Here is a 57,671-nt window from a genome sequence, read left to right as displayed (position 1 = left end):
TAACTATAGTTCTTTCATAATTTGAATCAAAATCTTTAAAGAATTTTTTGTCCATACTTGGATGATCTCCAGTTATAACTATTGTAGTATTTTCATAAAATGGCTGTTTTTGAATCCATTTAACAAAATTAACTGCTTCTTTTGTAGAGTAAGAAATAACATTGGCATATTGAGAATCATGTTTATTCTCAGCTTTTTCTGATAAATAACCGTCAGGGAAATGGGTATCTGCTGTTTCCATTGTAAAATTAAATGGTTTGTTATCCTTAGAAAGTCTAGTTATTTCATCCTTTGCATATTCATAAAGTTTGTCATCTTCAAATCCCCACCATACATTGTAATCTTTAGGTATTAAGTTTTTTTCCTTTGCTGCTTTATAATCAAATATATTAAATTTGCCATGGGTTGTAAAATAAGTTGTAAGTCCTCCAAAATCTGCATCTGCTCCAAACATTATCGTTTGATTGTAACCTTGCGCCTGTAAGATATCTCCTATGCCAACAGCTCCTGGTAAAAAACTACCATCTTTTCCATAAGAGTTACGTCCCATAGGAATTTTTAATGGAAGTCCCATGTCCATATTTATCATAGCTGCAACTGACCACTCAGATGCATATGTAGTATGAGGCCCACCAAACTTGTCCGTATTAGAAAAAGATAAACCTTCTTTGTAAAGCTCTGTTAATTCTGGCATTAAATTCACATCCATATATCCGCCCAATTCTTTAGATAAATATGAATTTTCCACTGATTCTAAATAAATATGAATTAAATTTCTCTTTTTGTTTGGGAAAGTCATCTTCACATCTCTAGGATTCACATAATTATCAGCTAGATATGTGGATGATGATAAATAAGCTTTGGCAATATTTTGAAGTTGTAATTTATTAATACCAAAAGTTGCTCCACCTATCATAGTAACAATTGATAAAAGTATAGATATAATTCTCACTCTTTTTTTATTCAAAATAGTTTTCTTTTCATTATTTTTATTAATCAGGAAAACATTATATTTCCAATTAATAACAATTAAAAATGGTATGGTACAAATAACAATACTTAACACTGGTGATTTAAGTATTTCCTCTGTCATGCCGAATTCAGTTCCTTTAAGTGGTGCTTTTAAATTAAACAAAAGCTGCTCTGGTGTTATTTTCCCAAAGAATTCCACATACCATGTTGAGAAAAATGCAAAAACAAGCCCTAACACAAAACCTAACACTAATAAGGTTTTCACTATGTAATCTCTTTTCCTAGATTTATCCTTATCTTTTATAAAGATGAGTTTTCCTTTTGCAATCATTCCTATTATTATGATAATTATTATACATATTATCATTTTGATTAAAAATCTCATAAATACCTCCTATATGTAAATATAACATCCAAATTGTCTCCAATTATATATAATATAGTATTTTGTATATTTATGTACTATTTAATTTAAATAATTACAAAATTCATTTACAAATTAAGTTACAAAAGTTGTATCTAACTATAATATAAATCCTTCTTATATTATATAAGTAGAAAGTGAGCTCACAAATAAAATTCGCAAGGCTCATATCCTAGGCGATATATCCTTGCTAGCGCTTCGGATAAATCCGTTGCTAAAAAATTTAAGGAGGTAATAATATGGCAGTTGTTTCAACACCTAATGCGTCATCTATAAAGGTTAAATTTGATCATGGTACCAATTTAAATGGAGACAGAATAGTAAAAACTAAGACTTTTTCCAGTATAAAATCAGGTGCTTCAAATGAGGATATTATGGCTGTAGTAAATGTTCTAGCAGCTATGCAACAGCACACTTTAGCTGGCACAAACAGAGTGGATAACTCTTCTTTATCAGAGTAGTAAAATTTGCTTTGCTCAATACACTGCGTGGGCGCTACACTTCATAGAGCCAACGAGTTACTTAAAAAATTTAGGAGGTTAAAATATGGATGAAAAAATACTTGTAATGACGTTTAAAAATACTTTAGGAAACAGCTTTTCTGTTGCTGTTGAAGATCCAAGGGAGGACCTTGGTGAACAGGAAATAATAGATGCTATGAACTTAATAAAGGATAAAAATATCTTCCAGCCAAAAGGTTATGATATATCAACTTGTGTATCTGCTAAAGTGGTTGATTCTACAACTACTGAGTACGATTTGGAAGTATAGTCTGGGGTGATATATATGGATAATATTCAATCTATCATTTCAAATCTTGGTTTTCCCATTGCAATTTCCCTTTATTTATTGGTGAGAATTGAAGGAAAGATGCAAGGTTTGACAGATAGTATAAATGAGCTGTCCAACAATATTATTAAAATGAATAGATAAAGTAAATATAGACAATGACAATGGGGTGCACATTTTTGTGCACCCCTTATTTTTGAGCAAGGTCGTTGCCTGAAATTTCATAGCGCCCACGCAGTGGCTTAAAGCGATAGCAAAATGATTCGCCAACACGTTGCTCAAAGGCATCTCGTTGGCGACATGAAGTGTTTCGCCGACACGTCGCTCAAGCGAAGCGAATTTTTTATATATTATTTACATGTGACTTTTACTACTTATTATATTTCTTATTGATTCAAGCACATAGTCAATATCTTCCACTGTATTAAAATGTCCAAAACTAAATCTTACTGTGCCATTTGGAAAAGTTCCTAGAGTTTTGTGAGCAGATGGAGCACAATGAAGACCACTTCTTGTTTGAATATTATAAGTCTTGTCCAACTGATGACAGACTATGCCGTTGTCCAAATCTTTAAAATCAAGACTAACTACAGCAGTTCTATTTTCTGTGTGTTTTTTACCTATTAATAAGCTTTCATCAATAGATAAAATACCATCTATAAATCTCTTTGTTAAATACATTTCTTTTTCATATATATTTTTAGTCCCTACTTCTTTTAAGTATTTTAAAGACGCATTTAGACCGTATATTCCAGGAATATTGGCAGTTCCACTTTCGTATTTGTCTGGCATATATGTAGGTTGAATTTCTTCTTCTGACAAACTTCCTGTCCCACCTTCAATAAGAGAATCTACTAAAGGTACAATTTCATCTCTAATCAAAAAACCACCTATTCCTTGTGGACCAAGAAGACCTTTGTGACCAGTAAAACATAGTATATCGATATTACTTTTTTTCATACTTATATCTACTATTCCAGCAGTTTGAGCACTATCCACAATAAAGATTATATTATTATCTTTACAAATTTGACCAATCTCATTTATGGGAAGCAAAGTTCCACAAACATTAGATCCGTGAGTCATAACTACTGCCTTTGTTTTTTGGGTTATAGATGACTGAATATCTTTTATGTTTATTTCTCCTAAAGAGTTGCAAGGCACTTTAGTAATTGTCACACCTTTTTTTCCTAGTGAGCTTAAAGGTCTCATAACAGCATTGTGTTCCATGGAAGATACTATAACGTTATCCCCCGGGCAAAGTAGTCCCTTTAGTACCATATTTAAACTAGCTGTAATATTAGCAGTTATTATTGAATTTTCAGCTTTGTCAAAATCAAATAGTTCACATAATAGTTCTCGAGTTTCGTAGACTATGTTTTCTGCTTCATAAGAAGATGAATAAGCCCCTCGATTTACGTTGCAACCAATATTATTTATATAATTAATCATGGAGTCACCAACTAAAGGCGCTTTTGGATAAGATGTAGCTCCATTATCACAATAAATTTTTCTCATTAATACCCTCCTATTATTATCTCTCAAATTTAATATAGCACTCTTTATATATAAAGGGCTTATAGTTTTTTTCTATAATCATCGCCATTATATTGAATCTTTGCATACTGTTTCTAAACCATTTATTTCCTATTCTATTGTGATACCATATTAATTGAAATAATTATTGTAATTTTAGGAGGGTAGTATATGAAAGAAAAAAGAAATATTATTATTGGGGGAGCTATTATAGGTTTATTAGCTGTAATTTCTGTGCTCTTAGGCAATCCAAAGAACATGGGTATTTGTATAGCCTGTTTCATAAGGGATATATCCGGTTCACTAGGACTACATAGTGCAGGAATAGTACAATATGCAAGACCAGAAATAATGGGGATGATACTGGGAGCATTTATAATAGCTGTTACTAAAAAAGAATTTGCATCTCGTGGAGGTTCTTCACCTTTTATTAGATTTTGCTTAGGATTTATGATAATGATAGGGGCACTAATGTTTTTAGGTTGTCCTACAAGAATGGTACTAAGATTAGCAGGCGGTGATTTCAATGCTATATTTGGTATAGCTGGGTTTGCTGTAGGTATAGTTATTGGAATAGTATTTTTAAATAGGGGATTCTCATTAAAGCGAAATTATAAACAAACTAAGGGAGAAGGATATATTCTTCCAATTATAAATGTGGTTTTATTTGTAATGTTAATCACATCTTCTACATTATTAATATTCTCAAAAGAAGGACCAGGTTCACAACATGCACCAGCTTTTGTAGCACTAGGTATAGGTCTTGCAGTTGGTATCATATGCCAAAGAACTAGACTTTGCATGGTTGGTGGAATAAGAGACTTAATATTATTTAAAGATTCTTATTTAATACTTGGATTTTTAGCAATGCTAGTAGCAGCTTTTGTTGGAAATCTTGTATTTGGATTTTTCACTCCAGGATTTACGCAGCAACCAGTTGCTCACAATGATGGATTATGGAATTTCTTAGGTATGATAGTTGTTGGATGGGGGTCAATTCTTCTAGGTGGCTGTCCTATGAGACAATTAGTACTAGCTGGAGAAGGAAATATTGATTCTGTTGTTACAATCCTTGGACTGTTAGTAGGTGGCGCATTTGCTCACAACTTCAAACTGGCAGCATCTCCAAAAGGTCCAACTCCAAATGGACAAATAGCAGTTATAATATGCTTTGTTGTTCTTGCATTAATATCATACTTTAGTTCAGAAATAGGAAAAGCGAAGGTAAAAGAGAAAGGAGATGTTAAAGTTGGCTAAAAAAGTAGATGCAAGAGGATATTCTTGTCCTCAACCAGTTCTTATAACAAAAAAAGCATTGGAAGAAAATGTTCATGGTGTTGAAGTATTAGTTGATAATAACACAGCTTGTATGAATGTGAAAAGATATATGGAAAACGCTGGCTACAATGTAAGTATAGAAAAAATAGAAGATGATGATTTTCTAGTAACAGGTACAAAATAAAATGAAGTACTTTACTACATTTTTTACTCATTCTGGAGCAATTAAGTTTTCTAGATTGCTTAATAGAAAAAACATTTCAAACGAAACTTCGCCAGTTCCTAGAAAAATAAGTTCCAATTGTGGCATAGGAGTAAGCTTTACATATGAAGATCTTGTTGAAGCATTGTACACAGAAGATATGGAAAGAATTTATCATGTTTTAAATGATAAATATAGTCTGTATAAAGATTTTGATGAGTCTTAAAATAAACTTAAGTAGTAATATAAAAATCAGGTAGATAAATCTTATCTACCTGATTTTTATGATATTTACAATTTAAAGACCTGTTTCATGTGTCAATATACATTTAAATATTACTCAATAAATTTATGAATTTTTCATATAATCTATTATTTATTTTTAGCAGACTTTTTTTACCGTCTTTAAACTCTAAACTGACAATATGATAAGATATATACATATTTGATGTAAATATTGCGAGAATTCCTACAGGTCCCGCTAAGTATATAGCTATAACTAACCTAGCAATTATATCCAAAATATTTCTTTTATGAATTGTATGTATTAATTTATATTCCTCTATTATATCATTAGAAATATCTAGATTTAAATTTTCCTTTTCTAATGTTAATTTCCCCTTGTCATATTTAATTAAGCAATTTTTATAATCTCCATCAATAACCGTATTTTTCATAACCTTAACTCCTCCAGGCAATCTATTTTGTATATATTTATATTATATATATTTACTTGTACATATGTTGCTGAAAATCGGTACAAAGGAACCTATAAGCCTTTTGTTTTATTTACACCATAAAAATACAGCCTCCTACAATAGTTAAATATTATCATAGAAGGCTGTTGAGTTTTGTTATTTACAAATTTTTCACATACTCAAAATAGTAGTTTATTATTTTTTATTATTTTTATAATTCCTTACACCAAAATATCCAATTACAATAACTACTACAACTACAAAATAAAACCAAGGAAAAGTTTCAATACCCACTCTTATCCCCCCTTTTTATATGTAATGTACATGAAAATCAGATAATATATATTATCTGATTCATAGTATATTATACCATATTATTCCAATAATATGACAGTTCCCCAGCTTTAATATGCTGTTATAGTATTTGAATAGGCATTATTTGCCCGCTAATCTTTTTAATTGTAGTTCTGTCATTCCATATTTCATTCTAAGTTGGTTAATGTTTTTGCCGTTATATGTTCTTGCAATTTCTCTGTTTCTCTCTCCCATAGTTACTCTGTGATAAACTGGTATGTACACATTAGTTCCTCCATAAAGTTTACTTAGTTTCAAAAAATTTTCCATTCCTATGATGTCCACCATTGCATGTAAGTTATAAGGTATATCATCTATTAAAACGTCCATAATTTCTCCTCCTTTTTTATTAAAATATATTTTAAATTATTTTCTACTAGGCATTATGTGAGTTTGTATAGTTTTTTAGTCTGTAGTTATTACTTGCTTCACTAAAGGTTATAATATTTTCTTTTGCCATTTCCACAAGTCTACTTCCCACAGCTTCGTCCCAGTTTATTATTTCATCTATGCTTTTTTCCGTCGAAATAATTAGTGGCATGTTTTTTAAATATCTACTGTTTATGATTCTGTAAATATAGTTAAGATCTGCTGCTGTGATTTTCCCCTTCAAAAAATCGTCTATAAAAAGCACTCTAGGGTTTAGGTACTTGTTCATTTCTCTTATGAAGTTTTCCTCGTCTGTTACACATTGTTTAAGGTTCATCATCATGGAGTTGTACTCCACATAGCGACAGCCCACATTTTGGTCTATTAAATTGAGCATGGCAGCTATTCCTAAATGTGTCTTTCCTGAACCAGGACGACCACAAATTAAGAGAGATGAATTATTATCTGCAAAGTCATTACAAAATTTAAGTGCCCTATGCCTTGCTTTAATTTGATATTTTTTTGCACAATTAAAAGAGCTAAAAGTTTTTCCCTTAAAAGCTTCACTTAGACCGCACTTGTCCAATTTTTCTAGTGACTGTTTTTTTGCTAAACATTCACAAGGTATGGCAACTTCACAGTTATGGCTGTTTTTCCCAAATACATACCCAAAATCTCTGCATTTTTTACAGTCATAATTATCTTCCTCAGTTTTGCAGTTTTCCATTAGTTTTTTCATTCTTTCAAGTAGTTTTCCATCCATCTGCTCCCCCCTACACTACTCCAAGCTTAGCTTCAAGCTCTTTCATTTCTTTTAACAAATCCTTGTCAATTTCTTCGTCATAATCCTCATGATTTTCCATGGAAATTTTCTTGTTTTTAGGCCCACTTACCCTATTTTCTTTATTCAAAAGCTCCATTTCGTTAGCTTTGTACTGATCTAGCGTAAATATCTTGCCATTTGTCCATTTTTTGATTATGCCTTTTAGGTAAGACGGGGTTACAACAGACTTATCTATGCATATTTCTATGGCCTTGTTAAAAAGGTCTGCCTCAATTTGTTGTGATATTTCCATAAACCAGTCCCTATTTGCAGGATAAATAGGCCCTATGTTTGACTCATAAAGTTTTGTTATTTTGCTTAAGTTTTTATCACCAGTTTTTATTTTTTTAGTTTTGTCACTTAAATAAGTCACACATGCTTTTTCTTTGTTTATATATTTATCTTTCTCTATCTCTTTATCTATATCTTTCTCTTTCTCTAGCGTTTCATTTTTGTTACCATGTGTTTCATCTGCGTTACATAGCGTTTCATTTTTGTTACTATGCGTTTCATCTGCGTTACATAGTGTTTCATTTTTGTTACTATGTGTTTCAATTTCTTCTATTATATTATCTTTTTTACTTTCTCTGTGTTTTCTAACACGTTTAGTAGTTTTATCCTCACTACCTGTTAATTCAAAAGTCTCTAAAAGAACATATTCACTTTCACTTACACATTCTATAAGATTTTGTTTTTTTAAATAGTCCAATGTTTCTTCTACTAACTTTGGGTCTTCATCTATTTCAAGGGCTAAGTCTTTTGCAAAAGTATCTTCCACATATTCAAATATTAATTTGTTGTCATTTTCCAAAGATAAAGCAAGTAGCTCCAAATATATAAGCACCTTTTCATTTCCATTTTCACTTTGCTTTAACTTTTTCACTGATTTTTGTCTAAAAAAATTTCTTTGAACTTTTAACCAATAATATTTTTTTCCCATTTCATTCTCCTTAGTTTAATAGTTTTGTTTTCTCATTTCCAATCACATTCTCATTATTAATTACATTTTCATCTATTAATAAAGCTTTAAATACTTCTCTTCCTTTTGAGTTAATCATAGTCTGTATTCCACTGTGGTTATGTTGTGTTGTGTAAAACCTAAATGTAAAGTATTCCATGGCATGTGCATAAGGTTTGAGATTGTCTGATGCATCTCTGTAACAATAATTATTAAGAAGTAGCCAGCTTACAAACAAGTTTTCTCTAATACCTATTATCTTTGCTGTGTCTCTAAAGTTTGTAGACAAATCTATAGAACTTATTTCACTTTTGTGTGTGGAAGTTTTTGTATTAGGATAAGTTTTAGTATTACTCTTTGTAAATTGTGATGTGTTTTGATTTTTCATTTTATTTTTTAGTTGTAGCAATCTGGCAATAAGAGCCTCTGGTGAGTTAAATTTCTTATCCATTTCAATAAAGTGCTTTCTTGCTTGTCTTCCTCTTTCACTTCTTTGGATCATACAAATTTCCTTTGCCATATCTATTTTCAATATATAATCTGTTTGATTTTGGATTCCTCCTGGGGTGTCACATTTTTGTGTAACCCTTTGATAATCTTCATTTTCTTCAAATCCGTATTCCAACATTCTAAGTATCCATACCTTATATCTTGTTTGGATATGAAGATATTTGTGCAAGTCTCTGGAGCTTATAACTACCTCCTCATTATCATTCATTGTTACTGGCACTAATTGTTGAATGTTGTGCATAGCTTCCATAATTTTTCCTCCTTAGTTTTTATAAATTTATTAATAAAATTATAGAGTAATTAATTGAACTGTTTATAAAATATATTTTTAGAAGTTATATCGAAAAAACTGCCATATTAAAATTAATATGACAGTTTTTTGATGATATTTTAATTATTTGATTTTAGAATTGGCACACATAAATATATTTCTGATTTTACTTCAGAAATATAAACTTTTAATTCATTTATTTTATGATTTTCTAGTAAATCTTTTATTATGTAGCTCTTTATTTTATCTTTTGTTTGTAAATTTAGCTCTTTCAATAAGGCTAAACTTCTTTTTTTAATCTTTTGTGCTTCTATATTATTTTTATCATTATTAAGTACTTTGTTACAACAATTAATAGATTTAAGATATCTTCCTGATTTTTTATAAAGAAATGCACATGTTAATAAGTAACTGCTATCATGTTCAAATATATTGCAAAATAATAAGTAAATTTTTAAAGATTCTTCATACTTTTCATTTTTCAATAAATCTTCTGCTTCTTGCAGTTTCTTCTCTACTTTTGTTTTTAATTTAGATATTTTGTTTTTGTAAAGTTCCTTATATTCCCCTAGATGCTCAACTGATTTATCATTTACAGCATACCTATATTCATCGTAAGACATTTCTACACCAAGGTGTTTTAACACACTATCTAAAGTTTCTTTTTTTACTAGCTTTTTATAGTTTTCTATGATGTATATATTTGTTACGGAAACATTAGATTGGGCTGATAATGCCTCTTGGGAATAACCTATACTTGTTCTTATTTCCTTCAAGTCTATCCTCATAACTACCTTATCCACCCTTTTCATATAAAGTTTATTACAAATAAATTATAATTAATTTTCTTATAAATGTCTCGGTAGAAAACCGGTAGATTTATAAATTTGCTATTTTTTTACAGTATTAACTTTTAAATACGTATAAATAGTTTTTTTCATTAAAAAATGCCCCCTTCATGATAGCAGTTTATAATTTCAACTATTTGTCATAAAAGGAGCACTTTATAAGTCTATAGGGTTAATTTTTATATTTATTATTAAAACATATGTATTTTATAAAATTCCTTTATTAAAAGAATGAATTAGGTTCACTCTCAGGCGCATCTTCTGGTAGACCTGCTTCTTTTTTAGGAGAATCTTCTTTTAGGTGCCATTCATACCATCCACCATCATAAACACAAATATTTTTGTATCCCATAGATAAAGCGTAAAAATAAGTTTCACTAGCTCTCCATCCTGTTCCACAATGGAAAGATATATTTTTATCAGAAGTTATACCCCACTTGTCCCATCTTTGTTTTATAAGATTATAATTAAACATAGTGTCATCTATATTTCTATAATCTTCCATGTTGTATGGATCAGATCCTGCATATGCAAATCTAGCATTTTTTATTTCACCAGCATCTTTTATATAAGTATAACCACTTTTTTCACCCTTGTATTCTACAAAACTTCTAACTGAAGCTATAACAGAATTTTTTGTATCATTTACCATTTTAAGTTCTTCTTCATAATCTATTAAAATTCCTGGATTTTGAGGAACATCACTACCAAAATCCTTAACAGGCTTATATTCATTAACTTCACTTTCTAAAGGCATATTCATACTATTGATTAATTTTTTGCCACCATTTAGAAGTCGTACATCCTTAACTCCAGCATACTTCATAACTACACCAAGTCTAGCTGCTGCTGTAGTATTTAATCCATATACAACTACAGTAGTATCTTTAGTAATTCCCATTTCCTCTAGTTTTTGTTTTATCCATTTATCCTTAGGTCTGTTCCAATAACTAAATTTCTTTTCATCACTCATTTTATCATAGTTTGGAAGTATTCTTTCACCTTGTATATGATTTAAACTATCGTCAATTGTAATTGCAGATGGTATATGACCTTTATTGTAATCACCCTTATCTTTACCAAAAGCAATTTCTACCACCTTATATTCTCCACCTTTAAATGTATCTGGTTTTTTCCCATCAACCAAATCATATACCCATTGTGGATGAACTAGTGTTTCATAATTTTTTATTTTTTCAACAGGTAATTTTTTTGATACATACTCATTAAATCCACCCGTTAGTATACTTAAATCCGTAAACCCAAGTTCTTTAAATTTATTATATATCTCTTTATCTACCTCATTGTTTGAATATATTACAGTTTTTTTGGACTTATCAATTTCTCTTCTTTTTAACTCTATGTCTATCTTAGAAGAATTACTTTCTATGTTTAACCAAGAAGCTGGAAAATCTATAGAGCCATCTATGTGTCCACCTGCACCTTCTTTATTATCCCAACCTATATATTGGTACTCTTCTCTTATGTCTATTACTTGTGTTTTTTTATCAATTTCCTCGTTTATTTGTGATGCCTTAATACTTTTAATTTCATTATTGTCTTCTTTGTCTGTGCTAGAACATGCAACCGTTATCATGGACATGCTTAATAATGAGATTACTATTAATACTTTTTTTACTATATTCACTACTTTCCCTCCTATTTTGTAAAATACTGCATTATTAATGCTATCACAGTAATAATTCTACCTCAAATAGAACATTTCTATAAATTTCCATCTATTATAGATTTATTATATAAGTAAGGATTCTTTAGTATGTATAAGTTGCAAGATTGTTGGAATTTAAAAAGGCATACACATTTTTGTGTATGCCTTTTTTGTATGCGTCAAAATCTTTGCCTAGGTTACAATTAATAATTCATATTTAATTTAAAAATATAATAACACCTAGGAAATTATTTAACATATGTAAAATAATATTGTATTTTATATCCTTGGTTTTAATATAAATATATGTTAATGATATTGATCCTACTAATTTTGGAAGTGCACTTGATATTACTGATAAAATAATATTGTAATTAGAATAACCCCAATTCTCAGTGTGTAAAAGCATAAATAATATAATATTAGTTATTATTACTATGTTTTTAACTACATTATTTTTCATATCTAAATAATCAGATGCAATATTAAAATATACACCTCTAAATATTAATTCCTCCATCAATGGACGAAATGTAAATGCACTTATTAATAATATATTACTAAGTTTCATATTAGAAGCATTTCCATATGGCATTTGCTCAGTAATGTGCGAACACAAATACCCCCATAACATACTCATTATTGGCAATGATAACGTTAATAATATATATTTTTTATTATAGTCAAGAAGGCTCTTTATAGATATTTTCCTATAAGCATTTTCTAATATTCCATTATTATATATCTTACAGAATATTGAAATTATTACAAAATAACCTGTAAAAAATATAATAGCATTAATAATATCACTTGAAGATAACCCTTCAGTTCGTTCAAAAATTTGAATCAGCAAAAGTGATATACATGCTACTAAAAATATTAATATGGCTCCACAAAAATTAAAAAAATATTTTGGTAATAAACTAATTACTCCCTTTGTTTTTTCCTTATCTACAGTGCTCATAAGTCCCCCTTAAAATAATTTAATTCAACACAATAGTAGCACTAATTTTTCTAAAGGCTATATTTATTACGAAATCGTTAAGTTATTCTCCACCTTTCTTAGTCCTTTTTGATACTTTATTTTTAGGCTATGTTAGCTTTATCAAGAGTAAATCTAAAATAATATTAGAACAACTTAATCTTAACAGATTATATATGTGTAGTCCGTAATATATTAAAATTGCGTACTTAATTATATTATATATGATTAAGCACGGAGTTATCTGACAGAGCCCATATATTAACAATCATAGAATTCCACTGATAATTTTTTCTTTCGCCCAATAAGCCATTTTACGGACATTTTCATTTTCGTCATTACATGCCATATTAATATATTTCTCATAACTTTTATTATAATTATTTAACATGGCATTAATTGTATTACTTTTCCATTTCCACACATCATCTTTTGGTATATACCAAAATTTAGAACTCATAATATTTCTTAAAAACTCATAATCCATTTCAATTATTTTTTCTAATGATATTAAATCACCTAAATCTTCTAAATACGGAAATTCCTCTTCTTCAGACCATTTGTTTTTGTTAAAAGGACACACATCTTGACAAACATCACATCCATATACCCAGTTTCCCATCTCGCTATTATGCTTGTCCTTACTTAAATCCCAACCTTCCCAAGTATTAAGACAAGAAACACAAGTATTTCTATTTATAGTATAAGGTTCTTGCAAAGATTTTGTTGGACAAGACTTTACGCAAATATTGCAATTAGGTGGACATTTTTTCAGATTATTTTCAACTTTCAAAGTAAGTTTTTTGTCAATAACCCAAGCTTCTAAGTATACCCAAGAACCTGATTCAGTGTATAGGAAATTATTCTTTCTGACAATTCCAATACCTGACTTAAGAGCAGCCCATCTTAGAGCTGTTACACCGAACTCTCTATTAGTTATATTTTTTAATCTTAATTCATTTAAATAATTTTCAAATAATAGACTATCTTGATAATCTTGGCTATTTGTATCTGTACGACTATCCACTAAATAATACTTGCCAATTAATCCTTCTAAATGTTTAGGTATTTTATATTTTCCATATCTTCTTGTGCATATAATAATTGATTCAGCCCAAGGATAATCTTTTTGTAAATTTGCGAAACTATAAAATTCCTTTGAATGCTTCTCTATTTCTGGAAACTTATTTATACGTTCTCTAAGTTTATCACTATATTCTTTCATATCATCTATACTGATGATTCCACAATTCTCATATCCTAATTCAATTGCTTTGTTTTTTATTTTATACTCTAGATTTAAATTCATGGTTATACCCTCTTTCAAAGATAATATTTATATAATCTATAATCTATTGTATATTTACTTTATATATTTGTATAATTGAAATATATAAAGTTTATTATCGAAAAAATCGATATATAAAGAAAGGAGCATAAACTTGGAAATAAGACAATTAATTACCTTTGAAAAAATTATTGAACTAGGAAGTTTTACAAAAGCTGCCGATTACTTAGGTTATACTCAATCTACTGTCACTTCTCATATACAAGAATTAGAAAAAAGCCTTAATGTCAAATTATTTGATAAGGTTGGCAGAAAAAATATCCTGACATCCTCATATATCACTTGCAAAAAAGCTTCATTATATTTGATCCTTCCAAAACTTTTCCACATTAACCACTTCATGATTTAATCTAGAATATTCTCCTGCAAATGCCATTACATGACTCTCCACAGAAGTAATTGCACTACTTTTTACTTCCTTATTATTTGAACTTACGGCTTTCACAAACTCTTCCATTAGTTTAAAATCCCCTCCACCATGACCACTTTTTACCACCTTAGGATGAATTACTGTGTGGTGGTTATCTCCAAATTTATGCACCTCTATTACATTCTTGTGAAAATCCCCTCCCACTTCTCCATGGGAAAACATAAGCTTTATAGTTCTTGTGCAATCCTTTGTAAATGCACATAAGTTGAAAGTGGCAGTTATATTGTTTTCAAACTCCAATATACTTACCATATGATCCACCACGTTGTTGTCACATTTGTACACACATCTTCCATAGGGGCCAGTAGTTATAGCCTTTGCCAAATTTTCTTTTGTAGGGTTGGCATCCACTGCATATAGAGATGCCTTAAGTACATCATCTTCCAAATATATTTTCTTCGCACTATAGGGACAGGCTTCCTCAGCTGCACAGTCCACACATTTATTTGCCATGTTTTCCTTGAAGCTTTCTTCTTTCATATGACTTAGGCTTCCAAAGGAAGATATATATTTGCAACTTTTCCCTGTTAGCCATAATAATATATCCATATCATGACAACTTTTAGCCAATATTAGTGGACTTGTTTCATGGCTATTTCTCCAGTTTCCACGTGTATAGCTATGTGCAAAATGATAATATCCTATGTTTTCATTGTGTTGTATGCTTATAAGGTCGCCTAATTCTTTGCTGTCCACTATTCTTTTTAGCTCACTGAAAAATGGTGTATATCTTAGAACGTGACATATGATAAACACTTGGTCTTTGTGTTTTTTTGCCAGTTGTCCTAGTTTGATTACTTCCTCCAGTTTATTTGACATGGGTTTTTCTAGTAATACATTATATCCTTTTTCTAGGGCTGTTTTAGTTGGTTCAAAATGGGATTCATCACTGTTGGCTATTATTATTGCATCTGCTAATTTAGGTTTTGATAAGAGTTCTTCATATGAGTAATATGTATTTTCTTCTTTTATATTGTATCTATTTTTAAAGTTATTTCTTTTTTCTTCCTTGGGTTCTGCTACTGCTATTATTTCTCCTAGGTTGGGGTTTTCCAGTAGATAGGGTGCGTAGGCATTCATCCCCCTTGATCCTGCTCCTATTACAGCAACTGATATTTTTTTCATACTATCTCCACCCTTAATTTGTATTATAGGTAATTGTTTCCTTCTATTTATATATTCATGTAAACATAATTAAAATGAGAAAAATTTAAGCTTTTAATTAATATTTTTGTCTTAAGATTTGTTTAGAAACTGAACAATTTGTTGTTCTTATCAAAGCTCATTGTTACAATATGGTTAAAATGTAATTTTTTACATTATTGTAAATATTATAATTTATTCTAAAGGAGTATAAATTTCATGAAAAAAAAATTGGTAATTCCATTTATAGTTGTACTTAGTCTATTTTTTTATATAGTGTCATCAAATATTAATAAAGAAGTTTCTGATTATGACTATGGTGTAGTATATAGCTTGACTCACTCCAAGTCTAGAATAGTAACATATGATAAAAGTGGGAAGCTAATCGACGATAAAAAATTGAAATTTAGAGGAGTTAATCTAGGTGGTTTTACTGAGGTCGGTTTAAAAAACGGTGATGATATTTATTATGCAGATCCAATTTATAAAAACCATATTAATAATTATATAGTTAAAATAAATATGAATACATTAAAAGCCAAGGAAGTTGATGCTTATAATATTTCTCCTACAATTTTTTGCATAGATGATAAATACGCTTACACAGGTGCTTCTAATACACAAGGAACAAATATTAATAAAACAGATATTAAAAAAAATAAAGTGATTGAATCTACAAAAATTGATGATGCAGGATGTTTCTTATTAGAAAATAAAGATAAGCTTTATTCTATAAATAATGACGATGATGTACAAAAAAATTGTCATACTAATTTATATATTTTAAATAAATCTAATTTAAAAGTTAGTGATACTATTGATTTAGGCGAATCAACTTATGTGTCTGACGCTAAAATAATAGGTGAAAATATGTATGCATTACTATATTGTGATGGAAATGATGAATACTCAAACATAATGCTGAAAATAAATTTAAAAGAAAAATCTATAGAAAAAATTAAGTTACCATTTAAATACTTAGCACGTATGCATTTACATAATAATAATCTATATGTAGTTGAATATGAATCACATGATAATGATACTGGAAATAGAATTGCTAAAATTAATTTGAAGAATATTGAAAATATCAAAGTATTTAAAAGTAAAAACAAAAACAGTTGTAGTTATATTCATGACAATAAATTTATATCTTGTGACGGAGAATATATATATACTTATAATATTGATGATTTTAAACTATTAGATAAATTCGAAATTAAGCAATTTGATGATTTGAATTTTGTGTCTTTTTACATAAAATAAAGAATGCCTAAAATTAAGGCCCTTTAAATCCGAATAAGTGGATTTTAAGGCCTTTTTTAGCATTCTGATAAAAAATACCATATAAAATTATTTAAACTTACGGCTTTTACGAATTTTTTGTAGGATTGACATCCACTGAATATAAATATTCCTTAAGTTTCTTTTTATTCATGAAAGTAATGATATGGATCATCAGGATCTAAATATCCTGGATTTATAACATTGCCATATTCATCTCTACCATTATCACCTCTATAATCATCATATGGACATTCATTTTCCCATTCAAAATACAATGTTTCTTTTATATCTTCATGAATTTCATCTAAGGTAGCTATTAAATTGTTCACGTTTTTAAAATAAGTTTTCATTCTTTCAATTTCGAATTTTGAGAAATAGTGATTTATATTTACAGCCTCAGGCCTTTTATTAATGCTTATTGTTTTATATGTTTCTGTTATTGCATTTACATAATCTCTTTGCCTTTTACTTCTATCTTCTGTATATTTATATAATTCATATTTTACACTACTTTTAATATCTTCCTGTGTTCCATTGCATAATCTGTTCATTATTTCTGATAACTCAGAAGTTATAAGTCTTACCTCTCCACATAATTCATAACATATAATATCATATATTTTGTCATATAATTCTTTATTTGAAAATTCTTCTCTAATTTCCTCGTGTATATCTTTAATTCTTCTTCTTCTAGTAGATTGTCCACTTAAATTTGGATTTTCATCTGAACTTTCCAACATAATGCATACCCCCTAATAATAATTATTTGCACTTACAAGTTCTATCCTGTTTGCCTAATAACTATATATTCATATGTTAATTTATTTACCATTATGTTACTAAAAATCTAAATAAATTTAGCTGAATATAAGGATGCACTTGAAAATGACGAGGCTATACATATAGATTTATAAGAAAATTTGATTAGATAACTCTCTTAATAATAAAAGAGAACTATGGTATTTAAAAGTATATAGGTTACTTAATATATTCTAAAATCAAACAGGTATCTAATATTACTTAGTTATGTAAGATATTTGTTTGATTTTTATGCATTATGCTATGATTAAATTAATAATTAATATAAATATAAATAAAAAAAGGGGGATTTATTATGGAATTAGCAAATAGCACTTATTATGCCTTTGGAATATCTACAACTTTTGTTTATATAGCTTTAAGCATAGTAATTATAGTTGCAGGAGTTTTTTTATATAAAAAATTAAAGAATAAAAAGTAATATTTTATTGAACAGAACACCATACTTGTAATTTTAAGATATTGTATCACTCTATCCTTTGAAGTTTCTGTAAAAGTTTGTTTTTGAGATATTATTCTCATTTTTTATAATTTTAGATATAAAAATAAGGCAAGTCATATTTTATATAACTTGCCTTACTCTTATTAATTTTATACCATAGCTGCCTTTTTATTAACTATATTATCTCAAATACATTACTTTGAAAGTAACTCAAGTGCATTGGCATATATTTTAGCCAAAGTTATCAGACTATCTATTTTTATATATTCATGATTAGTATGTTCCACAACTTCCTCTCCTGGAATGCATGGACCAAATGCTACTATATTATTAAGGTGTTTTGCATAAGTTCCTCCACCAATTGCAGTAGCCGTACTATCTCCATCGTAGAATTCACTATATACATCTGTTACAGTTCTTATAAGTCTACTATCCTTGCTCACATAAAGTGGTTTTGCATTTTCCACATTCTCTGCATCAAATCCTTGTAACTTAGCCAAGAAAGTTTCCAATATTCCTTTCTCAGTCTTTGTGCATGGGTATCTTAGGTCCATATGTACACGAAGTTTTCCATCTACAACCTCTACAATACCCATATTCATTGTTAATGATCCTGTTTCATCTTCCATATCTACACCAAGTTCAGCTCCAAAAGTTCCTTCACATAAATACTTACGTATAAATGCAAGTTTTTCTCCTTCTTTACCTTCAACAAGGTTGTTATCTACTAAATATTTAATTAATATGCCAATAGCATTTTTACCTGTATGTGGTATACTTCCATGAGCAGGAATACCCTTAGCTGATACAGTTACGCTTCCATCAGCATTTTCTTTGCAAGTAATGTTTTGTGTCTCTGGACACGTTTTCCCAGTGATAATAGCTTCAGCTTTATCAGGAACAGCATTTACCACTATTCCACCAGCTATGCTCTTAATGTTTGAACCATCTGTCAAATCAAATGGAGTAGTTAGTTCAAAACGAAGAATTCCTTTTTCACCATAAATTGCTGGAAAATTAGCATCTGGTGTAAACCCGTAAATAGGTGCTTTTTCTCTTTCATTATAATACTCCATATCTTCACAACCTGTTTCTTCATCACATCCAAAGATAATTCTAATTTTCTTAGAAGGCTTGAACCCTGATTCTTTAAGTGCTGCTAATGCAAACAAAGCTGCATTTATAGGTCCTTTATCATCAACAGTACCTCTTCCCCATAATTTATCATCAACTATTTCACCAGAATAAGGCCCATATTGCCATCCATCTCCCTCTGGAACTACATCCAAATGACCAAGAGCACAAACGTATTCTTCCCCTTCACCATATTCTGCATATCCATAATAATTGTCTACATTGGTTACTTTAAACCCTAGTTTTTCAGCAATCTCAAGTTGTTTATTAAGGGCTTTACATACTCCCTCACCAAATGGCATTCCTTTTTTAGGTGTATCTCTTAAACTTTTAATTTTAACCACATCTTGTACGGCTTTGATTAATTCTTTACTGTTTTTTTCAACGATTTCATTTAATTTATTATTCATTTCTTATACCTTCTTTCATAAAATAATCATATTTTATTTCATTTAATCAGTAGTTATATTTTTTTGTATAACTTAAGTGAAATTCTTATAATAATAAATACTGGGCCTAAGTATTATGTTAACTGTTGTATAATACACTACCATTTATTATAGTCCTCAATATAGTCAAGAGTCAAATTGCATGGCATTTTCAGAATATTCCCCCATATATACATTACCTGTCATGCCTTACTGGAAACAAATAGGTAAAGCCATCAATCATAACAAAAGATGACACTAAGTGTCATCTTTTGTACATCCTGTAAATTGTGAGAAAAAACCTAAATCTGGTATGTTAATTCATTGGATTTGCTATTTTTGCTTTTCTAATATAATCTTTGTAGTTGTGCCCATAGCTGAAGCTTCATAGCTTAATTGGCCATTTTCGTATGTGATAGCTTTAGTATCATCATTTGATGCTAGCATAGCAGTTTCAGTTTTACTATGGTCATTTTTAGAATTCCATGAATAAGGTTCTTCAGCAGTTTTTGGAGCTACAAAAGAACCAGCCCAATAAAGTGATTTTGTATCACCGTTATCACTTATCCAGTAGATTGTAATAGTCTCATCACTTATTGTTGCCGCCTGATAAGAGTCATTAGATTTGCTATTTTTTTGTTTCCATTCACCCTTCAAGTCAGGTATTTTCTTTTGCTGTGTTTTACATCCGTTGCCAGAGCTTGTGGAAGTAGAACTACACCCAGTACATATTGTTGTGAGCATGACCATGCAAAGGCCAATCATTACTAGTTTTTTCATTTTCATTACCCTCCTATATTTTTAATTAGTCCTAATATCAAAAGATTACCAGCCCAGAAACAAATTAAAATATAATTTATGCTAGTAGCATGAAAGAATTATACACTATATGCAAAATAATATTATATTTAATATCTTTAGTTTTAATATAAATGTAAGTAAGTGATATTGATATAGCTAACCTTGGGATAATTGCTATTAATAGTGATAAAATCAAGTTAAAATCAGCTAGATTATAACTAATATAATGAACACTCATAAACATTATAATATTAATTATAATTACTATTTTTTTACAGTTTTATTATTTATATCTAGCCATGTAGATGCAATATTAAAGAAAATTCCTCTAAATATCAGTTCTTCTATAATTGGTGAATATGTAATGGCACCTACCCAGAAAATAAAACTAAGTTGTATATTAGGACTATTTTTTATTTGAGGCATAATTATTGGTAGGACTTTACCAACTAATAATGCAAATAATATTGAAATAATCAATAATGATAGTGTTAATAGTATATATTTTTATGGCATTCTAAGAAATTTTATATATATATTTTTTTATACAAATCCTGTAATATCCCATCGTTATAGACTTTACTTAACAGGAGTATTACAATAAAATACGTTATAAAAACTACTATAATACTAAAAGTTTGATTGAAAAAAACTTTTCAATTAATTCAATTGTTTGAAATATTGAGAACGTAACAACTGTTGCTAAAGATATTAATATCGCTCCACAAAAACTCAAAAAATATTTTTTATAATTTGAAACATCCATTAATTCATCCTTCCCCAGGAACTTAAATTATACTAGCTTATTTAATAATTGTAGGTTGATCTCTTAATGCTTTCAATCTCCCAAGTAAATCTACATTATAGCAAATTTTCAACATTAGCTATAATCAAAACTTGACACACAGTAGCAAGTCTAGTAATTAAAATGACTAGACTTGCTCTTATTAACTTTTGATAAATAATTTAGATATTGAATACCATCTTTTAATATAATTATCGCTTAACAAGGTAATATCTTTTTCTACTATCTCTACAAATATTTTTGTCAATCCATCCCACTCTTTTATATCCCCTGCATCATGAATTTGCCATCTCATTTGTTCTAAACTCCAGTTTGATTTTATTGAATTATTTAACTGAGATGTTGTAACCAGGTTATTGTCTATATCTTTTCCACCAGTTGCAATAGGGTTAATATGATCTATGGTAGGTATAAGTTCCCAATAAGCTACATGCGTTTTATCCATTTTCCAGTTTCTATGATAAGGAAATTCATCTGGAAAATATACAGAAAAGACTTTTAAAATACCTGGATTTAATAATTTTTCTCCACTATATCTATCAATAAATCCATCCCTTACAAATATTTTCAATTTTTCTTTTTCCGTATAATTTCTTTTATCTCTTTCCTTGTATTCAAACTTATATTCATTATTTATAATTTCTACAGCTTCATTTCTTCTACTATTTAACAATAGTTTACAGGCTCTTTCTATAATTTCAGCTTTATTCATCCTAATCCCCCTGTGTATCACTTTATCTTATCAAAATATTAAGTATTATTTTTTATCAATAGCATCTGCTATTATACCTTCATTAAATCTATCTCTTAATATATAATCTTCATCTTCATAAAAATCGTAAATATAATGTTGAATTCCCTCATACAATTCTTCCTCACCTGCTACTCTAAAGATTGCCCGACAAACTCCTTAACCCATTAGGAGTCTAGAATTGGCAGCGTTTACTATAACATCTGTGTTCATGTTTGTAATATCATTATGTAAAATTTGAAATTTCATGGTACTACCTCCGTATAAAGTTCTTGACTAAATTATAGCACAATAAGTTTATTTTCAAGTTCTGTATACATATGAGCGTATTTGTATTTTAAATAGTTCAATTAAAAAAGGTACTACCTGATTTTAGGTAATACCTTCTAATTTACATATTATTTAAATTTAGTTTTAAAGTTATTTTTGTTACACCATTACTTCTAGTTACTTGAAGAGATTCTTTAAACTGTTTTATAAATGTATCTCTCTTTTTACTCACCTCTAAATCTTCACGTTTAAGTTTTCTCACAAAATTTTTAGCAGAATTGTCAGTTAATAAAATTTTCTTATCCTCATATATAATTGCCATATCTACACCTCCTCAAAGTAATCAATTACTAGGTCATAATCGCTAAAGTCTATAAACATAGGTACTGTTATATCATCTTGCTTACAATTATCTTCCTCTAAATATTGAAAACCTCTATCTTGATACCAACTAACTTTATAGCTTAGTGCATCTGTTAAAAGGCACCTACAGCCTATAAATTCAGATATTTTTTCTGCTTCAACTGTAATATATTGTAACAAGATTGTTCCTATGCCATTGTTTTTATATTTATCATCTATAGCTAAACATATTAAATATACGGTTGGATATGTTTCTGTTATTTCATCTTCTTCTATTTCTATATTTTTAAATTCTATAGTGAAATATGCTACTATTATTTCATTGATAGCAAGTTCATGACACAAACCGTCAAGAACTGCACCCATCCTTTTATACTTCATATTATTACCAAATATTATGTGTATAAAAAAATCGGAAAATTCTGTGGTAGAAGTATTTTTAATTAGTTTTTGGACTAGCAATAGTTTGTACTAAACACTCATGTAATAAAAGTTTTATATTTATAATAAAATTTTATTATATTCATGCAAAAACATTACTTTATATAAATAGGTGCTGTATATTTAATTAATTTATATCTCCTCTATAAGACTTGCCACAAACAGGACAGTGAACATCCCATTCAAATTTACTTTCCCTATGATAGTTGGAGTCAATGTATTTATATAAATTTCTTATACAATTAGGATGCTCTCTTATTCTATATCTGCATGAGTTTTGAACCCAGAACGTTCCACATTTTGAATCTTTGCATTCATAATGTGCTTTGTAACTATTACTTTCTAAAGTTGAGCCTTCTTTACCACATTCAGGGCATAAATCATCCCATCCCATATAAAAATGCATTACTAATTTCCCAAATATACGAATTCCTTTATCATCACTAGGTCTTAGTTTAAAATATCCACATTTATGAGGTTTTAGCTTTTCAAAGTCATCTTCTAAATCTTCATCTGGGTGTACTAAAAAAGCACCAGGAGATATCTGTGATAATTGTATATATCTATGTGCTGATTTATTCAAATCATTAAATAATATGCCACCTTTTCTACTATAAGGTTTATATTTTGCATCTAAAAATACTTCTTTAGACTTGTATTCATCAATAAATACTAAGCTTATATCTGGCATTTGACCTTCCAAGTTCTTTTCACTTGTTATTACTATTTTATTATTATTACAGTTTTTTATTTCAATACTAAATCCACGTAAAGTAGAGTATTTATTGTAATAATCTATCATATTATCAATCACATTAATTTCACCATACTTAAAATTAAGGTCATTAATAAAGTAATCTAGAACTTTGAAAAATACCCATTTTTCATATAAGTCTGGAGATTTTATTAAATCATTTTGAAAAATACTTAGTATTTCATTTTTCCTTAGTAATTTATTTACAATTTCAAATTTCTCGAAAACTTGCTGGTACAATGGATTAAAATTAAATATATGAGTTTCTTCCCATTCATCTATGCCAGTAATTACAACAAATATGCCTAGTTCTAACGTTGTTTCTAATTTCAAATAAAGGCTTTCCCATATCTCTATTCTATTTTTTATATATATGCCTTTATTTTTTAGAATTTTTATTTTGTAATTAGCTTTTTGTATTATATTGTTATCATCAGTTTTAATCTTTTGTATATCTTGTATTTGAGATCTTATACTACTAATAATACCTTCTTCATATCTTTTTTGGTTCCGACAAGTTTCTAATAATTCTTTAATAGCTCCTTTTAGGATTCTATGCTCTTTAATATCAAATGACTTTTGATTTACTGTAGCATAAAAAGTATTTTTAAATGGATACATTTCTTGCTCAATAAATAATCTTGGATTAAACTTTTTTATTTTATCAATTTTGACAGTATCTTTAACTTCTATTAAACATTCCTCTGGTCTATCGTTTATTTCTTCTAAAATTTCACAAATATCTTGTATGTGACTATTTAATATATTTAAATTAATCAATGAATTGGCAGGACTTTCACCACTATAGTCTTTCTGATAGTTGTCAACTAAATTCTCCGTTATTATTCTTAATTGAGACTCCATAATTTCATACTCTTCTTCAGTTATTAGCGATGGCTTTATCTTAACTTCTGGAGTTTCAAACCTATCTCCGTTACTATCTTCTCCCTCAAATTTTATTATTCCACACTGATTTATACCAATAGGATAACTAATAGCTTGATAACTCTTAAGCTCTTCACTCCATGCATATTGTGGAAATGAAATCCACAATCCTTTCTCTACCTCTTTAAGCTCTCTTTTATAACCAAACTTACCTGTAGCATAAACTGATTTAAGTTCTTTATTAGTACTTATTCCTATTGTTCCATAGTTGTTGCTTACCATTGTATACTCAAAAGCTATATATTCATTTTCTATATAATCTACTTTTCTTACAATTCTAGCATTCTCTAATACACCATCTATATATTCATAATCATTGTTGGTGTGATTTGGCTTCTTCCAGACAGCATCTATTAAAACAACATCCATTTATTTTACCCCCAAAACTGTATTGTCCTTTTTCTACTCATCATCCCCTTAGCTTTTTCTTTCGAATCACCTTCAGGTAAATTATTTATAAAATTCTGAAATACCTGTAATTTTAACTCATCAGATTTATTAAATAGTACCCTAGGTAGTATCTTAGAGCTAACTATTTGATTAAATATAACCCCATCTTCAGCCTGTTCTACATTTATGTATTTCTCAATATGTTTTCTACCTCTTCCATTTAATCGTGCATTTGGTATTATATTAAGTTTATCTGTAATCTTAATAAATTCATTAGCCATATCTTTTATATTTTCATCTATAATAATATTATCATCTGCATATTCCATAAATTGTTCTATATTAATATCTAATATTCCCTCTAAGTAATTCTCTTCTAATTCTGACTTTATATTTTCATAGTCGTCTAAATGATTTAGCGCTATTATAAAGCTTCTATCTATTATTTTAGGACTTAGTGGTTTAACAGTTTCATCCATATTCAACGTTCCTACAAATCTTACATTTCTAGGAATAATAAATTTAGCTTGGTAATATAATACTAATTCTAAATTACCTCTTGCCGTTTCTCTATCTCCTTTTTTTAATGAGTTAATTTTTTCATCTATCTTATCTATACCTAGATCTAACAACTCTTTTTCACTTATTCCTAATAATTCTAATAATTCTCTTTTAACTTCATTATAAATTCTTAATGAGTATAAGTCTAAGTATCTTTCATTTACATTTTTTTCTCTAACACTTAAAAAACTTGAAAAATAATATTCTATATGTGCCAAGTTCATCTCGTCTAAACAGATTATATGTATACATTCTGGATCATATTTAGCTTCTACTAATGCATCTAAAAAACTTGTTGATATATATTTTCTTTGTATCGGATTAAAGAAACCTAGTAAATCTTGAACATCAGTCCAACTTGACTGAACTGCAATATGATGGACTTTGAATTTATTTATTATCTTTCCAATCTGATTTACTAAACTTGATTTTCCTGTTCCTGATGGCCCTGAAAGTAGTACAATTTGATCTATTGCAATAGCTTTATAAAACTTATTTATTACGTCATATTTATAAACTAAACCTTCATTTTCATAATGATATAACAATCTTTGTATGGAAACAATTGTATCATTTAAATTATCTACAGTAATTAATTTACTATTACCTTGTGAGTGTCCATTGAACTCATTCATATTTGGAATAAAATAGGTTTTAAATGAATTTATTTTATTTTTTAACTCCTGCAAGTCATTATCAAGAACTTTTACCTTTCTTTCTCTAGTATGAATTGATTTATCTAAACTCTTAGATTCCTTTTCTTTTTCTTTTTTTTCTAAAACTACTTCTTCTTTCTGTTTCTCTAAATTTTCTATTTTTTCAAGTATTTCATCAGTTTTGTCCATATAAATTTCTTCAAATCTTTCATAGATAATAGGAATTATTTCTTTATTATCTTCAAACTTATTATTTAGGTATTCTGCAAACTTATCTCCATATAAATCCTTTATTTCTGTACTCTTAGGTAACTTCCTTACTGTTTCAGAATCAACTTTCACTAATTTTTCAAGGTATTGCCAGGACGTTTCCGGTTCATATTCTCCTACAACTAAATCATTTATATTAAACCCTGTATCATGAGAATAAAATACAACACTTAATTTTTCTCCATCAATAGGATTAATAATAGGAGTTAATTTATTGGATGGATTTAAGACATCCATAAAATGTATCCATGAATCTTTGTCGTCATTAAACTTTTTCCAAGTTATTTTACAAATTATTTCTTTTCCTAACAACCCTTGTGATTTCAAATCTCCAACAATATTTTGTACTACTTCTTTTGTAAGATCTTCTTTATTATAATTTCTTTTTATTTCATCTATCACGTCTTTATCTCCCCAAAACAATCACATGTATTAATTTTTTATGCCTATATTATACATAATATATTTTATTTTCACAAAATAAAAAGTAAGGATATCATAATAAAAATATCATTACTTTAATTTAGTTATTTATTTGTTCTTACTAATAACTTTCAAGCTATATATCTAATGCTGCTCCATTATTTTTTAACCATTCTTTTCTTTTCTCATAGTCTGGCATAACTTTATCTATAGCATTCCAAAACGCACTATCATGATTCTTATATTTAATATGGACTAATTCATGCACTACTATATAGTCAACTATTGATAATGGAGCCATAATACATTTAAAGTTGAAATTCAAATTCCCTTTATTTGTACACGATGCCCACCTATTTTGCAATTCCATAACTCTAACTTTATTAGGCTCAACACCGATCATATCTTTATACAAATTTATACGTTCCTCTATTTTCTTCAAGCCTTTTTCTCTGTAAAAACTCTTGAATACTTCTGCCGCATTTTCTAATTTAGATTTTTTTAAATAAAACCTTCCTCTGTATAACTTTAAGTCCACATCTAAAGTATCTACTATTTCCAATCTATAAGATGATCCTAAGTACATGAAACCTTGACCACTTACGAATTTTCTATCAATTTTAGAATAATTAAGTGATTCAAGTTCTGCCTTTTTTGTATAAATCCAGTATCTTTTAGATTCTATTATTTTTTCTACATCCTCATTAGATGTATCTAATGGTACTATTAATTTTATCGTTCCATCATTTTCTACTATCAAACTACTACTTCTTCTCTTTCGTCTGATTACTGCATAATTTATGTCTTTGTATGTCTGCATTTTAATTCACCATTAAATCATATCTTTTTCTTGCTAAATTCATTATTTCTGTAACTAGCATATCTTCATTATCCTCTAATTCATCTATACATGAATCTAAAAGAATATCTCCAACCCCTCCACTTACTTTTTTAACAACTACTGGATTACCCCAAGTTATTTTTTTCATTTCACATATTATAGTATTAACTATATTCACTGTTATAGATTTAATTTGTTCTTCATCTTCTATTTTTGAGTTTTTAAAAGCAATATTTAGTATCAAATCATAAAAAGGAGCTTCTTTTATAGAATCTAAGCCACATACACTATTGTCTTCTCTTCCTTTTAATATTTCTTCTAGTAATTTTTCAAGTTCTTTGTATCTAGCTTCTATATCTGTATCATACTTTTTAAGTATTTCGTCAAGTTTGTCACTAAAACTTTGATATAGAGCTGGGTCCATTGATTTGTTAATATTTATATGCTTTCTAGTAGCATGTTCCATTTCACTTGCTTTTGCCTTTGTTGATTTATTCTCTTCTAGATTCTTTTTAAAATCAACATCAAATAATTCTAATGGTCTTACTCTGTTACTAATACCTTTGCTTTCAACATGCTTATTTATTAGTTCTTTGATTTTTTCACCGACACCCATAAGGTTAATACTATCATCCTTATATCTATGTTTTATTCTAGCTTGAATATGTCCAAATGCTTTCATTGCTTGTATATACTTTTCTTCTATATTTAAATGAATTAATACATCTAAGCTCATTAAAAAGATTTTATAATCAGTTTCAAACTTTGCTCTAGTTTGTAAATCTTCACATACTTCAATACATCTTTCTAATATTTCATACTGCTTTTTAGCATCATTTATCTTATATGTTATATAGTCTTCTATTTCTATAATGCCCTTTTCTTTAAATAAATTTGTAAGCCTTAAATATCTATCATTTAATATTGGCTTCTCTGAATTTACATCAACTATTGCACTGTTTACTTCTTCTTCATCGTCACCACTATAGATAGCTAATGTCTCAGCTATCAAATCTGCATTATTGGCATAGTCAACTATATATCCTTTGTATTTATCCTTTGCTGTTCTATTTACTCTTGTTATTGCTTGGAATAAGTTATGTTCTTTCATTTTTTTGTCTAGATACATTACTTGTTCTATAGGAGCATCAAATCCTGTTAAAAGTTTACTACATACTACTAATATAGCTATACCCGTTTCAGGTTTATCATAGTCAAATTTCTTTTTGAAGTTTTCAATCGCATCACACTCTTTAGATTCTTTGGAGTACCTTATAACATCAGCCTTATCATTACCGCCATCAGAAACTATTACAGCTGTTTTTATAAACCTAAGCTTCTTTAACAATTCATCATTTACTAAATATCCATTATCTTCAAGTTCCTTTATTTTATCATCAATAGCTTGATCTAAGTATTTCTTATACTTAGCTGTGGCTACTTTAGAGATACAAACAACCTGAGCCTTAAACCCATTTGGTAATATTTCTTTACTATAATGATCTATAATATCGTATGATAGTGTCTTTATATGATTATCACTTTCTAAAAAGTCTTTATAACTTCCGTATTTCTTCTTTATTTCTTTTAACTCTTCTTCACTCTTATCTTTAAATACTTCATCGTACTCACTATCAAATGTAGCTTTATCTAATAAACCTAGCTTATCTTTTCTACCTATATACATAAGTTGCAATGTGGATCCATCTCTTACTGAATCTTTAGATTTATAAGTATCTATATAAGTACCAAATATATCAGTAGTTTTTCTCTTATGCTTGCCAGTAATTAATGGAGTTCCTGTAAAAGCAATTTTACATGAGTTAGGAAATGCCTTGAATAAATTTCCTGCTAATCCAAATGGATTATTCTGAGTTCGATGAGATTCATCTATAAGAATAAGTATCCTATCTGAATCATTTATAACACCTAATGCTTCTATATGAGGTAATACATCTTCTTTTTGAAGACCTAAAGAAATAAGTGTTTCTTCATCATCTTGATTTACTCTTTTATCTCCAAATTTATGCATCATCACTAAAGCTACATTAGAGCTATTAGTTGATAATTTAGATTTTAATTCTCTACTATTTTCAACTATATCTATAGTCTCTCCTGTAAGCTTTGCCGTCTGTGCTAATTGTTCTTCAAGATCTGTTCTATCATTTACCATAAGCACCTTATAGTCTTTTAGCATTTCTATATTTCTCATTTGTCTTACTAAAAATACCATAGTCAATGATTTACCAGAACCTTGAGTGTGCCATATAACACCACTTTTTTCTTTATAAGTTTTTCCACTTAATAATCTATCTATAGTTTTACAAACTGCTCTAAACTGTTGGTATCTAGATACAATTTTTATTTCTATTTTCCCATCTACATCTACTGGCTTGTATATAATAAAGTTTTTGATAATCTTTATTATATTTTCTTTATTTAGCATCCCTTGTACTAATACTTCTTGTGAACGTTCCTTACCTAAAGGTAATTCATACTCTTGGTATTTCTTTGGGTAAATACTTTTCCATGGTAAGTAATGGTCATAACTTGATGATATAGTACCTACCCTTGTCTCATCTCCATAAGTAGATATCATAAACTGATTGTAGTAAAAAAGTTGTTCTTCTCCTTCTTTTTCTACATTACCTGCTGTATTTAATCTCCTATTTTGATATCTTAGAAGCTGCGTTATCCCTTCTTCCATAGGATTAGTAGCATAAGAGGATGCCACTTTACACTCTATCACAACTACAGGTATACCATTTATAAAAAGTACGATATCTGGAATTATACACTTCTTAGCAGTTCCTACTGTATCTACCCTATACTGATTTATAGCTATAAAGCTATTGTCTTCAATGTTATCAAAGTCAATAAGCTTCACAGCTACATTATCTTCACCTGTTACTTCGTTTTTGTCTACCCTCGGCTTGCTATTTACTAATAATTCAGTAATAGCTTTATTAGCCTCTGGTAAACTTTTATAATTTGTATTTGTTAAATCATTGTATAAATCATTAAGTTGCTTATCAGTAAGCCACTCTCTATCGTCTTCTAATCTATTTATATATTTAACACCCTTTTTAAACTCACTTTTTATAACTATTTCTCTAAAATTTTCTCTTAAACTTATATTTGGATCAGTAGGTACTACTCCTTCTCGATGATCTATCACTGTCCAACCTAAGTTTTTTAGCTGAGTTAAAAAAGGGCTTTCTACCTCTATATATTCGCTCATTTTCCCCTCCATCCATATTTTTATAGTATATTCCATACTCTATTTACTAATATACCTATATTATAATAAAAACTCTTAATTAATCTTTATTTTCATCTATTTGAGCATTATCAAATTATTCTATTTTAAATAGTGCCTAAATTCTATGTACTTGTCATATTATGTATATTAATTTAAACTTTACCCTCAACTTCTACAAACCACATAGTATTTACTTTTTTCCAATTAAAGTCATAATCTTTTTTTAATTCTATATTTACATCTTTTCCACCTATTGGTGTATTTAGTTTAACTCCACCTCGAATTTTATGACCATCAGAAATATCATATTTCCAACACTTAGCAACCTTATTTTTAGGATTTATAAAATTTTCATTGTCATTCATAATTAGTGATATGCCAATATTAGCTTGATTGTTCTCACAATATTTTTCTAACAAGCATAAATCTTCATATACAGATTTCATGAATATATCGGTTGCCCCTCTTTTCCCACCAGATGATGCTATCTTTCTGTAGCACTTAAGTTCTATAGCTATTTTAAAGCTCTCAGTTTTAGATTCACCATAGAGTAATAAATCAACTTCTCTATTATTAGTTCCATCAGATATTGTAGTCTCTAATTCTAATTTTAACATTTCTTCTTTATTTACAATTATTATAGGTAATAATTGTTGCAATATATGTGCATACTGTAATTGCATAGATGCTTCCTTATTTATATTTATTAAATCATTTCCAACTTTTTTAGAAAATACATCCCACGCAAAAGATATCACTTCTCTACATCTTTCTTTTAAACTCCCCTCTAAATTCATAAATCCACCCCAATCGTTGACTTTTTAAATTTCATTTACTATTTCACTATCGATTGATACTAATACTCTCCAGTATCGATATCTTTTCTTTCATTATTTACAATAACTATATTTAATCTTTTATTAGACGTTAATCTTAACTTTTTTATACTCATGTTGTATTTGTCTTTTATCAAAATTCGTACTGATACAATAATGCAATATAGTTATTTCCTTGTCGTAATCTTCTATTAGTTCTCTAAACATACCATTTATATGACCATCATCCGAATTAAATGAGAATCCACAGACACATATCACGTATGATTCTTTAAATTTACTAAATAAATTTACATATCTTTCAGACATTTTGACAGATGTTAATGGCTTTATACCACTTTGAGTAAATAAGAATGGTACTATAATATGTTTTTTATTTTCATTTTCTTGTTTAGTAACAATTTTATTTAAATATGGATCATAATAATCATTAACAGACCCATTAAAAAAAATACGTCTTCCTTTGTTATATCTTCGATAAATGTATTATAGTTACTTGTTCCTACTCCTAAAATTTCAATTCTATCTTTTATCTTTAATATATCATGATAGTATCCATCTCCATTAGAAATACTCTCACTTTTCTTTTCTGCTATAGAAGTTATATATCTTCTTACAGTATAAAGAAATATCGTTATTTTAGCGAATTTACCCCAATCTGTGCTAGGATTATAGATATACCTCCAATTGGTGTCAATTAATCTTTGATAGTCTAGTGCTCTTGAAAATATATCTTCTAGTATCATCATTCCAAACTGTAATAGAATTTCTTCTTTATTATCTGAATTTATTTCTGATAAGTCCTTTATCTCATTTTCTATTAATAACTATAATCCTCTCATCCCAGTATTACTATAATCTAATGAAAATATAGAACCTAAATCATCAAACAAATCCATTATATCTGGGCTTTTGGGGAAAATATCATCATTAAGTCTATGAGTTATTTCTTCCCCTAAAGATCCTATTAGCAATTCTAATATATTTCTTATTATCTTTATCATATCTTTTTTGAAAACCGTACTCGTATTATCACATTGAATAAGACTTAATAATACAGAAAAATAATCTGTTTGGAATATTGTGTCTAGTTCATCACCTAATATTTTATTTAATCTTATTTCTTAGCCATAGTTTATTTCTCCAACTGCATTACCTGTTATATCTTCAATTATTTTATCTATGTTGATATTATTTTTACTTTTTATGTTTCTAACTATCCAAGCTATATTTTTATCAAAATTTTTCATATATTCTATTATCATATATCTCTTATTTTCTAGACTCCTTTTAAAAGAGAGTCATATTGAGTTTTTGCAAATGCAGTTAGTTTTTTATTTTCAAAGTCTTTAGGTAACCATAAAGAATAGTTTGACCTTGTATCTACATTTTTTAGTTGTTCTTTTATTTCTTCTTTATCTATAGTTGTATTTTATCTAAATATATCTAGTGCAAATTTTCCTCCTGATGGTAGCCCATAAGATATTTCTGCTCCCGCACCAAAAAATAATGATATTTTTTCATATACTATAATCCCCCTATACTATTGAACCTTTAGACTAATCTACGTCAACTCTTACTTTACCAGTAAGTAAATCTTCCATAAGTCCTATCTTAAGTTTATTTAATTTTTCAAGATATTTTTCTTCTTTATTGATTAACTGATCTTGATTTTCTAGTATAATAGCTATAGATTGTTGTTCTTCAAATGAAGGTTTTGCTATAAATGTTCCGCCTAAGCTACCTAAGTATATGCCTCCTTGAGCTGAAGCATTAACTAATTTATCTAATTGATTTTGATATTGTTCTAAATTCATATAATAATAAACATACTTATAGAAATCTTCATCTTTTATCCTTACAATACCAACACTCCTCTGAAAAGTAAATTCTATGTTATTATCTTCAATAATCGCTGTTCTACCTATAGTCCCTACTATAGTTATTAATAAATCATTTTTTTCTAATCTATAATTTTTATGAATACTGCTATAGTCATCTCTTGATATTCTTCTACAATCATCTGGTATATTCATCTTTCCATTATTAATATCTTTAGCACTAAGAAGAGGTATGCCTTTTTCTACATCTTTATGGGTTCCATGTGTTCCATCTTTTATTTGCGTACTAATATCTAATAGAGCCTTAACTTCCCAATCCCAAGGAATCTTTCCAATACCTTTAACCTCCTTAAACCTAGTTTCTCTAAATTTCTTACCACCCTTAATCCTAACTTTACCAGTTAACAAATCATCCATAAGCCCCTTTTTAACTTGTTTATACTTAGCAATAGCTGCCTCCGTTTTTTCAATATTCATATCTACATTAGAAAGAATTTTAGATATTTTTTCCTGCTCTTTTATAGATGGAATTGGAATATTTAGATATGCTAAACTTTTCTGAGATATTCCAACTACTGTGCTTCCTGTAGTAAATTGATTTAAGTATTCTTTAAAAAATTCAGACATGAAATAATATTTTAAAAAGTAATTATTAATTAATATATTATCAGTCTTTATACCAATAACTCTTTGACTTAATATATATTTTCTATCATCTTCTATTACAGCTACATTTCCTGCTGGTGCTTCTGTTGTCAAAATAATATCACCTTTATTTATATCACCTTTTGTCATCCAATTATTATAAAGTTCTAAACTTCCATAATGTGTTGGCAAATTAAAATCTATATATCCCATTTTAACATTATTAGCAGATAAAGCAGGTATATCCCCTCCCCACTTCATTCCTAGTTTTAGTGGGGTTTTCCCCCTAAAATCCAATATCTCTACTGCTTCTAAAAAACTTTTAACCTCCCAATCAATAGGTATTCTACCAATACTCTTAACTTCCTTAAACTCTGCACTAACTCTCATAATCATACCTCTATAACTCATAGCCTAATGACTTTAACATGTCATCAAGCTCATTTTGCAGACTATCTCTTTCTTTTAATATACTCTCAAGAGATGTATTATAATTATCAAATAATCCTTCTACTACCTTTACACAAACATCCAACTCTTCCTTTACAAAACTAATCACAGTAGACTTTAGATTATCATAATATCTATTTAAAACAGTATTTCTTACCTGTTCTTCACTTATATCCTCCATAGCACTACTTAATATAAGTTCTAAAGTATCATGCTCTCCTTGATTAACATTTTTATCATCAAGTAGCTTCGATAATATACCTTCCTTCTCATTTTTTATCATTTCATAGACTTTTTCATACTTAGGTAGCTTTATACCACTAATCTCTTTAGCCTTTATCTTTTCTTTTAAATTAGGTACTTTAAGCTCTATAACTTCACCCATAATCAGTAAATTAGATAACCATCCAGTAGCTGCTATTGCCTTTAGGTCTTCCTTTATCTCATCAAAATATGATACAAAAGCACCTTCTAATTTATTTAAATCTAAACTTTCAAATCCTATTAGTTTTTCTACAAATGAATTCATCATTGCTTTTTTTACTTCTGTTACATTCTTAGTTTCATAAAGATTAGCTATTTGTCCTATACTTTCATTCCACCAACCTTCATAAGCTGTTAGTATATTATTTTGTTTATTAACTACATTCTTATCTTTTTCTATAAACTTCTTAATATCTTCTTTACCATTTATGCTAGCTATAAAATCTACATAGTTTTCATTTTTGTTTACAAATAGCTTATCTATATTTAGTCCTTGCTTTATACAACTTTCCTTTATATCTTCTACTTCATTTTTTGGTACTGCACCATACAAATGTCCTACTACATCATTTTTTTGTGCTTCGTCTGTATTGTCTACATATCTTCTTATATTTAGGTTGTATCCTTCTTCTTTTATTTCTTCTATTGGTACCATTCTTGAATACTTTTCTAACTCTGCTTTATTTTCATAAGTATGAACTATTTTTTGTATATCTTGTGGTCTTATTTTATTTTGATTTTTTCCTTCTTTATATTCTTTATCTGCATTTATAAATAATATATGTTTTCTCTCTTTTGCCCCTTCTTTATTGATGACTATTACACATGCTGGTATTCCAGTTCCGTAGAATAGTCCTGATGGTAGACCTATTACGGATTCTATAATACATTTATCATCTTTCGTTATAAACGCCTCTCTTATAGCACCTTCTTCTCCACCTCTGAATAATACTCCATGTGGAAGTACACAAGCTACTTTTCCATTTTCTTTAGTAACTGATATCATATGTTGTAAGAACATTAAATCAGCTTTATCTTTTTCTGGAGAGAACCCATATTCAAACCTTTCTGTATATTTAAGGTTAGCTTTTTTATAATCAAGTGAAAATGGTGGATTTGCGATAACTCTATCAAACTTTTTCAATTCTCCATTTTCATCAAAGTGTTTTGGTTCTTCTAATGTATCATCATTTTCTATTTCGAAGCTTGTTATATCGTGCAGTATCATATTCATCTTACACATGGCCCATGTTGAACCAGTTATCTCTTGTCCATATAGTGCTAAGTTAGATGAGTCTTGTCCATTTTCTTCTATATATGATTTACTTTGTATTAGCATACCTCCCGAGCCTGCTGTTGGATCATAGATTTCCATTCCTTCTTGTGGTTTAAGTATATTTACAAGAAGTCTAACAACTTCAGAAGGGGTATAAAATTCTCCAGCCTTCTTACCTGCACTATCTGCGAAGTATTTTATTAAGTATTCGTAGGCAGCTCCTAATAAATCTGGTGCTTCAAAGTCTTCATTTTTCATAGGTATTTTATCAAATATTTGTATGAAGTCTACTAGTGTAGTATCTTTCATTGCTGTTTTTCCAACTTTTTTAGCAAAGTCTATTCCCTTTAATACTCCTTCTAGTTTTTCTATATTTGCTTCTTCTATATCAGATAGTGCTACGTTTAATTTATCTGCTACGTCTTTTTTGAAGTGAGCTATACCTGTATTTACTCCATTTTCATCTATGTAGTTCCATCTTGCAGTCTTTGGTACAAAAAATGTATCTCTGTATCTTCTATGATCTTCTATTCTTGTTATTATTTTTTCTTCATCTATTCCTTTAGCTTCTAGTTCTACTCTCATTCCTCTTTGTTTTTCTTCAAATTGGTCTGATAGTCTTTTTAAGAAAATCATTGCAAATATATATTCTTTATATTCATTAGCATCCATTTTTCCTCTTAAAATATCTGCTGCTTTAAGAAGTAATCTTTCTAATTTTGATAGTGATAATTTACTTGCCATTTATTATTGCCTCCTATTTTGTTCTACTGATAGGATATCATAAATTATGAAATCCTATCAGTAATTTTTACAATTAAGAAATTAATCCTTAAATTTAAAAATATTTTTACATATATAACTTATATAGTACACATAACTTCCACCAAAACCACCACAAGTATTTTGACTTACTTCCTTCACATGAATTATATCCAATTAATCCATGACACAAATCATTTCTTAAATTCATACCATGTTTTTATATTAAAAGTAAATACAACATCTTCACCTAATATATCTATTAGTTTCACTTCTTTTAATAACGTATTTACATTCTTTTCTTCTTGAATTCCATCCTGTGATATTATTGTAACTATTACATCATTTTTTCTAGTATACATCTTATAGAATTCTCTATTTGAGGAATGAGTAAATGAGTACTTACTATAAAATCTCCATTAAATCTAGCTATAAATCCTTTACTATAAAACTTAACTCTGTCTTTCGGTATTAAGAAGTTATTATTAAGAATATCTAATAAATCACGCTCCGATATATTATGTTCTTCTAATATTACCTTTCTAACTGGTTCAATCAACATAGTTGCCTGAATATCAAAATATAGTTTTGAATTTTCATACATCTTATTATCTGTGTCTGTATTATCTTTATTTGAATTTATTCCATCTTGTTTAGCAATATTTTTAACTTTTTCATTAACTAAAACAGATGCAAATAGATTTGAAAATACATTATTTTTAATATCTTCTCCAACTTGATTTCGTACAATTTCTTTTTCAATGAAATCTTCCATAAATGCTAGTCCTTGTAAAACATATCTTTTATCTTTTCCTTTAAAAATATTAATTTTATTATTCATTTCATCAGATATTTCTTTAGGAAGTTCAACTTTAAAAGATGTTTCCTTCATATAACCAATTGATTTTTCTTGATACTCCATCATCTTTTTATGGAGATCATCTACTTTGTCCTTTTTCCCTCCTACTTTTCTATATTCCTCTATTGATAATTGTAAACAATTCGCTGCAACCATATAATTAATATCATTTTTTTCTAATTCATATATAGACTTATCCTCATAAGTTTTAGCAATTTTTTCTCGTATATCTCTTTTAACTTCTACTTTATTATTTATAAATTTCTTAGTAGCTAACTCTAAATATACTCTTACTCTTCTAAAGTCATTTTCTTTCTTTGCATAATTAGCTCTATTTATACATATTTCATATAGTTTTTTACTATCTCCATATTTATTTTGTACTAACAAATCTATCATTCTACTTGAAAGATAGAGCTTATCATTTATATATACTGATACTAAAGTTGTATATATAGTATCTAAGCACTCTTTTATTTTTATATTTTGTTTACCTAAAAGTTTACTTAGATTTAACGCTCTTTCTATATACTCAAAACAAGTTGTCCAGTGCACTATATCGAGCGTATTTTTAAAAGTAATTATATATGAATCTATTGTAATCTCTAATACACTGTAGTCTTTATTTATTTGAATTAATGTATCTCCAATTACACCTATTAATATAGAATTATCTATTTCATATATTTGTTTAGATAGTAAATCACAAATTATGTCTTATTGTTCTCCTAAATTAATTTAAATTTATATTACTATTAAAATTACAAATTTGTTATAAAGAAGATAAAATTAATATTTTATCTTCATCCTCTATTTCTACGGCTTTTTTTCTGAATATACTAGCTAGCTCATATAATTCTAAATTGTCTATTTCTTTCACTAAATTATTTATATCTATCTCCTCAAATATTTTTTCTAACATACTTGTCCCCCCACATATTCTAAATTTGATTTAATACTTCATTTATTTCTAAATCTGAATATATAGCAATTGTATCATTTTTTAGCTGCTCTTTTATTTCTTTTAGTTTTTGATTATAATGCTCTTTTGACTTTATTAATTTATTACCTATATCTTCTTGCTTCTTTCTATCTATATTAGGAAAAGGCATGTCATATAAATCTTTTACACTTAATGTTAAAACTGTCATTCCTTTTAATCTTTTAGATATATAATACTTTCCTATAGGACTTTCTAAATATGCTTTTATAAAGTATGTGTTAACTTCTCTATCTGGTCTGATTGCTATGAAATTATGAGATAGTATTCTATTATCTGGTATTTCATCTATTACTGCTATTTTTACTACATTACCTCTACAAGATAAAAGTACATCTCCTTTTTTTAGTAAATATTTTTTATTAAGGTTAATGTCATCTATATTGATAGGTGTAAGATTTTCTAATTCTAATTCTCTATTTTGAACATCATACAGCATAACAGCTTTATGAGTCGCTTCTTTTTCATATACTTTTTTAACTAAATTACTTCCTCTTATAAAATCTGCTATAGAACCAAATTCTATAGTATTTTTCTCCTCAAATTTTTCATTATCTACTTTAAATAATCCAAAATCTGTTTCTACTTCTTTTTTATCAAAATAAACATCTACATTCAGATTATTATTTTCTATTCCTGATATATCTAATAGTCTACTAAAAGATTCCATCTCCGTTTTATTAATATATACGTTTATTGTCTTATCTATCTCTTGTTGAGTAAAGGTTACTCTTAGTTTTTGCTTAGTTCCAAGTTCGTTTGTTTTTAGCAAGTTCTTGACACAAACAGTTAAGGTCTGCATCCATGGGGGTCTTACAATAACCAAGTCATTGTTGCTATTCCATAGCAAATCCCCTTACATTTTTTATTGGTACATTTTTAAACAAATTATTTATAACATAATAATATTATTAAATTGATGTAAAATCCATATATACATGAAAAAAGATGCCAGTATTTATACCAGCATCTCACTATATACTATTTAAATTCAATTTAATAAGCAATCAATATTTATAATAATATTCTAGTCTAATTCACTATTAATTTTCAGATGATTATATCCATTTATTTGAATGTAAAGCATTTACTAAAACAAAATTTATTCTTTCCTCATTTCATAATCATCTTCCACCCTACTCTTCCAACTTTCATCCACAACCCCCATTGCCCTACAAGTGGAAATTGCAGAGTTCATAACTTCATAAGTAATCTGTGTCCCAACTTCATCGCTCACATAATTAGAGGCAAATTCTTCTGATATGCCAAATTTTCTAGCTGTTGAAATCGCATCTATATTGGCTCCTAAAAATAAAAATTGCCAATTATATCTTTCTTTTTCATAAGTAATCATCTTTTTAATCTTTTCATAGGAATACTCTTTGCTGGCATTTTCGTATCCATCAGTAGTTATAATAAACAAAACATTTTTGGCTCTTTCTTCTTTTTGGGGCACATTTATCATAAAATTAATGGAATAACCTATGGCATCTAAAAGAGCCGTACATCCTCTTACATAATAATCCTTACTTGTAATGTTTTTAATCTCTTTAATATCAACTCTTTTGTGTAACATTTGTATTTCGTCATCAAACAAAACTGTGGTAACATTTGCGTCTCCCTCTTCTTCTCTTTGTTTTTTAAGCATTGAGTTAAATCCACCTATGGTGTCATCTTCCAAACCCGACATTGACCCACTTCTATCTAATATGAACACAACCTCTGTTAAATTATTTTTCATAAAAAATACCTCCCTAAAATTTATAACTAAGTTTTATCTTTAAATAAATAATAGTTTTTTTAAGGAGATACTTGGTCGCTTTAAAAGCGACATATATTTTTAAGTTGCCAATAAAGGCTGTTCAAAGGAGAACAGTGCTTCATTTATTATGAATATGTCATAGTTTTTGTTTTTTATAAAATACTCTACTATTAAATCAAACTTGTGACTTGGAGATAGAGTATATCCTGCTTTTGCTAACAAATCCTTAGTTTCATCCAAAGATAGTTCTAAACCTATGGCCAAGGATAGGGCTGTAGATTTTTTAGGATTATAATCTTTATTACTTCTTATTTTGGAAAATAATTTTCTATCCATATTAGCTTTTTTATAAACTTCTACATCAGTTTTTCCTTTATCATCAATAAGTCTTAATAACATTTGTGAAAAACTTTCATCAATATTATCTAAGATGCTTTCCAATGATCTCTTGTTAAAGTCTTTTGTTTCATATATTACTTCCTGAAAATTGCAATCATCCTGATAAATTTCTTCTATTTCTAATAAATCTGTATATCTTAATCTATAATCTTCATCTTCATAAAAATCATCAATATAATGCTGAATTCCCTCATACAATTCTTCACTTAAATGTACAGCTTTTCTATCAAATACCACAAGATAAATATCCATTTCATTTCCAGCCAGAAACTCTTTAATAGTTGAAACTGCTATATTTAATGCTTCTTTTTGGGGATATCCATAAATACCAGAAGATATTAAAGGAAATGCTATTGATTTTAAATTATAATCCTTTGCCAGCTTCAGTGATGTTTCATAAGCACTTTTAAGAAACTTGCCTTCGTTTGAATTTCCATCTTTATATATAGGTCCTACAGTATGAATAATATATTTGGATTTAAGATTATATGCCTTTGTAATAACAGCCTTACCTACTGGACAGTGCTTTATTTTTTCACACTCTTTTTGTAACTCTTCCTCACCTGCTGCTCTAAAAATTGCCCCACAAACTCCTCCACCCATTAGGAGTTTAGAATTGGCAGCATTTACAATAACATCTGTGTTCATGTTTGTAATGTCATTATGTAAAATTTGAAATGGCATGGTACTACCTCCGTATAAAGTTCTTGCCTAAATTATAGCACAATAGGATCATTTTCAAGTTTTGTATACATATGAGCTTATTTGTATTTTAAATAGTTTAATTAAAAAGGTACTACCTGATTTTAGGTAATACCTTCTAATTTACATATTATTTGAATTTAGACTCATCTTTTATTTTTTTATTATATAAATACAAATCTATACATATCATTGATAGATATATAAATGTGAAGATAATTGATTCTACATTAATTCGAAAATTATAACTCCTATATATAATTGCAATATAAACAGGTATGGTTAAAATTATTCGATGTATTGGTTTAGTCTTTTTTTGTTTCATAAATTATCTTTAGTGATAGAGTGTATCGCAAGTCCCAAGCTCCCACTAAATCATCCTTTCTTTCTTATAATTCACTTTTTAGTGTATTCATATAGGTTTATCTAACGAATATTCTAGTTGAACCAACTTTCATATATCCATAATCATATTTATTATATGGATGAGATACACCATTACTATCCTCTATAGTATCAGTCCATATACGGAATTTGATATAATATTTACCATCTTTTATATATAAATTAACTATATTGATACTACATCCTTTTCCTATAGTCCAATTTGATTGTTTACATGATATAGTATCATATGCTTTTAAATCTTTTTTAGCTTTAAATTTTATTTTTCTATCTTTATTATTAACTGTATAAGTTGTTGATGTTTTTACAGAATATCCATTGACTAATATTCTCATATATGGATAAAATTCATATCCAGTAGATTTTTTAAAGTAGTCAAATTTATTTGTATCACTGAATTCAGTATTATAATAAGCGACACCACTTACGTTATCATACTTCTCTAAATCAATATATTTACCTATTGATTTATTAACTACACACTTACTGTTTTTGAATTTTAATATCCTATTATCAGAACCTGCAAAACAATTATTAGTTAATACAAATTCCATAGATTTATCATTTCTGTTAATATCGTATAACTCAACATTATAGTAATCTGAAAGTTTCATACATTTATCATTTATATATATTCTTGAATTACCTTTATTTTCTGTTATCTTAATCTTGTCTTTTCCTTTAATTCCGTCAATATCATAATAATATGTCTTTCCTTCATACAAATACTTAACTGATTTGGTTAATATGTTAGCATATGCTGGAACAACACATCCAATACTTATCCCTAGTGATAAAACTATTGTTATTAGTTTTTTTAACTTCATTGAATACACTCCCCCCTAATTCAATATTCATCATTTTTATTACATATGTTATGTAAATTATATACAATAATTTTTTACAATAAAAACTCCCTACACTTTATTTAATTTAATATCCTATATTTTTATGAGTTCACCTACTGGAAAGTTAACAACTATAACATCTTTTTTAGGTATTTCCATACCTATCATATTTACAAATACTTCTTTGTAATGGGTATTCCATTTTTGTTCGCTTGTAGGCCTATATGTATAGTCTCCTACAAAATTTAGTAATACTAGTTTTACATTTATATTTTTTATTTTTAATTTTTCATTAAGCTTATGTAAAAATGTTAGTCGATTGGCAAGTTGATAATATTCATCTGTCCACATTGGAAATGAGCCTTTTGGATAGTTATTTTCAAATACTTCTTTCATAGTTTTTAAAATTAAGTCCTTACTATTTGGATTTTTTGCACCAATTTTACTTTTTAACTCTGACAGATGGGCTTTTGCTTCTACCAAGTATAAAGTGTTATTATCTTTTGTTAGCGCTATGCCATCCCACTGTGGTTGCCTATTTGGCCAAAAAGAAAATATTTCTTTTTTTTCTTCAGCTGATATATTAAGTATTTTACACATGTAGTCTTGCTTTAGTTCATACTCTAGGTATTCTTTGTTATTACCCTCAAGTGGCGAAATCCATGTTAGGTCACAACCTATTTTAGAATTTAATTCCTTTTGCAAATTCTTAACAACATATTGCATCCAAAACTTACTTCCTTTAGTAGATGGGCCTTTGGATGTATTACTCATATTGCTACCCCCTTATTTAAGGAGCCACCTAAGGCTCCATTAAAATTATTTTCTAGATTAATACATTACTTCTCTTTTACGCATTTGTAATTTGAATATGTTTTGTATATTTCTTTATCTCCACCATAAACATGACTTTTCAGTAAACAGCATAGATGACCCAACTTTAACATATCCATATTTACCAGAACTATTTTTTACTCTTATATACTTGCTACTTCCCTTTTGATACAAGCTATAAATATAAGCCTTACTACCCTTATTTATAGTAAATGCTTTCTTCTTACCACTAGTACTTGTATATGCAGTTAATTTTTTAGCCGCTACATATTTATTTTTTCTAGTACTACTGTCTGTATTAGCACTATATTGATTATAAACATTGTATCCTTTTATTTGCACTTTATCATAAATACAAAAGTACCCCATTGCCTCTGCAAAACTACTATATCTTCCTTGATCATATTCTTCAAAAGTTACCATTCCATTGTTAGGATCATAGCTTTTTAACATTGCATCTTTATAATGTTTATTTACCATACATTTATTGTTTTTGAATTTAAGTATTTTTGTTCCCCACTCACTATCTCCTGACCAATAAAAAACAATCTCTGAACTTTTGTCCTTTTTATTAAAATCGTAAATCTTCACATCATAATTACCATAATCAGTGTAATAATTTGAGTCCAATGTTTTAGTTGTGTTATTTACTTTTAATAATAATTTATGACCTTTGCTATAAACTTTTATACTGTCCTTATCTCTATCTCCGTCTAAATCATATTTATAAGTCTTTCCAATTTTCAACTGTTTCTTATATGCTGTAGCAGCATAGGAACTGTTAATATCACTTACAAAAACACTTCCAACTATCATACTTATTGATAGGAATAAAACACTTACTTTTTTTATTTTTTTCATATCAAACACCCCCTACAGTAATATTAGCATATTATTTATTGGTAATATAAGTAAAATAAAAAGCTAATAATTTCAATGACTGAAATTATTAGCTTAACTACTTACCAATATTACATACCTCCCTAAAATTTATAATTAAGTTTTATCTTTAAATAAAATTTCTAAAACTTCACAATCTGTTGGGAACTTTACAAAAATCATTATAAAATATACTTCTTAATATGAGATAACTTAGCACATTCTGTATTTTAAACTCATACTATGAGTATAACGTTCACGACTGAGTATCTAAAGGAGGTGATTATTATAAAATGTAATGAGTGTGAAGATATAGAAACCAGTGATGCTCCTTTATTTAATTTAGATATTACTTGACCAGAAAAACCTAAGGGACCAGCAGGTTCCTGTGTAACAGATAACTACGCTTATGCTGCTAATACAATTGGAAGTGAGATAAGCATTCTACAAGAAGGCACTAACATATTGCTTCCAAATGAGCAAAAACTACCTGTTGAGTATGTTACAGTTGATGAAAGTAATAAAGTATTTACAATTAAAAATGCTGGAACTTACTTTATTAAATATACTATTTATACCACTTCAACAGTATCTTTAGGCAGTCGTTTGATGATAAATGGAATAGAAAATATTGAATCTACAATAAATAATGGATTATCTATAAATAAATTTTCTGCAGATCTTATTATAAATATAATAGATAACACACAAATATCTCTTCAGATGTTTGGTACAGGAACTATAATATTATTAAGTAATGGTGTTGGAGCAGCATTATCTATAATTAGATTAGCCTAGCCCTATATTAAAAATCATTATTTTTAATAGTATAGGAGGTGATTTATATGGCAAATATCACCAATGTATGTCTTTATTGCCCTCCAGGGTCAAAAGGAGATACGGGTGTATGTGTAACAAATAACTACGCTTATGCTGCTAATACAACAGGAGCTTCAATAACATTATCACTAATATCACCAACATACAACATTCCTCTTCCCAGTAAAGAACTATCCTCATATATTACTGCTAATGGTAATAACGATGAATTTACAATTTCAAATGCGGGAACTTATTATATCAAATATCAAATTTATACTACCTCATCATTATTATTAAATACTCGTTTAATTATAAATAGCAGTGGAAACACTGCATCAACTGTATCACCAGTAGTATCTTTAAGTAGCTTCTCTTCAGAGGTTATTGTAGATTTAACTGAAAATTCCACAGTATCTCTTCAAATATTTGGTCTTTTAGGAGTAGTCGTAATACCTTCTGGAAGTTGTGGAGCAAGCTTAACTATAATTAGATTAGCATAAATTATTAGATATGCTAAGCCTCATTTATAAAGGTTTTCGTTTAATAAATGAGGCTTAGTAATTGTATGGATTTTAATCTATAATAATCTGGTCATTACAATGACTTGACTTGATAACAAGCTCTTTAACCTTATCTAATATATTTCTTAACAACCTTCGCCACAGGAACACCTATAATTAGTCCTACAACTATCTGAGTAACATTTCCTGGCACAGATGCCAAAGGCTGCACATAGTTTCCATATAATATTATCTCCGTTACATAATAACCAAATATCATCCAAATACCTGACACTACTATGGCAAAAACATTAGTTAAAACACTGTTTCCTTTTTTGTTATTAGACCAGGCAATTCTTCCTATAATATATCCCATAACCCCTCTAACTATAAATGTAAATGGTGCCCACATTGCCCATTCTGATAGTAAATCAAACAAGCCCATACCAAAAGCACCAGCTATAGCACCCTTTTTCTTACCAAATACAATTGCTGAGATAAATAACATTGTATTTCCTAAGTGTACTAATCCTCCACTTGATGCTATGGGCAGTCTTATGTTAATAAACCTTGTTGCTATAAATACTAATGCTATAAGTAAAGCCGTTTCTACTAAATCCCTAGTTTCTATAGTTTTTCTACGTTCATTTGATATTTGCATTTTAAATCCCCCACCCACATATTTATTTGTAGTATTTATTAAACAAACTTACTAAAGATCCATTTCCTTTAAAACCTAAATCTTTTAAACTATTATCTAAAATATCTAATATATATATTATTTTATCTAGTTTTGCATTTTCTCCCATATGGCCAATTCTAAGTAATTTATCCACATATTCTCCCAGTGATGTTCCTATTATTGTGTTGTATTTTTCACCTATATACTTAGTTAAATTTAGAGCTCCTATATTTTCAGGTATAACTAGTGCAGTTACAGTATTAGAGTATCCACTGTTTAAAAATAACTCCCCACCATATTCTTTAAGTGCTTCTCTTGTAGCCTTTGCAACTTTTTCATGTCTCTTTATTGTATTTTCTATTCCTTCTTCTAATATATTTTCCAAAGCTCTATCCAAACTTATAATGTCGCTTATAGGCATTGTATATGGAAAATATTTTTGTTCATAGTAATCTTCCCATATTGTTAAGTTGCAGTAAAAACCAATTATTTTACTTTTTCTATTTTTCATAGTATTTTTAGCATCTTCACTTACACTTACTATACTAAGGCCTGGTTGAGCTGATATGGCTTTTTGAGATCCACCAAGTACCATATCTATTTGCCAATCATCTACTAAAAGTTTTTCTCCAACCATGGCTGCCACTGAATCTACAACAGTAAGTATGTTGTACTTTTTAAGTAATGGACATATTTTGCTCAAATCATTTAAAACTCCTGTTGGTGTATCACAGTGGACTATAGTTGCATATTTAAAATCATGGTCTTTTTCTAAAAATCTTTCTAATTCCTCCACATCTATAGCTTTTTTATAGCATTTACTAAAAAGTACAGCTTCACCACCATACATAGTTACAAAATCCTCAAAACCTTTTCCAAATACACCATTATCTATAACTAAAACCCTATCATCCTTCTCTGTCAATGATGCACAGGCTGCTTCTAAGCCCAATATACCTTCTCCACTTAGTATGTATACGTCATTTTTAGTGCTTATTATTTTTGCCATTTTATCACAAGTGTTTTTATAAAATTCAACAAAATCAACATCCACATCTGGATTTGTAGTTTTTATACTTCTTGCTAGTCTTACATTTTCCCTAACATTACTTGGACCTGGCATATATACATTTTTATTGTTCATAATTTCCTCCCCTTGTTAAATACTTATGAAATAATTATATATGATTTTTTTATTTATATAATACAATTTTGTCTTTTTCAAGAATTGTACTAATACACTTTATTGTAATAAAAGTATAAACAAGTTCATAAAAATTCATGATAAGTACACAAAAAAAGCTGCTTATCTCAATTGATACGCAGCCTTTTATCTGTATTATTTCTTCATTATTCAAAGCATTTATTAATTCCATCAGCTATAGCTTTTGCTATTTTAGGATGATTTTTTGTATTACTAACAAATGTATCATCTTCCTTATTAGACAAGAATCCCATCTCTATCAAAACAACAGGCACTTTTGACCAGTTAAATCCTGTCAAATCATCTCTTTCTATAACCCCTCTATCCTTTATACCTACTTCTTTCACATATGTATTAAGTATTTTTGTTCCATAAGATTTACTAATTTTATAAAAACTTGATGTATATTCATTTTTAGCGGGAACATGCATAGATGCACCTTTCACACTACTATCTTCACAAGAATCTCCATGAATTCTCACTACCAAATCCGCATTATTCTTGTTACCAACTTCAGCTCTTTCTATATTACTCTTAGACTCTGCCACATCACTTTTAGTTAAAACCACATTATATCCCTTTGACTCTAGTTCCTTTTTTAGTAATGATGCCACAGACATAGTAGTTTTGTGCTCTGGTATATTTGTGAATGCTCCTGTTGCCCCTAAACCATCTTTTAGTTTTGTTTTAGAAGAATCTGGTGATACTGGTTCATTTCCTGATGTCCCTGTTGATGAATGGCCTGGATCTATAACTATATTAATCTTTGAATTATCATCTTTGTCAGAGTCATTATTTTTATCACTTTGTGTATCTTCTACTTTATTTTTTTGTTCATCCTTATTTTCCACAGAATTTGTTTTAGCGCAGCCAGTAATGAAAGCTAACATGCTTACTGCCACAAATAATAAAATAATTTTCTTTTTCATATTATCTCCCCTTTTTTATTTGCTCTTTATTTATATTCTAAATATAAAACTTTGTAACTTGTGTTTTTACATGACTGTAATTATAACATAGTAAAACAGTCTCTTTTTCTATTGTACAATAAATGTAGTATTTATAATAGGAATAGAATAAATTAAACCTGGTATAAAACTAGATATCTAGTACAAAAAAGGTATACACATTTTTGTGTATACCTTGATTATGTAAATTTCTTAGAAGTGTTCTCCATTTTCATAATACTTCTCTTTTTCAAAAACTGTAAAAGCTAAATCCATACTTTCTATATTTAGGTTTTCTCTTATATTATTAGTGATTATTTTAGCTACTGTATCTTGCACCTCTTGACCTCTATCAAACCAAGCTACTTCTACAAATGGATATACATCTGCTATCTTACCATTTCTTATAGCAACAGACTTTATACATTCTATTTCAAAATAATCTCTTGGGCATTTCACTGCTTCTACTAATTCATCAATCATCTTTTCACTTATCTTGCAGATGTCATTTTCATTTATTCCTCTTACTTTTATTTGTGGCATAACGCTCCTCCTGTTGTTGAATTTATTACTTATATTTGTTTTACTATTTAGAAGATGTTTCCCCTATAGGACAATCTTATAATAAATATATTATAACAAATTATCAAAAAATAACAAAAGGGCTAGTAAGTAATCTCCCTTAAATTCAATGAAACTGTTTTGACATTGGAAAGCCATTGGATATTAGGTATAATATAATCAAAGTTGGTGATTGGTATATAATGTAAAATATTAGTTATATTTAGGAGGTTGATTATGGTACTGCTTGACAAAAAGATTAATTTTCAAGCTCTAGATAATTTAGAAGAGATTAAAAATAAATGGATAGAAGTATTTGCAGGACATTTAACAGAAAAAGAAAGAATAGAAGAAATAGGTATGGATGGTTATTTATGGCATGTATTTAGTTATGAGAAAAGAGATTGTTTAGAAGGTAATGAGGCAAGAAAAGCATTTGATGAATTGAGAAAAAGAGGGTATTATATTTTCTTTGAAGATTATGTATATGATTATTACTCATCTGAATATGAAAATAAAGTATTTGAGGTTTTTGATGGAGATAAAGCTAGGGCCAAAGATTTTAATAAAGAAGACGATATATATATAGTAGATAAATACTTTAGATGGACTTATGTAAATACCCATGAAAGAGATTGGCTTGGACCTTATTTTTACAAGTTGTAAACAATTAAAATAATACAGTAGGCTTGATGAACAATCTTCATATAATGAAAACAAATTAGACTTATAAATATTTAAAGGAGATAACTATGGAACTTTATAAAGGATTTAATTTTGGGATGACAATGATTATTCAATTGAAGAGTATATATCAAAACCAGTAACTAACAAAGAAATAAAAACTGTTGACAGTGAACTTAAATATAAATTACCTAAGTCATATATAGAAATAATGAAGTTACATAATGGAAGAATGGTATTAAAAAAATGTTATCCTATGTCTCAACCAACTTCTTGGGCAGACAACCATATACAAATTGAGGGTATCTTCGGAATAGGACATGAACTACCAAATTCTCTTTGTGGAGAAACTGGAAGCCAATTTTGGATAGATGAATAGGAATACCCTGCATTTGGAGTTTATATATGTGATACTCCTTCTGCTGGCCATGATATGATAATGCTTGATTACAGAAAATGTGGAAAAGAAGGAGAACCCGAAGTTGTGCATGTAGATCAAGATAACGATTATAATATAACTTTCGTTACAAAAGATTTTGAAACTTTTGTTAACGGATTGGCTTCAGAGGAACAGTTTTATTACTAAGAAGATTGGATGATTAAATACTGATATCATAATAAAAAAGAGCCAGATACATTTAGTATCTGGCTTCAGTAATTACATATCTACTTTATCTACATCAACACTCGGTATGCTAACATTAGCGCCCATAACTGTTGTATATGTTTCTATACCGTCACTTACTCCATATATAGTAATCCAGTCATCCTCTAGTATTCTTTCTTCTGTAAGGCTATCAGATACATTTAGATATAATACTTTGTCATAATCCCCACCTACAGCTAATCTAATTACATTACTGAGTAATCCTTCTGATATTTGCATTACTTGTCCTTTGAATTTAACTTTCTTGCCCTCGTATTTATCTGGATTTCTTGCTAATTTACTATAAGTTATTCCAGTATTATAACCTTGCTTCTCTTTTTTCGCCTGGGCTTCTTTTTCAGCTTTCTCTTGAGCCTTTTGTTCAGCTTCTTCCTTGGCTTCCTTCTCAGCCTTTTCCTTAGCTATCTTCTCTTCCTCAGCTTTACGCTCTTCCTCTTTCATTTCAAACCAAGGTGATGCCTCATCAATTTTAGCTTGTAATTCCTCGTTTTTACCCTCTAAATTATTAACCTCCGTATTAAGCTCTTCATTTTGCTGTTTTAGTGTATTTACTTGTTTTTCATGACTTGAACTTCCACTGCTTGCCCCACTGTAAGCAAAAAACATAAGTACTATAATTCCTATCATTATCTTTTCACGCTTACTTAACTTTTGACGTGGCTTCTTGTCATTTGGTTCTTTGTCATTTGGCTCTTTATCCTCCGGATCTTTGTCACCATTTGATATAATTTTTCCATTAACCTTGCTGTCAAACTTAAAATACTCCTTAAAATTTTTCATAATATCCCCCCACAATCTATATTACTTAATTAAAGTATAGTAGTAAGTAGTATCACTGTCGAGCTGATACGAGAAAATAATACAATATTTTCCAACAATAATAAATAGTATTTTTAACGCAAAACAACCAGGTACGTTTTGCCTCCGCCTCTTAAAATTCATATATTTGCTAAGTAATTAAAATAAGGGATATATGCGCTCATATATCCCTTTAATTTATACTAATCTAATATTTGTATAGATATGTTTCTAACTCCCCAGCTATTGCACTGTGAATCCGAATTCATAAATATATCTATTTTATTTCCTTTTATTCCTCCACCACAGTCTTCTGCAATGAATGTTTTCCCAAATCTAGGTATATAGACTCTTGTTCCATAAGGTATAACATCTGGGTCTACAGCTATTGTTCCCCATTTAGGTTTTGTTCCTGTTGCAGTTATACCATCTCCACTGTAAGCTGTAGCTGAAACTACTATATTTTTATTTGATGAAGATGAAACTTCTGATTCTGATAATTTATCTTGTGATGATTCTTTTTTGCTTGATGATTCTTTTGCACTTGATGATTCTTTCGAATCAGAAACCTTTGAAGTTTTATTACTTGTCATTAAAGCCACATCTGTATCTAAATGTGAGCTATGTACCCATCCAGTTTTTCCATCTGAAGTTTGAAGTTTATACCATCCATCTAATGATGATATTACTTTTACCTTTTGTCCTTCATCCAAAACTTTTATAACGTCATAATTAGTTGATGCTCCTTTTCTCATGTTAGCAACGTCTTTTAAAGTTCCATTAGCATCACTGTCTGACCATGCAAATTTAGCATCTGATACTTTTATATATTTTCTATATGACCAGCCTACTTCACCATCTGAAGTTTTAACCTTATACCAGTCACCTTTTTTTGATAAAACTTTTACACTTTCTCCCTTTTCATGGACACTAATTATTTCATTTTCAATTGATGGACCTTTTCTGAAATTTAAATATTCTGTTACTGTTCCTAAAACAGCACTTGCTTCTTCTTTTTCTTGTTTTGAAGCATCTACATATTTACCATATGACCAACCTGTTTCATTGTCTGAAGTTTTAACTTTGTACCAACCATTTGACTCTGATAATATTTTTATATTTTCCCCTTGATCAAGTACCTCTTTAACATTGTGTTCAGTAGATGCACCTTTTCTTAGGTTTAGATCTTCCTTTACTGTTGCTGCTTGAGATTCTACAGAAGCACAAGCCCCTAGTGCCATTGCCATTGATACAAAAGCTGTTGTTTTTAAAGTATTTTTTAACATATATATTCCTCCAATATCGTTTTATAGAATAATCTTTCTAAATAAAATATTGTGCCTTTAGCCACTTAATTTTTAAATCTATACTTATATATTATTACAACTTTGTAACTTTTGGAAGTGTTTTTTGTAAATTATTTACAAAACGTTTACAAAATATATGTTTTATTTCTAATCTTTCTTAGCTCAAACCCAGTGTTTCCAGCATTTAAGCTCTTTCTATATTTTTTTAATTTTTTTCGTTTTTGTAACCTTTGTAACTTTTGTAAAATGACTCTTTTTTAAAATATTGCTAACCATACTAATATATTCTATATAAAAAAAAATATGTTTCTTTAACAATAAATTTCATCTCTCATCATCAGTTTTTAATCTTTCACTTCCATAAAAATTAGCACTACTATATTAGTTTTTTTCCCTAATTTTCTTTTGATAATATAGGCCTTATTTTTAATATTTGATTTTTATCATCCTATCTCCTTTAATTTTAAGTAAAAAAAACACCCCAATCGTTAGAATTTTGATCCAACAATTGGAGCGTAGTACAAAAAATATCCCTTTATTTTTTATTTATATTAATCTACTAACAATAAATTCTATAATATAACATCCCTATTGCAGTCTTTTGAATATATGTATGATAAATTTTCTCTACCTACTCCATAACAGCATTGTGGTACATAAGGTCCAAACCAAATATAATCATTTTTCTTAACAGGTATCCATGTATTGTCTAAATTATAAAGACCTTCACCAGACAACAAATACGCTCCATGCTCTTGTACATGGGTCTCAATAAATGGATGACAAGCCCCTGGATAAAAAGTTAATATGTGAAAGTTCATATCAAATGCTAAATCTTTTGGCAAAAAGTCTATTATTTTAACATTAGCCATATTGTCATAATCTACTTCATCTTGTTCTTTTATGTTGGAAACTACAACCCAAGGTTCATAATCTTCCAATGGTTGATATTTTTGTTTATACAAAAATATTTTAGAGTCATTATCATATATATTTTCTAAATTCATAGTTTCCCAAGGAGTGCAATATACATATCCTCCAGATTCAATTATATATTCTTCATTTTTTATAGTTACTTTAATTTCACCTTCTATGCAATAAACAAAGGTTTCTATACCATTTCCGCCAAATCCTTTAGTTGTTCTTCCACCTTTATTCATTGTTATTATGTAATCTACAAAACTTGCACCTAGTTTTGGTGACGCTAATATTGATATTCTACAATTTTCAAATCCTGGTACTACATTATTTACTAATCCTTCTGGTGCTATTAGTGCAAAACTTCCATGGTTGATTATTGATCTAGATGTTAACAAATCATTTGGATATCCCATTTAAATTCACCCCTAAAAATATATTTTATAATTTAATATTAATGCAGTGAACAGTGTATTAGCAACATTGGATAAGTTTCTAAAGTCTGATGTAGTTATAGTAAATGGACATAGAACAGATTAGATTGTATAAAAAAAAAAGACCCAATGGGTCTTTTTTTATACAATCTATATATAAAAATTATAATATAGTTATATTTTCAGCTTGAGGTCCTCTAGCGCCTTGAACTATTTCAAAGCTTACTTTTTGTCCTTCTTCTAATGTTTTGTATCCATCAGTTTGTATAGCTGAGAAATGTGCGAATACATCATCTCCACCTTCTACTGATATAAATCCAAATCCTTTGTCATTGTTAAACCATTTTACTGTTCCGTTAGTCATTTAATAATTCTCCTTAACCTTTTTACATGTTTATATTTTTTTACTTCATATGTTATTATATACTATTTTAAGATATTTTACACACTTTTTTGAAATATATTTAATAATTTATTTTATTTACCGTGTTTATTTGATTTTAATACTTTTTATACTACTATAATCACCATATATTTTTTTGCTATTTACTATATTATATGCTCTAACTTTAAAGTAATAAGTTTTTTTACTCTTTAAATATTTTTTTGAATAAATTGTATTTGATAATCCTTTTGAATCTTTTATAGTTGTGTATTTTCCATTTTTTGAAGTTGCCATTTTTACTTCATATCCACTTGCATTTTTTACAAGATCCCAGACTATATGTCCTTCACCTTTTGTTGGTGATTTAATACTTACACTAACGACTCTAGACAATCTAGTAGTGAAATTAATTTCTTTTGAACTATTGTCTTCATAAAATTTTTCATTTACTCTTTTGTAAGGTACTACTTTTATTGTATAGTCTGTTCCCGATTTTAGATTTTTTAATGTAGTGCTTATTGTAGATGATGTGGCTGAGTTTTTAACTGCTAAAGTACGTACATACTTACTAGAATTTTTTTCTTTTTTATATATATAATATCCATCAGCTTCTTTCACTTTATCCCATTTTATTGAAACAGATCTTGTTTTGGTATTGCTTAATGTAATATTTTTTGTACTATTTGGTATTATATTAAATGTGATTTTTTTACTTCCAATATACTTACCAATACCTTTTATTGTAATGTTTCCTAATCCAACATTTTTATTATTTGAAAAAGAAAGTTTGTAATCAGTTCCTTCTTTTAATACCTTTCCTTTATAGGTTATTTTTAGTAAAGGTTTAATTTCTTTTCCTGTATATCTTTTACTTGAAATTGTTCCAATGGTAGTTTTACTTATTTGTATTGGTTCTTCAAGTGCTACAAAGTTTATCGAATCATTAAGTGCAACAGCTTCAGCTGCTGTATTCTTATATCCATATATAGTCAGATTGTTACAATTTTTAAAAGTAGGCGTACTATATGTATTTTCATAAATTATTTCTACACTTTTGGGAATTACTATTTTTTTAAAAGAGCTACATTCTTCAAAAGCTCCTTTACCTAATTTCTTAGCACCAATAGGTATATCTATTTCTTCCAAATTAGTACATCCTTCAAATGTGTAATCACTTATTTCCTTTATATTATTACTAAGTTTAATCTTTTCTAGATTATTGCAATTATCAAAAGCGTGACTTCCTATGGTATTTACTGTGTTTGGTATGTCTATTTCTTTTAATGATGTGCAATTTTTAAATGCAGCAATACTTATATTTTTTAAGTTTTCTGGCAACTTTATTTCCTGTAACTTTTCACAACCTTCAAAAGCATTTGAAAATATTGTTGATACACTATCAGGTATTGTTACATTTTGTAATTCAGTTGCTTCATAAAATAAATTATATGATATTGTTTTAAGCTTATTTGGTAAAACGATGCTTTTTATTTTTGTTTCACCAAAATTACTATCGCCTATACTAGTTATTGAATCTGGTAAGTTTATTTTTTCAAGATTATTACAGTCATTAAATGCATTTTTCTCTATTATTTTAATACCATCATTTAATTTAACTTCTTTTAAATTGTAACAGTTGAAAAATGTCCAAGGTTTTAATTTTTCCACTGATGAAGGTATATTTATGAACTCTAATTTTTGACAATTTGAAAAAGCCCTCTTTTCTATAGTTTCTAATCCTTGTGGTAATTCAATAGTAGTAAATTGATTTCCCATAAATGCATCTGTTTCTATAGTCTTTAAATTTTTAGGTAGTTTAATTTCCTTAAGTGAATAATTTCCTCTAAAAGCTGAGTCCCCTATTACTTGCACACTATCAGGCATTTCAATTGATTTAAAAGTAGTAAAAGCAAAGCAATTTTCTGGAATTTCTTTTATTGAATTTGATAATTTAACTTCTACTAAATCTCCACATTGGCTAAATGCGCTTGGCCCAATATAAGTTACACTATCTGGAATTTCTATTGTTTTATATTTATAACTCATACAAAATGCAGCTCTTCCTATTTTTTTTACTGTGTCTGGAATTTTAATTGAATAAAATCCTGATTGTTTAAATGCACTATCAGCTATTTCTGATACTTCGTAGCCTTTTATATGACTTGGTATTACTAAATCTGTCACTCTATAATAATCATAGCCTGTTATTATGGCTTTATTGTCCTCAATTTTATAGATAAGGCCTTCCTCTGTTTTTTCACCTTGCTCTAAAGCATTTATGCTAAAAAAATTCCCCAATATAAGCACACTACATAGTAACAAGGTTAATATTTTACTTATTATTTTTTTCATTTTTACCCCCAAATTATTTTATTAAATTAATTATATCATCACTTATATAAAATTTATTTATATTATTGTAATAAGTTTTATTTTTTGTAAATATATTCCATTTATCTTGTTTATTCTTAGATCACATATTTATTTAAGCAAAAAATATGAAGGTGTTCTAACTATAATAAGTATTAGAACACCTTCATGGCTAAATTTTTATATCATTACAGTTGCCATCCAACAGCTTCTTTTCTTACATCAATAAATTGTTTATATATACCCTCTTCTTTAATCAAGCTATGATGGTCGCCTCGTTGTACAATTTCCCCATCATCTACAACTAAAATTTGATCTGCATTTCTAACAGTTTTCAATCTATGGGCAATCATAATTATAGTCTTATCTCTTGTTAATTCTTC

The 57,671-nt window shown here is 28.3% G+C and carries 64 protein-coding genes and 1 pseudogene (2 of these 65 only partly in view); 14 read left to right on the top strand and 51 right to left on the bottom strand.

What is annotated here, in order from left to right:
* A protein-coding gene (locus tag JW646_RS16715; RefSeq protein ID WP_228415727.1) for an LTA synthase family protein crosses the window boundary here: on the bottom strand, window positions 1–1,357 show its 5' portion. Its footprint begins 284 nt before the window's first position; 1,357 of the gene's 1,641 nt are visible here — the first part of the coding sequence; the start codon lies at window positions 1,355–1,357; its stop codon lies off the left edge, out of view.
* A 278-nt stretch (window positions 1,358–1,635) separates the two neighbouring features.
* Here JW646_RS16715 and JW646_RS16710 point away from each other — a divergent pair, with 278 nt between their 5' ends.
* From JW646_RS16710 to JW646_RS20300, 3 genes are all read left to right on the top strand, one after another.
* The gene (locus tag JW646_RS16710; RefSeq protein ID WP_074917986.1) at window positions 1,636–1,857 is read left to right on the top strand and encodes a DUF1659 domain-containing protein; all 222 of its coding nucleotides are present in this window, start codon (window positions 1,636–1,638) and stop codon (window positions 1,855–1,857) included.
* An 85-nt stretch (window positions 1,858–1,942) separates the two neighbouring features.
* Complete coding sequence (locus JW646_RS16705) at window positions 1,943–2,167, top strand: DUF2922 domain-containing protein (protein ID WP_074916130.1); 225 nt, start codon at window positions 1,943–1,945, stop codon at window positions 2,165–2,167.
* A 15-nt stretch (window positions 2,168–2,182) separates the two neighbouring features.
* Window positions 2,183–2,329: a YvrJ family protein gene (locus JW646_RS20300; protein ID WP_228415726.1), complete on the top strand. Its 147-nt coding sequence runs from the start codon at window positions 2,183–2,185 to the stop codon at window positions 2,327–2,329.
* A 210-nt stretch (window positions 2,330–2,539) separates the two neighbouring features.
* Here JW646_RS20300 and JW646_RS16695 read toward each other — a convergent pair whose 3' ends face one another.
* Window positions 2,540–3,703, bottom strand: a complete 1,164-nt coding sequence (locus JW646_RS16695) for an aminotransferase class V-fold PLP-dependent enzyme (RefSeq protein WP_228415725.1) — start codon at window positions 3,701–3,703, stop codon at window positions 2,540–2,542.
* Between the two features lie 189 nt (window positions 3,704–3,892).
* On the opposite strand from JW646_RS16695, the gene yedE reads away from it, so the two are divergent.
* The 3 genes from yedE to JW646_RS16680 are packed head-to-tail and all read left to right on the top strand — an operon-like array spanning window position 3,893 to window position 5,427.
* Window positions 3,893–4,978: a YedE family putative selenium transporter gene (gene yedE / locus JW646_RS16690; protein WP_228415724.1), complete on the top strand. Its 1,086-nt coding sequence runs from the start codon at window positions 3,893–3,895 to the stop codon at window positions 4,976–4,978.
* Window positions 4,962–5,183, top strand: a complete 222-nt coding sequence (locus JW646_RS16685; protein ID WP_074916122.1) for a sulfurtransferase TusA family protein — start codon at window positions 4,962–4,964, stop codon at window positions 5,181–5,183. The genes yedE and JW646_RS16685 overlap by 17 nt, the downstream gene beginning before the upstream one ends.
* Before the next feature lies 1 nt (window position 5,184).
* A complete protein-coding gene (locus JW646_RS16680) occupies window positions 5,185–5,427 on the top strand; it encodes a DUF3343 domain-containing protein (RefSeq protein WP_074916118.1) in 243 nt (80 codons plus the stop codon).
* Window positions 5,428–5,530: 103 nt separating this feature from the next.
* Here the strand turns inward: JW646_RS16680 and JW646_RS16675 are convergent, their stop codons facing one another.
* The 9 genes from JW646_RS16675 to JW646_RS16635 form a co-directional block, all read right to left on the bottom strand.
* On the bottom strand, window positions 5,531–5,878 hold the full coding sequence (locus tag JW646_RS16675) for a hypothetical protein (RefSeq protein ID WP_074916116.1): 348 nt from the start codon (window positions 5,876–5,878) through the stop codon (window positions 5,531–5,533).
* 456 nt (window positions 5,879–6,334) lie between these two features.
* Window positions 6,335–6,583: a Mor transcription activator family protein gene (locus tag JW646_RS16670; protein ID WP_074916114.1), complete on the bottom strand. Its 249-nt coding sequence runs from the start codon at window positions 6,581–6,583 to the stop codon at window positions 6,335–6,337.
* A 46-nt stretch (window positions 6,584–6,629) separates the two neighbouring features.
* Window positions 6,630–7,385 (bottom strand): ATP-binding protein, encoded by a 756-nt coding sequence (locus JW646_RS16665; protein WP_228415723.1) that lies wholly within the window; start codon window positions 7,383–7,385, stop codon window positions 6,630–6,632.
* A gap of 10 nt (window positions 7,386–7,395) precedes the next feature.
* Window positions 7,396–8,385 (bottom strand): phage replisome organizer N-terminal domain-containing protein, encoded by a 990-nt coding sequence (locus JW646_RS16660; RefSeq protein ID WP_228415722.1) that lies wholly within the window; start codon window positions 8,383–8,385, stop codon window positions 7,396–7,398.
* 10 nt (window positions 8,386–8,395) lie between these two features.
* Window positions 8,396–9,163, bottom strand: coding sequence for an antA/AntB antirepressor family protein (locus JW646_RS16655; RefSeq protein WP_228415721.1), 768 nt, complete (start codon window positions 9,161–9,163; stop codon window positions 8,396–8,398).
* 140 nt (window positions 9,164–9,303) lie between these two features.
* Complete coding sequence (locus tag JW646_RS16650; RefSeq protein WP_228415720.1) at window positions 9,304–9,972, bottom strand: helix-turn-helix domain-containing protein; 669 nt, start codon at window positions 9,970–9,972, stop codon at window positions 9,304–9,306.
* 283 nt (window positions 9,973–10,255) lie between these two features.
* A complete protein-coding gene (locus JW646_RS16645) occupies window positions 10,256–11,680 on the bottom strand; it encodes a sulfurtransferase (RefSeq protein ID WP_228415719.1) in 1,425 nt (474 codons plus the stop codon).
* Window positions 11,681–11,918: 238 nt separating this feature from the next.
* Entirely contained in the window at window positions 11,919–12,665 is a 747-nt protein-coding gene (locus JW646_RS16640; RefSeq protein ID WP_228415718.1) for a CPBP family intramembrane glutamic endopeptidase, read from the bottom strand.
* Window positions 12,666–12,951: 286 nt separating this feature from the next.
* Window positions 12,952–13,992 (bottom strand): epoxyqueuosine reductase, encoded by a 1,041-nt coding sequence (locus JW646_RS16635; protein ID WP_228415717.1) that lies wholly within the window; start codon window positions 13,990–13,992, stop codon window positions 12,952–12,954.
* 133 nt (window positions 13,993–14,125) lie between these two features.
* Here JW646_RS16635 and JW646_RS20370 point away from each other — a divergent pair, with 133 nt between their 5' ends.
* On the top strand, window positions 14,126–14,380 hold the full coding sequence (locus tag JW646_RS20370; protein WP_148556549.1) for a LysR family transcriptional regulator: 255 nt from the start codon (window positions 14,126–14,128) through the stop codon (window positions 14,378–14,380).
* On the opposite strand, the gene JW646_RS16625 is transcribed toward JW646_RS20370, so the two are convergent.
* Complete coding sequence (locus tag JW646_RS16625; RefSeq protein ID WP_228415716.1) at window positions 14,330–15,586, bottom strand: Gfo/Idh/MocA family protein; 1,257 nt, start codon at window positions 15,584–15,586, stop codon at window positions 14,330–14,332. The genes JW646_RS20370 and JW646_RS16625 overlap by 51 nt on opposite strands.
* Before the next feature lie 237 nt (window positions 15,587–15,823).
* On the opposite strand from JW646_RS16625, the gene JW646_RS16620 reads away from it, so the two are divergent.
* A complete protein-coding gene (locus tag JW646_RS16620) occupies window positions 15,824–16,870 on the top strand; it encodes a hypothetical protein (protein ID WP_228415715.1) in 1,047 nt (348 codons plus the stop codon).
* Window positions 16,871–17,034: 164 nt separating this feature from the next.
* Here JW646_RS16620 and JW646_RS16615 read toward each other — a convergent pair whose 3' ends face one another.
* Complete coding sequence (locus JW646_RS16615) at window positions 17,035–17,631, bottom strand: hypothetical protein (protein ID WP_228415714.1); 597 nt, start codon at window positions 17,629–17,631, stop codon at window positions 17,035–17,037.
* Between the two features lie 374 nt (window positions 17,632–18,005).
* Here JW646_RS16615 and JW646_RS20155 point away from each other — a divergent pair, with 374 nt between their 5' ends.
* A complete protein-coding gene (locus tag JW646_RS20155; RefSeq protein ID WP_255701434.1) occupies window positions 18,006–18,131 on the top strand; it encodes a hypothetical protein in 126 nt (41 codons plus the stop codon).
* Between the two features lie 215 nt (window positions 18,132–18,346).
* Here the strand turns inward: JW646_RS20155 and pepV are convergent, their stop codons facing one another.
* The 28 genes from pepV to JW646_RS16485 all read right to left on the bottom strand — a co-directional run bounded on the left by pepV (window position 18,347) and on the right by JW646_RS16485 (window position 44,991).
* The gene (gene pepV / locus JW646_RS16610) at window positions 18,347–19,696 is read right to left on the bottom strand and encodes a dipeptidase PepV (protein WP_228415713.1); all 1,350 of its coding nucleotides are present in this window, start codon (window positions 19,694–19,696) and stop codon (window positions 18,347–18,349) included.
* 351 nt (window positions 19,697–20,047) lie between these two features.
* On the bottom strand, window positions 20,048–20,494 hold the full coding sequence (locus JW646_RS16605) for a hypothetical protein (protein ID WP_228415712.1): 447 nt from the start codon (window positions 20,492–20,494) through the stop codon (window positions 20,048–20,050).
* A gap of 76 nt (window positions 20,495–20,570) precedes the next feature.
* Entirely contained in the window at window positions 20,571–20,753 is a 183-nt protein-coding gene (locus tag JW646_RS20365) for a CPBP family glutamic-type intramembrane protease (protein WP_408647710.1), read from the bottom strand.
* A gap of 26 nt (window positions 20,754–20,779) precedes the next feature.
* Complete coding sequence (locus JW646_RS16600; protein ID WP_228415711.1) at window positions 20,780–20,941, bottom strand: CPBP family glutamic-type intramembrane protease; 162 nt, start codon at window positions 20,939–20,941, stop codon at window positions 20,780–20,782.
* A 521-nt stretch (window positions 20,942–21,462) separates the two neighbouring features.
* Entirely contained in the window at window positions 21,463–22,032 is a 570-nt protein-coding gene (locus JW646_RS16595; RefSeq protein WP_228415710.1) for an HNH endonuclease, read from the bottom strand.
* A 430-nt stretch (window positions 22,033–22,462) separates the two neighbouring features.
* Window positions 22,463–22,663 (bottom strand): hypothetical protein, encoded by a 201-nt coding sequence (locus JW646_RS16590; protein WP_228415709.1) that lies wholly within the window; start codon window positions 22,661–22,663, stop codon window positions 22,463–22,465.
* Window positions 22,664–22,665: 2 nt separating this feature from the next.
* Window positions 22,666–23,085 carry a GNAT family N-acetyltransferase gene (locus JW646_RS16585; protein WP_228415708.1) on the bottom strand — a complete coding sequence of 140 codons (420 nt, stop codon included), beginning with the start codon at window positions 23,083–23,085 and terminating at the stop codon, window positions 22,666–22,668.
* 187 nt (window positions 23,086–23,272) lie between these two features.
* Window positions 23,273–25,213 carry a rhoptry family protein gene (locus tag JW646_RS16580; protein ID WP_228415707.1) on the bottom strand — a complete coding sequence of 647 codons (1,941 nt, stop codon included), beginning with the start codon at window positions 25,211–25,213 and terminating at the stop codon, window positions 23,273–23,275.
* Between the two features lie 5 nt (window positions 25,214–25,218).
* Complete coding sequence (locus tag JW646_RS16575) at window positions 25,219–27,123, bottom strand: AAA family ATPase (RefSeq protein WP_228415706.1); 1,905 nt, start codon at window positions 27,121–27,123, stop codon at window positions 25,219–25,221.
* A 157-nt stretch (window positions 27,124–27,280) separates the two neighbouring features.
* Window positions 27,281–27,964 carry a M48 family metallopeptidase gene (locus JW646_RS16570; RefSeq protein ID WP_228415705.1) on the bottom strand — a complete coding sequence of 228 codons (684 nt, stop codon included), beginning with the start codon at window positions 27,962–27,964 and terminating at the stop codon, window positions 27,281–27,283.
* Window position 27,965: 1 nt separating this feature from the next.
* Window positions 27,966–31,226 carry a type I restriction endonuclease subunit R gene (locus JW646_RS16565; protein ID WP_228415704.1) on the bottom strand — a complete coding sequence of 1,087 codons (3,261 nt, stop codon included), beginning with the start codon at window positions 31,224–31,226 and terminating at the stop codon, window positions 27,966–27,968.
* A gap of 173 nt (window positions 31,227–31,399) precedes the next feature.
* Window positions 31,400–32,044 carry a hypothetical protein gene (locus JW646_RS16560; RefSeq protein WP_228415703.1) on the bottom strand — a complete coding sequence of 215 codons (645 nt, stop codon included), beginning with the start codon at window positions 32,042–32,044 and terminating at the stop codon, window positions 31,400–31,402.
* Between the two features lie 123 nt (window positions 32,045–32,167).
* Window positions 32,168–32,392, bottom strand: coding sequence for a hypothetical protein (locus tag JW646_RS16555; protein WP_228415702.1), 225 nt, complete (start codon window positions 32,390–32,392; stop codon window positions 32,168–32,170).
* Between the two features lie 98 nt (window positions 32,393–32,490).
* Window positions 32,491–32,832, bottom strand: a complete 342-nt coding sequence (locus JW646_RS16550) for a hypothetical protein (protein WP_228415701.1) — start codon at window positions 32,830–32,832, stop codon at window positions 32,491–32,493.
* A gap of 78 nt (window positions 32,833–32,910) precedes the next feature.
* On the bottom strand, window positions 32,911–33,087 hold the full coding sequence (locus tag JW646_RS16545) for a hypothetical protein (RefSeq protein WP_228415700.1): 177 nt from the start codon (window positions 33,085–33,087) through the stop codon (window positions 32,911–32,913).
* Window positions 33,088–33,207: 120 nt separating this feature from the next.
* Window positions 33,208–33,348 carry a hypothetical protein gene (locus tag JW646_RS16540; RefSeq protein ID WP_228415699.1) on the bottom strand — a complete coding sequence of 47 codons (141 nt, stop codon included), beginning with the start codon at window positions 33,346–33,348 and terminating at the stop codon, window positions 33,208–33,210.
* Between the two features lie 294 nt (window positions 33,349–33,642).
* A complete protein-coding gene (locus tag JW646_RS16535) occupies window positions 33,643–34,959 on the bottom strand; it encodes a restriction endonuclease subunit S (RefSeq protein WP_228415698.1) in 1,317 nt (438 codons plus the stop codon).
* A gap of 10 nt (window positions 34,960–34,969) precedes the next feature.
* Window positions 34,970–37,303 (bottom strand): type I restriction-modification system subunit M, encoded by a 2,334-nt coding sequence (locus JW646_RS16530; RefSeq protein ID WP_228415697.1) that lies wholly within the window; start codon window positions 37,301–37,303, stop codon window positions 34,970–34,972.
* Window positions 37,304–37,409: 106 nt separating this feature from the next.
* Window positions 37,410–37,532 (bottom strand): DUF4209 domain-containing protein, encoded by a 123-nt coding sequence (locus tag JW646_RS20360; RefSeq protein WP_408647709.1) that lies wholly within the window; start codon window positions 37,530–37,532, stop codon window positions 37,410–37,412.
* On the bottom strand, window positions 37,516–37,683 hold the full coding sequence (locus JW646_RS16525) for a hypothetical protein (protein WP_228415696.1): 168 nt from the start codon (window positions 37,681–37,683) through the stop codon (window positions 37,516–37,518). The genes JW646_RS20360 and JW646_RS16525 overlap by 17 nt, the downstream gene beginning before the upstream one ends.
* Entirely contained in the window at window positions 37,659–38,891 is a 1,233-nt protein-coding gene (locus JW646_RS16520) for a DUF7380 domain-containing protein (protein WP_456300425.1), read from the bottom strand. Before JW646_RS16520 ends, JW646_RS16525 begins: the two co-directional genes overlap by 25 nt.
* Window positions 38,892–38,952: 61 nt before the next feature.
* The gene (locus tag JW646_RS16515; RefSeq protein ID WP_228415694.1) at window positions 38,953–39,102 is read right to left on the bottom strand and encodes a hypothetical protein; all 150 of its coding nucleotides are present in this window, start codon (window positions 39,100–39,102) and stop codon (window positions 38,953–38,955) included.
* A gap of 19 nt (window positions 39,103–39,121) precedes the next feature.
* The gene (locus JW646_RS16510) at window positions 39,122–39,982 is read right to left on the bottom strand and encodes a restriction endonuclease subunit S (protein WP_228415693.1); all 861 of its coding nucleotides are present in this window, start codon (window positions 39,980–39,982) and stop codon (window positions 39,122–39,124) included.
* Window positions 39,983–40,282: 300 nt separating this feature from the next.
* The gene (locus tag JW646_RS16505; protein WP_228415692.1) at window positions 40,283–40,921 is read right to left on the bottom strand and encodes a vWA domain-containing protein; all 639 of its coding nucleotides are present in this window, start codon (window positions 40,919–40,921) and stop codon (window positions 40,283–40,285) included.
* 99 nt (window positions 40,922–41,020) lie between these two features.
* Window positions 41,021–42,025: a macro domain-containing protein gene (locus JW646_RS16500; protein WP_228415691.1), complete on the bottom strand. Its 1,005-nt coding sequence runs from the start codon at window positions 42,023–42,025 to the stop codon at window positions 41,021–41,023.
* A gap of 440 nt (window positions 42,026–42,465) precedes the next feature.
* Entirely contained in the window at window positions 42,466–43,275 is an 810-nt protein-coding gene (locus tag JW646_RS16495) for a hypothetical protein (protein WP_228415690.1), read from the bottom strand.
* Window positions 43,276–43,389: 114 nt separating this feature from the next.
* Complete coding sequence (locus JW646_RS16490; RefSeq protein ID WP_228415689.1) at window positions 43,390–44,070, bottom strand: hypothetical protein; 681 nt, start codon at window positions 44,068–44,070, stop codon at window positions 43,390–43,392.
* A 114-nt stretch (window positions 44,071–44,184) separates the two neighbouring features.
* Window positions 44,185–44,991, bottom strand: a complete 807-nt coding sequence (locus JW646_RS16485) for a hypothetical protein (protein WP_228415688.1) — start codon at window positions 44,989–44,991, stop codon at window positions 44,185–44,187.
* 435 nt (window positions 44,992–45,426) lie between these two features.
* Here JW646_RS16485 and JW646_RS16480 point away from each other — a divergent pair.
* Both JW646_RS16480 and JW646_RS16475 read left to right on the top strand, forming a co-directional pair.
* Window positions 45,427–45,807: pseudogene (locus JW646_RS16480) on the top strand (BclA C-terminal domain-containing protein); the annotation flags it as partial.
* 47 nt (window positions 45,808–45,854) lie between these two features.
* Window positions 45,855–46,331 carry a BclA C-terminal domain-containing protein gene (locus tag JW646_RS16475; RefSeq protein WP_228415687.1) on the top strand — a complete coding sequence of 159 codons (477 nt, stop codon included), beginning with the start codon at window positions 45,855–45,857 and terminating at the stop codon, window positions 46,329–46,331.
* Window positions 46,332–46,461: 130 nt separating this feature from the next.
* Here JW646_RS16475 and JW646_RS16470 read toward each other — a convergent pair whose 3' ends face one another.
* The 4 genes from JW646_RS16470 to JW646_RS16455 form a co-directional block, all read right to left on the bottom strand.
* Window positions 46,462–46,992, bottom strand: coding sequence for an ECF transporter S component (locus JW646_RS16470; protein WP_206923757.1), 531 nt, complete (start codon window positions 46,990–46,992; stop codon window positions 46,462–46,464).
* Window positions 46,993–47,014: 22 nt separating this feature from the next.
* On the bottom strand, window positions 47,015–48,157 hold the full coding sequence (locus JW646_RS16465; RefSeq protein ID WP_228415686.1) for a pyridoxal-phosphate-dependent aminotransferase family protein: 1,143 nt from the start codon (window positions 48,155–48,157) through the stop codon (window positions 47,015–47,017).
* Between the two features lie 206 nt (window positions 48,158–48,363).
* Window positions 48,364–49,146 carry an N-acetylmuramoyl-L-alanine amidase family protein gene (locus JW646_RS16460; RefSeq protein WP_228415685.1) on the bottom strand — a complete coding sequence of 261 codons (783 nt, stop codon included), beginning with the start codon at window positions 49,144–49,146 and terminating at the stop codon, window positions 48,364–48,366.
* 231 nt (window positions 49,147–49,377) lie between these two features.
* Complete coding sequence (locus tag JW646_RS16455) at window positions 49,378–49,707, bottom strand: DUF1904 domain-containing protein (RefSeq protein WP_039681307.1); 330 nt, start codon at window positions 49,705–49,707, stop codon at window positions 49,378–49,380.
* Between the two features lie 255 nt (window positions 49,708–49,962).
* On the opposite strand from JW646_RS16455, the gene JW646_RS16450 reads away from it, so the two are divergent.
* The 3 genes from JW646_RS16450 (at window position 49,963) to JW646_RS20245 (ending at window position 50,995) form a co-directional block, all read left to right on the top strand.
* Window positions 49,963–50,391, top strand: a complete 429-nt coding sequence (locus tag JW646_RS16450; protein WP_228415684.1) for a DUF4275 family protein — start codon at window positions 49,963–49,965, stop codon at window positions 50,389–50,391.
* Window positions 50,392–50,524: 133 nt separating this feature from the next.
* Window positions 50,525–50,788: an SMI1/KNR4 family protein gene (locus JW646_RS20250; protein ID WP_331478092.1), complete on the top strand. Its 264-nt coding sequence runs from the start codon at window positions 50,525–50,527 to the stop codon at window positions 50,786–50,788.
* Window positions 50,789–50,842: 54 nt separating this feature from the next.
* Window positions 50,843–50,995: a hypothetical protein gene (locus JW646_RS20245; RefSeq protein WP_331478031.1), complete on the top strand. Its 153-nt coding sequence runs from the start codon at window positions 50,843–50,845 to the stop codon at window positions 50,993–50,995.
* Between the two features lie 72 nt (window positions 50,996–51,067).
* On the opposite strand, the gene JW646_RS16440 is transcribed toward JW646_RS20245, so the two are convergent.
* The 6 genes from JW646_RS16440 to JW646_RS16415 all read right to left on the bottom strand — a co-directional run.
* Window positions 51,068–51,856, bottom strand: a complete 789-nt coding sequence (locus JW646_RS16440) for a toxin regulator (protein WP_228415683.1) — start codon at window positions 51,854–51,856, stop codon at window positions 51,068–51,070.
* Between the two features lie 221 nt (window positions 51,857–52,077).
* Window positions 52,078–53,160, bottom strand: a complete 1,083-nt coding sequence (locus JW646_RS16435; protein ID WP_148556530.1) for an SH3 domain-containing protein — start codon at window positions 53,158–53,160, stop codon at window positions 52,078–52,080.
* Between the two features lie 593 nt (window positions 53,161–53,753).
* Window positions 53,754–54,515, bottom strand: coding sequence for a (S)-ureidoglycine aminohydrolase (gene allE, locus JW646_RS16430; RefSeq protein ID WP_228415682.1), 762 nt, complete (start codon window positions 54,513–54,515; stop codon window positions 53,754–53,756).
* Window positions 54,516–54,696: 181 nt separating this feature from the next.
* Window positions 54,697–54,897, bottom strand: a complete 201-nt coding sequence (locus JW646_RS16425) for a cold-shock protein (protein WP_074916022.1) — start codon at window positions 54,895–54,897, stop codon at window positions 54,697–54,699.
* A 126-nt stretch (window positions 54,898–55,023) separates the two neighbouring features.
* On the bottom strand, window positions 55,024–57,270 hold the full coding sequence (locus JW646_RS16420) for a fibronectin type III domain-containing protein (RefSeq protein WP_228415681.1): 2,247 nt from the start codon (window positions 57,268–57,270) through the stop codon (window positions 55,024–55,026).
* A gap of 206 nt (window positions 57,271–57,476) precedes the next feature.
* Window positions 57,477–57,671: the 3' end of an ABC transporter ATP-binding protein gene (locus JW646_RS16415; RefSeq protein WP_228415680.1), read on the bottom strand. Its footprint extends 1,536 nt past the window's final position; only the last 195 of its 1,731 coding nucleotides appear in the window; its start codon lies beyond the right edge, outside the window; it ends in the stop codon at window positions 57,477–57,479.

Source organism: Terrisporobacter hibernicus, from assembly GCF_020809405.1.
GTDB classification, from domain to species: Bacteria; Bacillota; Clostridia; order Peptostreptococcales; family Peptostreptococcaceae; genus Terrisporobacter; species Terrisporobacter petrolearius.
The sequence above is the reverse complement of the archived record's forward strand: the minus strand, read 5'-3'. Positions and strand labels throughout refer to the sequence as shown.

Excerpts from the sequence above, each read along its gene's own strand:
- JW646_RS16640 (WP_228415718.1), bottom strand. The coding sequence starts at position 12,665 with ATGAGCACTGTAGATAAGGAAAAAACAAAGGGAGTAATTAGTTTATTA.
- JW646_RS16570 (WP_228415705.1), bottom strand. The coding sequence starts at position 27,964 with ATGCAGACATACAAAGACATAAATTATGCAGTAATCAGACGAAAGAGA.
- JW646_RS16650 (WP_228415720.1), bottom strand. The coding sequence starts at position 9,972 with ATGAGGATAGACTTGAAGGAAATAAGAACAAGTATAGGTTATTCCCAA.
- JW646_RS16680 (WP_074916118.1), top strand. The coding sequence starts at position 5,185 with ATGAAGTACTTTACTACATTTTTTACTCATTCTGGAGCAATTAAGTTT.
- JW646_RS16625 (WP_228415716.1), bottom strand. The coding sequence starts at position 15,586 with ATGAAAAAAATATCAGTTGCTGTAATAGGAGCAGGATCAAGGGGGATG.
- JW646_RS20365 (WP_408647710.1), bottom strand. The coding sequence starts at position 20,753 with ATGAGTGTTCATTATATTAGTTATAATCTAGCTGATTTTAACTTGATT.
- JW646_RS16425 (WP_074916022.1), bottom strand. The coding sequence starts at position 54,897 with ATGACTAACGGAACAGTAAAATGGTTTAACAATGACAAAGGATTTGGA.
- JW646_RS16435 (WP_148556530.1), bottom strand. The coding sequence starts at position 53,160 with ATGTTAAAAAATACTTTAAAAACAACAGCTTTTGTATCAATGGCAATG.
- JW646_RS16605 (WP_228415712.1), bottom strand. The coding sequence starts at position 20,494 with ATGAAAAAACTAGTAATGATTGGCCTTTGCATGGTCATGCTCACAACA.
- JW646_RS16600 (WP_228415711.1), bottom strand. The coding sequence starts at position 20,941 with ATGCCTCAAATAAAAAATAGTCCTAATATACAACTTAGTTTTATTTTC.
- JW646_RS16515 (WP_228415694.1), bottom strand. The coding sequence starts at position 39,102 with ATGTTAGAAAAAATATTTGAGGAGATAGATATAAATAATTTAGTGAAA.
- JW646_RS16545 (WP_228415700.1), bottom strand. The coding sequence starts at position 33,087 with ATGATAAAGATAATAAGAAATATATTAGAATTGCTAATAGGATCTTTA.
- JW646_RS16590 (WP_228415709.1), bottom strand. The coding sequence starts at position 22,663 with ATGGCAATTATATATGAGGATAAGAAAATTTTATTAACTGACAATTCT.
- JW646_RS16585 (WP_228415708.1), bottom strand. The coding sequence starts at position 23,085 with ATGAAGTATAAAAGGATGGGTGCAGTTCTTGACGGTTTGTGTCATGAA.
- allE (WP_228415682.1), bottom strand. The coding sequence starts at position 54,515 with ATGGGATATCCAAATGATTTGTTAACATCTAGATCAATAATCAACCAT.
- JW646_RS16665 (WP_228415723.1), bottom strand. The coding sequence starts at position 7,385 with ATGGATGGAAAACTACTTGAAAGAATGAAAAAACTAATGGAAAACTGC.
- pepV (WP_228415713.1), bottom strand. The coding sequence starts at position 19,696 with ATGAATAATAAATTAAATGAAATCGTTGAAAAAAACAGTAAAGAATTA.
- JW646_RS16475 (WP_228415687.1), top strand. The coding sequence starts at position 45,855 with ATGGCAAATATCACCAATGTATGTCTTTATTGCCCTCCAGGGTCAAAA.
- JW646_RS16495 (WP_228415690.1), bottom strand. The coding sequence starts at position 43,275 with ATGAAGTTAAAAAAACTAATAACAATAGTTTTATCACTAGGGATAAGT.
- JW646_RS16670 (WP_074916114.1), bottom strand. The coding sequence starts at position 6,583 with ATGGACGTTTTAATAGATGATATACCTTATAACTTACATGCAATGGTG.
- JW646_RS16530 (WP_228415697.1), bottom strand. The coding sequence starts at position 37,303 with ATGGCAAGTAAATTATCACTATCAAAATTAGAAAGATTACTTCTTAAA.
- JW646_RS16620 (WP_228415715.1), top strand. The coding sequence starts at position 15,824 with ATGAAAAAAAAATTGGTAATTCCATTTATAGTTGTACTTAGTCTATTT.
- JW646_RS16420 (WP_228415681.1), bottom strand. The coding sequence starts at position 57,270 with ATGAAAAAAATAATAAGTAAAATATTAACCTTGTTACTATGTAGTGTG.
- JW646_RS16615 (WP_228415714.1), bottom strand. The coding sequence starts at position 17,631 with ATGTTGGAAAGTTCAGATGAAAATCCAAATTTAAGTGGACAATCTACT.
- JW646_RS16595 (WP_228415710.1), bottom strand. The coding sequence starts at position 22,032 with ATGAATAAAGCTGAAATTATAGAAAGAGCCTGTAAACTATTGTTAAAT.
- JW646_RS16440 (WP_228415683.1), bottom strand. The coding sequence starts at position 51,856 with ATGAAAAATTTTAAGGAGTATTTTAAGTTTGACAGCAAGGTTAATGGA.
- JW646_RS16535 (WP_228415698.1), bottom strand. The coding sequence starts at position 34,959 with ATGAGAGTTAGTGCAGAGTTTAAGGAAGTTAAGAGTATTGGTAGAATA.
- JW646_RS16505 (WP_228415692.1), bottom strand. The coding sequence starts at position 40,921 with ATGAAAAATAATTTAACAGAGGTTGTGTTCATATTAGATAGAAGTGGG.
- JW646_RS16455 (WP_039681307.1), bottom strand. The coding sequence starts at position 49,707 with ATGCCACAAATAAAAGTAAGAGGAATAAATGAAAATGACATCTGCAAG.
- JW646_RS16685 (WP_074916122.1), top strand. The coding sequence starts at position 4,962 with ATGTTAAAGTTGGCTAAAAAAGTAGATGCAAGAGGATATTCTTGTCCT.
- JW646_RS16655 (WP_228415721.1), bottom strand. The coding sequence starts at position 9,163 with ATGGAAGCTATGCACAACATTCAACAATTAGTGCCAGTAACAATGAAT.
- yedE (WP_228415724.1), top strand. The coding sequence starts at position 3,893 with ATGAAAGAAAAAAGAAATATTATTATTGGGGGAGCTATTATAGGTTTA.
- JW646_RS16660 (WP_228415722.1), bottom strand. The coding sequence starts at position 8,385 with ATGGGAAAAAAATATTATTGGTTAAAAGTTCAAAGAAATTTTTTTAGA.
- JW646_RS16550 (WP_228415701.1), bottom strand. The coding sequence starts at position 32,832 with ATGATGATACTAGAAGATATATTTTCAAGAGCACTAGACTATCAAAGA.
- JW646_RS16560 (WP_228415703.1), bottom strand. The coding sequence starts at position 32,044 with ATGAATTTAGAGGGGAGTTTAAAAGAAAGATGTAGAGAAGTGATATCT.
- JW646_RS16450 (WP_228415684.1), top strand. The coding sequence starts at position 49,963 with ATGGTACTGCTTGACAAAAAGATTAATTTTCAAGCTCTAGATAATTTA.
- JW646_RS16705 (WP_074916130.1), top strand. The coding sequence starts at position 1,943 with ATGGATGAAAAAATACTTGTAATGACGTTTAAAAATACTTTAGGAAAC.
- JW646_RS16490 (WP_228415689.1), bottom strand. The coding sequence starts at position 44,070 with ATGAGTAATACATCCAAAGGCCCATCTACTAAAGGAAGTAAGTTTTGG.
- JW646_RS16485 (WP_228415688.1), bottom strand. The coding sequence starts at position 44,991 with ATGAAAAAAATAAAAAAAGTAAGTGTTTTATTCCTATCAATAAGTATG.
- JW646_RS16675 (WP_074916116.1), bottom strand. The coding sequence starts at position 5,878 with ATGAAAAATACGGTTATTGATGGAGATTATAAAAATTGCTTAATTAAA.
- JW646_RS16500 (WP_228415691.1), bottom strand. The coding sequence starts at position 42,025 with ATGCCATTTCAAATTTTACATAATGACATTACAAACATGAACACAGAT.
- JW646_RS16565 (WP_228415704.1), bottom strand. The coding sequence starts at position 31,226 with ATGAGCGAATATATAGAGGTAGAAAGCCCTTTTTTAACTCAGCTAAAA.
- JW646_RS16710 (WP_074917986.1), top strand. The coding sequence starts at position 1,636 with ATGGCAGTTGTTTCAACACCTAATGCGTCATCTATAAAGGTTAAATTT.
- JW646_RS20360 (WP_408647709.1), bottom strand. The coding sequence starts at position 37,532 with ATGAATTTAAGAAATGATTTGTGTCATGGATTAATTGGATATAATTCA.
- JW646_RS16460 (WP_228415685.1), bottom strand. The coding sequence starts at position 49,146 with ATGAAAAAGAAAATTATTTTATTATTTGTGGCAGTAAGCATGTTAGCT.
- JW646_RS20155 (WP_255701434.1), top strand. The coding sequence starts at position 18,006 with ATGGAATTAGCAAATAGCACTTATTATGCCTTTGGAATATCTACAACT.
- JW646_RS16635 (WP_228415717.1), bottom strand. The coding sequence starts at position 13,992 with ATGAATTTAAATCTAGAGTATAAAATAAAAAACAAAGCAATTGAATTA.
- JW646_RS16540 (WP_228415699.1), bottom strand. The coding sequence starts at position 33,348 with ATGATAATAGAATATATGAAAAATTTTGATAAAAATATAGCTTGGATA.
- JW646_RS20300 (WP_228415726.1), top strand. The coding sequence starts at position 2,183 with ATGGATAATATTCAATCTATCATTTCAAATCTTGGTTTTCCCATTGCA.
- JW646_RS16580 (WP_228415707.1), bottom strand. The coding sequence starts at position 25,213 with ATGGATGTTGTTTTAATAGATGCTGTCTGGAAGAAGCCAAATCACACC.
- JW646_RS16465 (WP_228415686.1), bottom strand. The coding sequence starts at position 48,157 with ATGAACAATAAAAATGTATATATGCCAGGTCCAAGTAATGTTAGGGAA.
- JW646_RS16470 (WP_206923757.1), bottom strand. The coding sequence starts at position 46,992 with ATGCAAATATCAAATGAACGTAGAAAAACTATAGAAACTAGGGATTTA.
- JW646_RS20245 (WP_331478031.1), top strand. The coding sequence starts at position 50,843 with ATGATAATGCTTGATTACAGAAAATGTGGAAAAGAAGGAGAACCCGAA.
- JW646_RS16555 (WP_228415702.1), bottom strand. The coding sequence starts at position 32,392 with ATGTCTGAAAGATATGTAAATTTATTTAGTAAATTTAAAGAATCATAC.
- JW646_RS16510 (WP_228415693.1), bottom strand. The coding sequence starts at position 39,982 with ATGCAGACCTTAACTGTTTGTGTCAAGAACTTGCTAAAAACAAACGAA.
- JW646_RS16695 (WP_228415725.1), bottom strand. The coding sequence starts at position 3,703 with ATGAGAAAAATTTATTGTGATAATGGAGCTACATCTTATCCAAAAGCG.
- JW646_RS16525 (WP_228415696.1), bottom strand. The coding sequence starts at position 37,683 with ATGTATACTAGAAAAAATGATGTAATAGTTACAATAATATCACAGGAT.